The organism is Nonomuraea sp. NPDC026600, assembly GCF_040638335.1.
GTDB lineage: Bacteria > Actinomycetota > Actinomycetes > Streptosporangiales > Streptosporangiaceae > Nonomuraea.
On record NZ_JBEZYD010000054.1, the window covers coordinates 1 to 56,952 of the forward strand.

The 56,952-nt window shown below is 67.3% G+C and carries 53 protein-coding genes and 3 pseudogenes (1 of these 56 only partly in view); 26 read left to right on the plus strand and 30 right to left on the minus strand.

Annotation, left to right across the window (positions count from 1 at the left end):
• Window positions 1–59: 59 nt before the first annotated feature.
• Together AB0F17_RS59905 and AB0F17_RS59910 are read left to right on the plus strand one after the other, a co-directional pair.
• Window positions 60–644, plus strand: a complete 585-nt coding sequence (locus AB0F17_RS59905) for a tetratricopeptide repeat protein (RefSeq protein WP_358044399.1) — start codon at window positions 60–62, stop codon at window positions 642–644.
• A 187-nt stretch (window positions 645–831) separates the two neighbouring features.
• Entirely contained in the window at window positions 832–1,293 is a 462-nt protein-coding gene (locus AB0F17_RS59910) for a hypothetical protein (RefSeq protein WP_358044402.1), read from the plus strand.
• 80 nt (window positions 1,294–1,373) lie between these two features.
• On the opposite strand, the pseudogene AB0F17_RS59915 reads toward AB0F17_RS59910, so the two are convergent.
• Window positions 1,374–1,520: pseudogene (locus AB0F17_RS59915) on the minus strand (IS30 family transposase); the annotation flags it as partial.
• A 134-nt stretch (window positions 1,521–1,654) separates the two neighbouring features.
• On the opposite strand from AB0F17_RS59915, the gene AB0F17_RS59920 reads away from it, so the two are divergent.
• The gene (locus tag AB0F17_RS59920; protein ID WP_358044405.1) at window positions 1,655–2,500 is read left to right on the plus strand and encodes a recombinase family protein; all 846 of its coding nucleotides are present in this window, start codon (window positions 1,655–1,657) and stop codon (window positions 2,498–2,500) included.
• 118 nt (window positions 2,501–2,618) lie between these two features.
• Complete coding sequence (locus AB0F17_RS59925) at window positions 2,619–2,891, plus strand: hypothetical protein (RefSeq protein ID WP_358044408.1); 273 nt, start codon at window positions 2,619–2,621, stop codon at window positions 2,889–2,891.
• Window positions 2,892–3,054: 163 nt separating this feature from the next.
• Here the strand turns inward: AB0F17_RS59925 and AB0F17_RS59930 are convergent, their stop codons facing one another.
• A complete protein-coding gene (locus AB0F17_RS59930; protein ID WP_358044410.1) occupies window positions 3,055–4,725 on the minus strand; it encodes a hypothetical protein in 1,671 nt (556 codons plus the stop codon).
• Between the two features lie 271 nt (window positions 4,726–4,996).
• Between AB0F17_RS59930 and AB0F17_RS59935 the strand changes: the two genes are divergently transcribed.
• Together AB0F17_RS59935 and AB0F17_RS59940 are read left to right on the plus strand one after the other, a co-directional pair.
• Window positions 4,997–5,740 carry a hypothetical protein gene (locus AB0F17_RS59935; protein WP_358044413.1) on the plus strand — a complete coding sequence of 248 codons (744 nt, stop codon included), beginning with the start codon at window positions 4,997–4,999 and terminating at the stop codon, window positions 5,738–5,740.
• Between the two features lie 29 nt (window positions 5,741–5,769).
• On the plus strand, window positions 5,770–5,964 hold the full coding sequence (locus tag AB0F17_RS59940; RefSeq protein WP_358044415.1) for a hypothetical protein: 195 nt from the start codon (window positions 5,770–5,772) through the stop codon (window positions 5,962–5,964).
• Here the strand turns inward: AB0F17_RS59940 and AB0F17_RS59945 are convergent.
• Together AB0F17_RS59945 and AB0F17_RS59950 are read right to left on the minus strand one after the other, a co-directional pair.
• Window positions 5,954–6,379 carry a tyrosine-type recombinase/integrase gene (locus AB0F17_RS59945; protein ID WP_358044418.1) on the minus strand — a complete coding sequence of 142 codons (426 nt, stop codon included), beginning with the start codon at window positions 6,377–6,379 and terminating at the stop codon, window positions 5,954–5,956. The two genes, AB0F17_RS59940 and AB0F17_RS59945, sit on opposite strands and share 11 nt — an antisense overlap.
• Window positions 6,380–6,609: 230 nt before the next feature.
• Complete coding sequence (locus tag AB0F17_RS59950; RefSeq protein WP_358044421.1) at window positions 6,610–6,948, minus strand: recombinase family protein; 339 nt, start codon at window positions 6,946–6,948, stop codon at window positions 6,610–6,612.
• Between the two features lie 201 nt (window positions 6,949–7,149).
• On the opposite strand from AB0F17_RS59950, the pseudogene AB0F17_RS59955 reads away from it, so the two are divergent.
• The 3 genes and pseudogenes from AB0F17_RS59955 to AB0F17_RS59965 form a co-directional block, all read left to right on the plus strand.
• A pseudogene (locus AB0F17_RS59955) lies at window positions 7,150–7,341 on the plus strand (ISAzo13 family transposase); the annotation flags it as partial.
• A gap of 191 nt (window positions 7,342–7,532) precedes the next feature.
• Window positions 7,533–7,709 (plus strand): annotated as a pseudogene (locus AB0F17_RS59960) (DUF4158 domain-containing protein); the annotation flags it as partial.
• Between the two features lie 59 nt (window positions 7,710–7,768).
• A complete protein-coding gene (locus AB0F17_RS59965; RefSeq protein WP_358044424.1) occupies window positions 7,769–10,453 on the plus strand; it encodes a Tn3 family transposase in 2,685 nt (894 codons plus the stop codon).
• Between the two features lie 13 nt (window positions 10,454–10,466).
• On the opposite strand, the gene AB0F17_RS59970 is transcribed toward AB0F17_RS59965, so the two are convergent.
• Both AB0F17_RS59970 and AB0F17_RS59975 read right to left on the minus strand, forming a co-directional pair.
• Window positions 10,467–11,126, minus strand: coding sequence for a recombinase family protein (locus AB0F17_RS59970; RefSeq protein ID WP_358044427.1), 660 nt, complete (start codon window positions 11,124–11,126; stop codon window positions 10,467–10,469).
• A gap of 293 nt (window positions 11,127–11,419) precedes the next feature.
• A complete protein-coding gene (locus tag AB0F17_RS59975) occupies window positions 11,420–11,917 on the minus strand; it encodes a hypothetical protein (RefSeq protein WP_358044429.1) in 498 nt (165 codons plus the stop codon).
• 88 nt (window positions 11,918–12,005) lie between these two features.
• On the opposite strand from AB0F17_RS59975, the gene AB0F17_RS59980 reads away from it, so the two are divergent.
• Entirely contained in the window at window positions 12,006–12,674 is a 669-nt protein-coding gene (locus AB0F17_RS59980; RefSeq protein ID WP_358044431.1) for a TetR/AcrR family transcriptional regulator C-terminal domain-containing protein, read from the plus strand.
• Between the two features lie 608 nt (window positions 12,675–13,282).
• On the opposite strand, the gene AB0F17_RS59985 is transcribed toward AB0F17_RS59980, so the two are convergent.
• The 3 genes from AB0F17_RS59985 to AB0F17_RS59995 form a co-directional block, all read right to left on the minus strand.
• Window positions 13,283–13,654 carry a hypothetical protein gene (locus AB0F17_RS59985; protein ID WP_358044433.1) on the minus strand — a complete coding sequence of 124 codons (372 nt, stop codon included), beginning with the start codon at window positions 13,652–13,654 and terminating at the stop codon, window positions 13,283–13,285.
• Window positions 13,655–13,726: 72 nt separating this feature from the next.
• Complete coding sequence (locus AB0F17_RS59990) at window positions 13,727–16,906, minus strand: DEAD/DEAH box helicase family protein (RefSeq protein ID WP_358044436.1); 3,180 nt, start codon at window positions 16,904–16,906, stop codon at window positions 13,727–13,729.
• A gap of 535 nt (window positions 16,907–17,441) precedes the next feature.
• Window positions 17,442–18,671: an exonuclease domain-containing protein gene (locus AB0F17_RS59995; protein WP_358044439.1), complete on the minus strand. Its 1,230-nt coding sequence runs from the start codon at window positions 18,669–18,671 to the stop codon at window positions 17,442–17,444.
• Window positions 18,672–18,917: 246 nt separating this feature from the next.
• Here AB0F17_RS59995 and AB0F17_RS60000 point away from each other — a divergent pair, with 246 nt between their 5' ends.
• Together AB0F17_RS60000 and AB0F17_RS60005 are read left to right on the plus strand one after the other, a co-directional pair.
• The gene (locus AB0F17_RS60000) at window positions 18,918–19,286 is read left to right on the plus strand and encodes a hypothetical protein (protein WP_358044442.1); all 369 of its coding nucleotides are present in this window, start codon (window positions 18,918–18,920) and stop codon (window positions 19,284–19,286) included.
• Window positions 19,283–19,909 (plus strand): hypothetical protein, encoded by a 627-nt coding sequence (locus AB0F17_RS60005; protein WP_358044445.1) that lies wholly within the window; start codon window positions 19,283–19,285, stop codon window positions 19,907–19,909. Before AB0F17_RS60000 ends, AB0F17_RS60005 begins: the two co-directional genes overlap by 4 nt.
• Here the strand turns inward: AB0F17_RS60005 and AB0F17_RS60010 are convergent.
• Genes AB0F17_RS60010 through AB0F17_RS60020 form a run of 3 tightly spaced genes read right to left on the minus strand, consistent with a single transcriptional unit; the run spans window position 19,884 to window position 22,588 of the window.
• Window positions 19,884–21,071: a hypothetical protein gene (locus AB0F17_RS60010; RefSeq protein ID WP_358044448.1), complete on the minus strand. Its 1,188-nt coding sequence runs from the start codon at window positions 21,069–21,071 to the stop codon at window positions 19,884–19,886. The two genes, AB0F17_RS60005 and AB0F17_RS60010, sit on opposite strands and share 26 nt — an antisense overlap.
• A 28-nt stretch (window positions 21,072–21,099) precedes the next feature.
• Window positions 21,100–22,182 (minus strand): XRE family transcriptional regulator, encoded by a 1,083-nt coding sequence (locus AB0F17_RS60015; protein ID WP_358044451.1) that lies wholly within the window; start codon window positions 22,180–22,182, stop codon window positions 21,100–21,102.
• A 40-nt stretch (window positions 22,183–22,222) separates the two neighbouring features.
• Window positions 22,223–22,588, minus strand: coding sequence for a helix-turn-helix domain-containing protein (locus tag AB0F17_RS60020; RefSeq protein WP_358044573.1), 366 nt, complete (start codon window positions 22,586–22,588; stop codon window positions 22,223–22,225).
• Between the two features lie 322 nt (window positions 22,589–22,910).
• Here AB0F17_RS60020 and AB0F17_RS60025 point away from each other — a divergent pair, with 322 nt between their 5' ends.
• The 3 genes from AB0F17_RS60025 (at window position 22,911) to AB0F17_RS60035 (ending at window position 25,230) form a co-directional block, all read left to right on the plus strand.
• The gene (locus tag AB0F17_RS60025) at window positions 22,911–23,162 is read left to right on the plus strand and encodes a hypothetical protein (protein WP_358044454.1); all 252 of its coding nucleotides are present in this window, start codon (window positions 22,911–22,913) and stop codon (window positions 23,160–23,162) included.
• Entirely contained in the window at window positions 23,162–23,503 is a 342-nt protein-coding gene (locus AB0F17_RS60030; protein ID WP_357657552.1) for a metalloregulator ArsR/SmtB family transcription factor, read from the plus strand. The genes AB0F17_RS60025 and AB0F17_RS60030 overlap by 1 nt, the downstream gene beginning before the upstream one ends.
• Before the next feature lie 68 nt (window positions 23,504–23,571).
• Window positions 23,572–25,230 carry a SulP family inorganic anion transporter gene (locus AB0F17_RS60035; RefSeq protein ID WP_358044576.1) on the plus strand — a complete coding sequence of 553 codons (1,659 nt, stop codon included), beginning with the start codon at window positions 23,572–23,574 and terminating at the stop codon, window positions 25,228–25,230.
• A 76-nt stretch (window positions 25,231–25,306) separates the two neighbouring features.
• On the opposite strand, the gene AB0F17_RS60040 is transcribed toward AB0F17_RS60035, so the two are convergent.
• Together AB0F17_RS60040 and AB0F17_RS60045 are read right to left on the minus strand one after the other, a co-directional pair.
• Window positions 25,307–25,603 (minus strand): hypothetical protein, encoded by a 297-nt coding sequence (locus AB0F17_RS60040; protein WP_358044457.1) that lies wholly within the window; start codon window positions 25,601–25,603, stop codon window positions 25,307–25,309.
• Window positions 25,563–25,793 (minus strand): cation-transporting P-type ATPase, encoded by a 231-nt coding sequence (locus AB0F17_RS60045; RefSeq protein WP_358044460.1) that lies wholly within the window; start codon window positions 25,791–25,793, stop codon window positions 25,563–25,565. Before AB0F17_RS60045 ends, AB0F17_RS60040 begins: the two co-directional genes overlap by 41 nt.
• Here AB0F17_RS60045 and AB0F17_RS60050 point away from each other — a divergent pair.
• Window positions 25,792–26,016, plus strand: a complete 225-nt coding sequence (locus AB0F17_RS60050; RefSeq protein ID WP_358044463.1) for a hypothetical protein — start codon at window positions 25,792–25,794, stop codon at window positions 26,014–26,016. The two genes, AB0F17_RS60045 and AB0F17_RS60050, sit on opposite strands and share 2 nt — an antisense overlap.
• A 476-nt stretch (window positions 26,017–26,492) precedes the next feature.
• Here AB0F17_RS60050 and ctaD read toward each other — a convergent pair whose 3' ends face one another.
• From ctaD to AB0F17_RS60065, 3 genes are all read right to left on the minus strand, one after another.
• A complete protein-coding gene (gene ctaD, locus AB0F17_RS60055) occupies window positions 26,493–28,133 on the minus strand; it encodes a cytochrome c oxidase subunit I (protein ID WP_358044465.1) in 1,641 nt (546 codons plus the stop codon).
• Window positions 28,134–28,138: 5 nt separating this feature from the next.
• Window positions 28,139–28,816 carry a hemerythrin domain-containing protein gene (locus tag AB0F17_RS60060; protein WP_358044468.1) on the minus strand — a complete coding sequence of 226 codons (678 nt, stop codon included), beginning with the start codon at window positions 28,814–28,816 and terminating at the stop codon, window positions 28,139–28,141.
• Window positions 28,817–29,111: 295 nt separating this feature from the next.
• Complete coding sequence (locus AB0F17_RS60065) at window positions 29,112–29,627, minus strand: MarR family winged helix-turn-helix transcriptional regulator (protein WP_358044471.1); 516 nt, start codon at window positions 29,625–29,627, stop codon at window positions 29,112–29,114.
• A gap of 191 nt (window positions 29,628–29,818) precedes the next feature.
• Here AB0F17_RS60065 and AB0F17_RS60070 point away from each other — a divergent pair, with 191 nt between their 5' ends.
• From AB0F17_RS60070 to AB0F17_RS60105, 8 genes are all read left to right on the plus strand, one after another.
• A complete protein-coding gene (locus AB0F17_RS60070; protein WP_358044474.1) occupies window positions 29,819–30,109 on the plus strand; it encodes a DUF3040 domain-containing protein in 291 nt (96 codons plus the stop codon).
• Window positions 30,110–30,191: 82 nt separating this feature from the next.
• Window positions 30,192–31,109, plus strand: a complete 918-nt coding sequence (locus tag AB0F17_RS60075) for a slipin family protein (protein WP_358044477.1) — start codon at window positions 30,192–30,194, stop codon at window positions 31,107–31,109.
• 188 nt (window positions 31,110–31,297) lie between these two features.
• Complete coding sequence (gene tal / locus AB0F17_RS60080) at window positions 31,298–32,425, plus strand: transaldolase (protein ID WP_358044480.1); 1,128 nt, start codon at window positions 31,298–31,300, stop codon at window positions 32,423–32,425.
• Window positions 32,415–33,656, plus strand: coding sequence for an FAD-dependent oxidoreductase (locus tag AB0F17_RS60085; RefSeq protein ID WP_358044483.1), 1,242 nt, complete (start codon window positions 32,415–32,417; stop codon window positions 33,654–33,656). The genes tal and AB0F17_RS60085 overlap by 11 nt, the downstream gene beginning before the upstream one ends.
• A gap of 79 nt (window positions 33,657–33,735) precedes the next feature.
• Window positions 33,736–34,110, plus strand: a complete 375-nt coding sequence (locus AB0F17_RS60090) for a DUF488 family protein (protein ID WP_358044486.1) — start codon at window positions 33,736–33,738, stop codon at window positions 34,108–34,110.
• Window positions 34,111–34,286: 176 nt separating this feature from the next.
• The gene (locus AB0F17_RS60095; protein ID WP_358044489.1) at window positions 34,287–36,281 is read left to right on the plus strand and encodes an aconitate hydratase; all 1,995 of its coding nucleotides are present in this window, start codon (window positions 34,287–34,289) and stop codon (window positions 36,279–36,281) included.
• Window positions 36,282–36,575: 294 nt separating this feature from the next.
• Window positions 36,576–38,144 carry an FAD-dependent oxidoreductase gene (locus AB0F17_RS60100; protein ID WP_358044492.1) on the plus strand — a complete coding sequence of 523 codons (1,569 nt, stop codon included), beginning with the start codon at window positions 36,576–36,578 and terminating at the stop codon, window positions 38,142–38,144.
• 9 nt (window positions 38,145–38,153) lie between these two features.
• Window positions 38,154–39,278: a polysaccharide pyruvyl transferase family protein gene (locus tag AB0F17_RS60105; protein WP_358044495.1), complete on the plus strand. Its 1,125-nt coding sequence runs from the start codon at window positions 38,154–38,156 to the stop codon at window positions 39,276–39,278.
• Between the two features lie 197 nt (window positions 39,279–39,475).
• Here AB0F17_RS60105 and AB0F17_RS60110 read toward each other — a convergent pair whose 3' ends face one another.
• From AB0F17_RS60110 to AB0F17_RS60155, 10 genes are all read right to left on the minus strand, one after another.
• Entirely contained in the window at window positions 39,476–40,264 is a 789-nt protein-coding gene (locus AB0F17_RS60110; RefSeq protein ID WP_358044498.1) for an HAD family phosphatase, read from the minus strand.
• 7 nt (window positions 40,265–40,271) lie between these two features.
• Entirely contained in the window at window positions 40,272–42,728 is a 2,457-nt protein-coding gene (locus AB0F17_RS60115; RefSeq protein ID WP_358044501.1) for a glycosyl hydrolase family 65 protein, read from the minus strand.
• Between the two features lie 38 nt (window positions 42,729–42,766).
• Window positions 42,767–43,585, minus strand: coding sequence for a trehalose-phosphatase (gene otsB / locus AB0F17_RS60120; protein WP_358044504.1), 819 nt, complete (start codon window positions 43,583–43,585; stop codon window positions 42,767–42,769).
• Window positions 43,586–43,790: 205 nt separating this feature from the next.
• Window positions 43,791–44,774, minus strand: coding sequence for a magnesium transporter (locus tag AB0F17_RS60125; RefSeq protein WP_358044507.1), 984 nt, complete (start codon window positions 44,772–44,774; stop codon window positions 43,791–43,793).
• The gene (locus AB0F17_RS60130; protein ID WP_358044510.1) at window positions 44,771–45,643 is read right to left on the minus strand and encodes a dihydrofolate reductase family protein; all 873 of its coding nucleotides are present in this window, start codon (window positions 45,641–45,643) and stop codon (window positions 44,771–44,773) included. The genes AB0F17_RS60125 and AB0F17_RS60130 overlap by 4 nt, the downstream gene beginning before the upstream one ends.
• A 6-nt stretch (window positions 45,644–45,649) precedes the next feature.
• On the minus strand, window positions 45,650–46,342 hold the full coding sequence (locus AB0F17_RS60135; RefSeq protein WP_358044513.1) for a GTP cyclohydrolase I: 693 nt from the start codon (window positions 46,340–46,342) through the stop codon (window positions 45,650–45,652).
• 864 nt (window positions 46,343–47,206) lie between these two features.
• Window positions 47,207–47,596, minus strand: a complete 390-nt coding sequence (locus AB0F17_RS60140) for a VOC family protein (RefSeq protein WP_358044516.1) — start codon at window positions 47,594–47,596, stop codon at window positions 47,207–47,209.
• Between the two features lie 561 nt (window positions 47,597–48,157).
• A complete protein-coding gene (locus AB0F17_RS60145) occupies window positions 48,158–50,896 on the minus strand; it encodes a universal stress protein (protein WP_358044519.1) in 2,739 nt (912 codons plus the stop codon).
• A gap of 299 nt (window positions 50,897–51,195) precedes the next feature.
• Window positions 51,196–51,801, minus strand: a complete 606-nt coding sequence (locus AB0F17_RS60150; protein WP_358044522.1) for an STAS domain-containing protein — start codon at window positions 51,799–51,801, stop codon at window positions 51,196–51,198.
• A 20-nt stretch (window positions 51,802–51,821) separates the two neighbouring features.
• Window positions 51,822–52,157: a TraR/DksA C4-type zinc finger protein gene (locus AB0F17_RS60155; protein ID WP_358044525.1), complete on the minus strand. Its 336-nt coding sequence runs from the start codon at window positions 52,155–52,157 to the stop codon at window positions 51,822–51,824.
• Between the two features lie 1,085 nt (window positions 52,158–53,242).
• Between AB0F17_RS60155 and AB0F17_RS60160 the strand changes: the two genes are divergently transcribed.
• Window positions 53,243–54,373 carry a helix-turn-helix domain-containing protein gene (locus AB0F17_RS60160; RefSeq protein WP_358044528.1) on the plus strand — a complete coding sequence of 377 codons (1,131 nt, stop codon included), beginning with the start codon at window positions 53,243–53,245 and terminating at the stop codon, window positions 54,371–54,373.
• A 286-nt stretch (window positions 54,374–54,659) separates the two neighbouring features.
• Here AB0F17_RS60160 and AB0F17_RS60165 read toward each other — a convergent pair whose 3' ends face one another.
• The 3 genes from AB0F17_RS60165 to fdxA form a co-directional block, all read right to left on the minus strand.
• Entirely contained in the window at window positions 54,660–55,025 is a 366-nt protein-coding gene (locus AB0F17_RS60165; RefSeq protein ID WP_358044531.1) for a cupin domain-containing protein, read from the minus strand.
• A 179-nt stretch (window positions 55,026–55,204) separates the two neighbouring features.
• Complete coding sequence (gene gap, locus AB0F17_RS60170; RefSeq protein ID WP_358044534.1) at window positions 55,205–56,209, minus strand: type I glyceraldehyde-3-phosphate dehydrogenase; 1,005 nt, start codon at window positions 56,207–56,209, stop codon at window positions 55,205–55,207.
• A 105-nt stretch (window positions 56,210–56,314) separates the two neighbouring features.
• Complete coding sequence (fdxA, locus tag AB0F17_RS60175; protein ID WP_358044537.1) at window positions 56,315–56,656, minus strand: ferredoxin; 342 nt, start codon at window positions 56,654–56,656, stop codon at window positions 56,315–56,317.
• A gap of 77 nt (window positions 56,657–56,733) precedes the next feature.
• On the opposite strand from fdxA, the gene AB0F17_RS60180 reads away from it, so the two are divergent.
• Window positions 56,734–56,952 carry the beginning of a helix-turn-helix domain-containing protein gene (locus tag AB0F17_RS60180; protein ID WP_358044540.1) on the plus strand. 528 nt of this gene lie beyond the right edge of the window, so 219 of the gene's 747 nt are visible here — the first part of the coding sequence; its start codon is at window positions 56,734–56,736; its stop codon lies beyond the right edge, outside the window.

Here is a 56,952-nt window from a genome sequence, read left to right on the forward strand (position 1 = left end):
GGAAACCTGCCCCCGACCGTCTATGAAGATCGGCTTGCTAGACTGACCGCACTGGCTGCATGAAACCGGGTGTCCACACCCCGGGGGGAACGCCACGGCTCGGCGACCGCACCGGTCAGGCTCACGCCCACGGCCACCTGTCGAGCATGTTCGAACTGCGGAATCGGCCCCTGGACGCTATCCATCACGTCCGGCAGGCTCTCGATCTCTACCGGGCCACCGGCAACCGGTCTGGACAGGCCCGTGCTCTCAACTCGTTCGGCTGGTTTCACGCCCTGCTCGGCGAGTACGAGAAGACCCTCCTCCACTGTCGGCAGGCCCTCACCCTGTACGACGAAACGGAAGACCGCCACGGGTTGGCCGCCACCTGGGACAGCCTGGGCTACGCCCACCACCATCTCGGCCAGTACGAGCAGGCCGTCACCTGTTACGAGCGGTCGCTGGCATTGACCGTCGAGGTCGGCGACCGCTTCCTGTGTGCCACGGCCAGCCTCCACCTCGGCGACACTCACCAGGCCGTCGGCGAGATCGGCGCGGCCCGCCGCGAGTGGCGGCTGGCCCTGACCGTGCTCGACGAACTGGACCACCCCGACTCCGCCCTGGCCCGCGCCAGGCTGTCCTCGGTCTCGGCGCACGACGATTGACGCTCTCGTTCGCCATCTGCGGATCCGCAGGTGACGAACTCCCCACGTGGAAGGCCGGAGAGATGAGGATCGGGCGAGGACGGAACGAGGACAGCGGCTTCTAACGTTGGTGCCCATCTCCGGACAGCGATCCCGCTGTGCGGAGACTGCGCGATGTATGAGCCACGAAATCGGGGAGAAGCTTCAGATGGGACTACGCAGAACGATGGCCACGATCGCCGTCACGGCCAGTGTGGCCATGTCGGGCATGGCCGCACTGGCAGGTCCCGCGTCCGCGGCGACCGCCGGCTGCTCCGGAACGCGGCTCGCCAAGGTGCCCGTCAAGGGAGGCCAGACCCAGGCGGTGGTCGGCTACCTGGAGGTCTACGCAAGCGGCAGGATGATGTGCGCCCGGACGGTGGCCTCCAACTCCAATGGCACCCAGTGGGTCTCCGTTCGCTTGAAGGACGGCCTGAGCAATTCGAGGGACAACAGAGCCGTCGGCAGTCCCAGCCCGAGTAGCGCAGAGTGGCAGGCGGGCTGGGACGCCGTCGATGCCGGTAAGTACTCCTCCTACGCCGGGCCGGTGCGGGACTACGACAACGGCAAGGTCGAAGTCCACGCCACGATCAAGAAGTACGGCATCTGGTACGCCGCACGATGGAGCTGACCTGAGCCAGCCGCGGCTCTGCCGCAGCGAAAAGGCCCTTCCACAGGAGGCACTTTCTAGGGGTCGTCGCAACACAGTGATCAGTTACTGGTGGCGAGAAGCATAGCGAGGCGCTCGGCTGGGGTGTCCCAGTCGAGCGCCTTTCGTGGTCTGGCGTTGAGTTCGACGGCGACGGCGTCGAGTTGCTGGCGGGTGTGGATCGACAGGTCGGTGCTCTTGGGGAAGTACGGCGTTGGGGACCAGCGGTACAGCCGTTGGCGCTAAGCACTTGATCTTGGTCGTCTAGCACAGGCGTTCGGGCTATTGCGGGGGTTTCCGGAAGCTCTTCGATCGCTGGCGGGGGCTGGCTACCGTCCGCCGCATGCCCGTCCCCGCCGACCGGCGCCCCGGCCGCGCATGGAAGCAGGGCCCCGCGCTCGCCGTCGTGCCCGCGCCCCGCACCGAGCGGCCCGTCCGGATCGGGTACGCGAGGACGTCGACCGCCCGGCAGGAGCTGGCGAGCCAGCTCGAAGCCCTGCGCCGGGCGGAGTGCCACAAGGTCTTCTCCGAGCAGATCAGCACCCGGATCAAGGTGAGGCCGGAGCTGGAGAAGGCGCTCGCGCTGGCCCGCCAGTTCAAGGAGGCCGCCCCCGAGACGCCGGTCATCTTCACCGTGCACGAGCTCAAGCGCCTCGCGCGCAACGCCGCCGAGCTGATGACGCTGTCCGCCGAGCTCCAGGCCGGCGGCATCCAGCTCGAACTCCTCACTGACCTGCTCAGCGGCATCTACGACCCCAACGGTATGGGAGCGATGTTCTTCGCCGTGCTCGCCGTGGCCGGGCAGATCGAGCGCAACTACATTCGGGAGAAGACCCTAGAAGGGCAGGTCATCGCCGCGTCCAAGGGCAACCACGGCGGACGGCCGAAGGTCATCGACGACGACATGCTGACCTTCGCCGTCGCGCTGAAGGACAAGGGCGTCCCCGTCCCCGACATCGCGAAGAAGCTCACCATCAAGGTTGGGGAAAACGCGGGCAAGTCCCCTTCGGTCGCCTCGCTCTACCGGGCACTCGCGGAAGCCGGGGCCGCCGCGGTGGACGACGGCCTGCCGCTGCGGCCCAAGCCCACCCGCATCCGCCAGCCCGAAGACCCGCTCACCGCCGAGGAGGTCGAGCTGCGCGAACGGCTCCAGGCCCAGCCCCACCCGAACGCCGAGACCCGCAGCTGACTGCCATGATCAAGCGCTTAGCGCCAACGGCTGTACCGCGGGTCCCCACGGCCGTCTTCGTAGGCGAGGTAGTCGTACCAGGAGGATACCGCCGACAGCCGCCCTGCTCATCAACCAGATGAGTGCCCACGACACCGCCCCGGTCTCCAAGATTTACTTCGCCAAGAAGCTCCGAGGCCACGCAGCGACTCTGGAACGCCTGCGCGTCGACCGGCAACTTGAAGAAGCACTCGCCCACGGCCCCGACCCGCTCCACCTCGCTGCGGTCTTCGGCCTGGATCCTAAGACCGCCATCCGCTATGCCGAGAACGCCCGCGTCCTCCTCGCCGCCATGGCCGAGGAACAAAACCCCGCCAGTCGCGATGAACCCAAGGGCCCATCCAGCCCATAGAGCCTGAAGTTCCTTTAGTACATCCTGGTGAACCTTCAGTTCGCATGAACTCTGGGATTTCTGCGGGGTTCAGGAATCTGCGGACAGCCGTTGGCGCTGAGAATGATCTTTCAGAGAAACAGGGCCATAGTGCCGCCTGGCACGCCGACGATGGTGACAAATGTCAGTCTGTTCCGTCATAGATCCCGGGCCCGACCGCGTTGGACGCGGCCTTGGAGGCATCCTTGACCCACGGTTTCGCGCTGGGGGAACGGGTCCGATTCGTGTAGACGGCGATGGTGTGGATCACGTAGCGGGCTTTGTACCCCGTCCATCCGTATAGCTGGGCATTGAGCCAGTTTTCCGGGTGGAAGCAGATGCCGGTTGATCCCGGACCCTCGGGGGGACACCGGATGCCCCAGTCCTCCACGGAGTAGTTCTTGAGCCTGGAGTACGCGCTCTCGGCCCTGGCCACGTTCTTCAGCGGAACGACCCAGACGGACACCAGGATCCGCTTACCCGCTGGAGCGCCCATGTTGACATAGGCGCCCACAGCCATTTTGTTGCAGCCCGCCGTGCGGAGGGCGGATTTGACGTGGGCGTCTGGCCACGGACTCGGGCACTTCTCCACCCCATAGGCCCTGCGGGTGAAGTGCACCCCCTTGTCGCTCGTGAAGGACGAGGGGAGCAGTCCGTCCGCGGTGATCGGGGTCGGGTCGGTGGCCTGGCTGTTGAGGTCGTCGATGTCGAACGGCTCCTCGGTCGGCTCCACGGTAGGTGTCTGAGTAGGGGTATCGGTAGGCGTTGGGTCTGGGGAGTAGGTTTCCGCGGGCTCAGTACACGCAGTTGGCCAGCAGGGAGTTGAAGTGGCCTTCGAAGGGCTGGCCAATGACCCGCGTACCGTGTTCTTGACCACGGCTTTCACGCCCACCACGAGCAGCACCAGCGCGACCGCTCCCGCCGCGGCACCGATGCCGATCTTCTTCGACCGCCCCGAATTGGGGGAAGGATGTGCGTGGCGAACAGGAGGAAGCATCGGGCACGGCTGCGCTGTCTCGCGCAACCGCACGGCCCACTGCGGGGGCAGGGGCCTGTTTAACGGAGGTTGGTGAAGCGCGGCCATCGCGAAGTCCGTCAGGCCGGGGCTGATGGCGGCCAGCCGCGAGATGTCGGTGGAGGACGGGTCGCGGGCGAAGACCCGGATGACCAGCAGCGCGAACGTGTAGGCGTCGCTCTGCGGTGTGCCCTGCTGCTCTCCTGCGGGTACCTGCCAGCCGGGTGGTGTCTCCACCGGCGGCAGTGCTTGCGCGCCGCCCAGCCGCATCGTGTCACAGCCGATGAGGAAACACTCCGGCTGGGGTCCTGTCGTGAACAGCACGTTCTTGGGGGACAGTTCGCCGACGACGATACCCATCGCGTGCAGACGGGCGAGGGTGTCGGCGAGATCGGCCAGCATCAGCAGGCGGTCCCGGTCGGTGACGCTGTCCTGGTTGAACAGAAGGTCCATCGTCGCCAGCTGTCGTACGGTACCCGACGGGGTCGGCACGTCGAAGAAGAACCGCTGCGGCACGGTCCGCATCAGGAAACCGGTGACGGCACCATTCGTCTCCACGAGCTCGGCCGGCCAGGCTGTCTTCTCGCCCAACCATGCCACGTCAGGCGGGGAAAGGCGGCCGATCAGCTGGGTCATCGCGGTGAGGACGGCGAGGTCGAGGTGGCGTAGGACCTCGGGATCGAATTCCTTGTAGGCGACGTCCCACTGCCCGTTGATCTTGCCGTTGAGCTCCTCGTGGACCATTCCCTGGCCGTCGTGCCCGAGGGGCCGTCCGAGAGCGAGCCTCGCGCGGTCCGTCATGGCGTCTCACCCCGGGTCTCGACCATGGAGAGACCCTAACGTCCCATATGTGGGAGATCAAAGAGATGAAGATCGCCTTCTAGTGGCGAGAATCCGGTCGCGATAGGCCAAAGTCGTACGTCAGAGCTCGGCGCGGGAGTACTGCGGCCCGCCGGACCGCGTCTGGGAGAACGGCAAGACCTGCAAGCAGAAGGCTCAGGACGAGCGCCGGGCCGCGCACGCCGCCAGCGTCGACGGCGCGCTGGACCTGTTCGACGCTGCCGCCGCCCCGGTGCTGGCCGCGGCCGACACGTTGAGCGCTGGCCTGGACGGCGTGCTGCAGGCGCTGCAGCGCCACACCGAGGCGCTCACCACTGTCCGCGACGGAGCGGTGGCCCGAATCCGGGACAGTCAGACGGCCGCCGCCGACGCCCTGGCTGAAGGTGAGCGCGACCGCGCGGTCCGCCGCGCCGCCACCGCGCCCCATGAGCGCGAGCAGGCCGTAGAGGCCAAACGGGTCGCCGAGCGGATGGCGCGTGACGCCGACGCCGAGCGCGAGCGGCAGGTCACCGCCGCCTGGACCCGGGTCGTCGAGCACGAGGCCGCGCGCGCGGCCGCCGAGCAGGCCGCCGACGCCACGCGTGCCGCCGTCCACGCCCAGGCCCAGCAAGAGCAGGAATGGCAGCGCGCCGAGCAGTTGCAGCGCAGCGACCAGGAACTGACCAAGGTCAACCGGGAGTTGGGCAAGGACCTGGCCGTCGCCCGCGCCCAGGCCGAAGCCGCCGAGCAGGCCAAGGCCACCGCCGAAGCCGCCGCCGGCCAGGCCCGCACCGAGCTGGACCGCGCCCACCAGCAGCACGCAGGCGAGACCGACCGGCTGCGCCAGGACCTCGCCGCCGCCGGGCAGCAGCTCGGCGATGTACGTGCTCAGCTCACGGTTGCCCAGGCTGCGGCGCAGACCGCCACGGACCAGGCGCAGACCGCCGATGCCCGGGCCGCCGATCTGCTGCAGACGCTCCGAAACCAGCGCACCTGACCAGGCAGCCCTCGCGGTTGGTCGACCACATGAACTACGTCCGCCCGACGCTGCTGGCTTGGTCGGAGCGCTACGACCACCTGCGGGAGATCACCCGCGACGATGTGAAGGCCGCCCTGGACGACCTGCATGGGGCCCGCCGGTCGCACCAGCCGCTGTCGCACGATCCGTCTCCCTTGGGGTGCCGTAAACGCGGCGGTCACTGGCCGCCATTTAGGGGGTGAGCTGCGCGTTCAGTGTGTACGGCGGCGGCCCGCGGGTGCGGGACGTGCCGTCGGGCAGGCGCAGGAGGCGGGGTAGCAGGTGGGCGGTGCCGCTGTCCCAGTACACCCGCTCGATCGCGCCGCCCTTCGATCTCACCGGCGCGCGCCGGTCTTCCAGGTCGAGGTCTTCGACGTTGAGCGCGAGGATCTCCGCCGCCCTGGCGGCGGTTTCGTAGAGCATGCGCCACAGCGTCTTCTCCCGCAGCGGGATATCCCGGCGTGAAAGCAGCCGGTGCAGCGTGGTCTTGGGCACGGCCCGGGTCTCGTCCGGGTGCTCCCTACTGCGCTCGGCCTCGCCCGGCACTGACGGCGCCGCCCATCGCTTCACGCTGCGGCACCAGGACAGCCAGGAGGCGACGGCGGCGCGATTGTGCACGGAGTCTCCAGCAAAACCGTGCTCCGCCTTCGGGGCGCGACTCGGCCGTGTACTCGGCCCACTCGGTCTCGTCGGTGCAGACCTCCACATGAGCGAAGAAGTGCTCGCGGGCGAAGCTGGTCGCCGCCCATTCCGGGGTTGAGGAACCGGCGGACAGCCGTTATCGATGAGAACGATCTTGCTAGGGGCGCGGACGGGCAGAAACAGGATGCGGGCGGGGTAACTACTGGTCAGCGTCGCGCGAGCACTGCGTAGGCAGTGGAGCGCCCGATTTTGAGGGTGCGGGCGGCTTCGGTGACCGAGGCGCCGTCGTCGACCAGGCGGCGCAGCGTGGCCAGTTCGGCGGGGCCGATGGTGCGCGGCCGGCCGGTCTTCTTCTTGCCGGGCAGCATGGCGCCAGTGGCTTCGCGACGTTTGGCTGCGGCGATCCCCTCGGCGCGCAGCTCCAGTTCGTACTCGGCGGCCGCGGCCAGGACCGCGAACATGAAGCGGCCTTCCTTGGTGTCCAGGTCGAAGTTCTCGGTCAGCGACACGACCTTGACGCCCTGCTCGGTCACCACGGTTAGCACGTGTGCGAGTATCCGCTCTTGCCGTCGACCTGTGGTCGCAAGACCTTTGGCCGCTGGCTGTCATAGATGAACGTCATGAGATCCCCGTCCAAAAACGTAGACCTTTCCGGACACCCTAGCGACCAGGAGCCGCCGGAAAATTACTAGGTGCTTTGATCTCGGCAGGCTGGTGTGTCGGGGTGGGCCTGTCATGGTGAGGGTATGGGCGATGGGCGAGATGGCTCGGCGACCTTGGCGGTGAAGTTTCGGCTGCTCTTTCCTCATCTGGACGAGCGTCAGCGGCGGTTGCTGATGGGGGCCGAAGCCCAGACGCGCGGGCATGGGGGAATCGAGGCGGTCGCCCGGGCTGCCGGGGTGAGCGCGGGCACGGTCTCGCGAGGGTTACATGAACTTGCCGATGGCACGCCGGTGCTGGGTCGGGTTCGGCCCTCCGCTCCCGAACATGTCCTCAGCCGCCAGGTAGCGGAGTGAGACATCACGATTGCGATTCGTAGTCGTTTCGGAGCGGTGAATGCGGGCGGGTGGGTGGGCCTTCTGCTTGATCGTGTTCGTGTTAGAGACGGTCGGGTGGGAGGGCGGATCGGGTGCGGCGGGAGTGGGAACCGGAAGAACTGATCGCGGCGTGGACGCTGCTGGACGGCGACTGGGAACTGGTAGGGAACAAGACGGGGGCGACTCGTCTGGGTTTCGGCCTGATGCTGAAGTTTTTCGAGCAGGAGGGGCGGTTCCCGCGGCACATGGGTGAGCTGCCCAAGGTCGCGGTGGACTACGTGGCCAGCCAGGTGAAGGTCGAGCCGGCATTGCTGGCGGAGTACGACTGGTGGGCCGATCGATCGAGCGGCACCGAGCCCAAGTGCGGGACGCGCTGGGGTTTCGGGAGTCGACCCGAGCGGATGAGGACGTGCTCGCCGAGTGGCTGGCGGACAAGATCTGCCCGATGGTGTTCACGGACGAGGGACTGCGGGCTGCGCTGCTGAGGCGTTGCCGGACGTTGAAGATCGAGCCGCCGGGGCGGGTGGACCGGATCGTGGGCGCGGGCCGGGCTCGGTTCGAGCGGGAGTTCTGCCTGCATGTGCTGAACGGGTTGTCGGCGGATTCGGCGCGGTCGCTGTGGGAGCTGGCCACGGGTGCGGATGGGTTCCTGCTCGAGCTGAAGTCCGACCCTGGACGGCTGGGGCTGGAGACGCTGCTGGAGGAGATCGTCAAGCTGCGGCGGGCCAAAGCGTTGGGACTGTCGGCGGATCTGTTCGGCGGGTACTCCGACCGGCTGGTGGCCTCCTGGCGGGCGCGGGCGATGGCCTCGCATCCGTCGGACTTCGCGGCGAACCAGCCGCCGGTCCGGTTGACGTTGGTGGCCGCGTTGGCGTGGTCGCGGACGACGGAGATCACCGACGCCCTGGTCGATCTGTTCATCGGCCTCGTGTCGAAGATCAACACGCGGGCGGAGCGGAAGGTCGAGAAGGCGATCGAGGCCGAAGCCAAGAAGGTGCACCGCAAGAGCGAGAAGCTGTTCTCGATCGCCGAGGCGTCGCTGCGGGCTCCGGAGGGCACGGTCCGGCAGGTGGTGTTCCCGGCGGTGCCGGGCGGGGAGGCGACGCTGCAGGCGCTGGTGGCCGAGGCGAAGGCGGACGCCGGGGCCTTCAAGGCGCGGGTGCGGACGGTTCTGACCAGTTCCTACACCTCCTACTACCGGCGGATGCTGCCCAAGCTGCTGGCCGCGATCGCGTTCAAGTGCAACAACACCGCCTACCGGCCGGTGATGGACGCCGTGGACCTGCTGCAGCGCTACGCCGACATCCCGAACACCACCCGCCACTACGACGCCTCGGAGAACGTCCCCATCCAAGGGGTGGTGCCTGACGGCTGGCTGGAAGCGGTCGTCGACGACAACGGGGTCATTGAACGGGCCTCCTACGAGCTGTGCGTGATCGTGTCGCTGAAGGATGCACTGCGCCGCCGCGAGATTTACGTCGCCGGCGCCCGCCGCTGGCGCAACCCGGAGGAGGACCTGCCGGCCGACTTCGAGGACAACCGGGACGTCCACTACGAGAACCTGCGCCAGCCGCTGGATGCCAGCGTGTTCATCGCCACGCTGAAGGAGGCGATGCGCGCATCGATGGCGGCCTGCGGCCAGGCGGTCACCAGGAACAAGTCCGGCGGCGCGAAGGCGAAGACGCACCGCGGCGAGCCGCGCTGGCACATCCCTGATCTGGGCAAGCTGAAGGTCCCGGAGAACCTGCGCGCGCTGCACACCGAGGTCGCCGCCCGCTGGGGGATCATCGACCTGCTGGACTTCCTGAAGGAGTCGGACTTCGTCACCGACTTCACCGACGCGTTCACCACGGTCGCGACCAGGGAGGCGACCCCGCGGGAGGTGATCCGCAAACGCCTGCTGCTGGTGCTGTACGCGCTTGGCACGAACGTGGGGATCAAACGGGTCGCCGACGGCGGCCGCCACGGCGAGACCGAGGCGGCCCTGCGCGCGACCCGGCACCTGTTCGTCAACCGCGACAACCTCCGCGCGGCGATCGCGACCCTGGTCAACGCCACCCTGAGGATGCGGGACCCATTGTGGTGGGGCAACGGCACCGCGTGCGCGTCGGACTCGAAGAAGTTCGGGTCCTGGTCGTCGAACCTGATGACCGAGTACCACGCCCGGTACGGTGGCCCCGGCGTCATGATCTACTGGCACGTGGACCGCAAGTCGGTGTGCGTCTACTCCCAGCTTCGGACCTGCAACGCCTCTGAGGTCGCCGCGATGATGGAGGGCGTGCTGCGGCACTGCACCGACGCCACCATCGATCGCCAGTACACAGATAGTCATGGCCAGTCGCTGGTCGGGTTCGCGTTCTCCTACTTGCTGGGGTTCAAGCTGCTGCCGCGGATGAAGAACATCGCCCGGCAGAAGCTGGTGAAGGCCGACGCCGATGACCAGGTCCCGTCCTGCCTGACCGGGATGGTGGCCGACAAGCCGATCGACTGGGAGATCATCGCTCAGCAGTATGACCAGATGGTGAAATACGACACCGCCCTGCGGCTGGGCACGGCCGAGGCCGAGCAGGTGCTGCGCCGCTTCACCCGCGGCGGCCCCAAACACGCCACCTACAAGGCCATCGAGGAACTCGGCAAGGCGGTCAAGAGCGTGTTCGTCGCCGAGTACGTCGCCTCGCAGGAACTGCGCCGCGAGATTCACGAGGGCCTGCAGGTCGTGGAGAACTGGAACTCCGCCAACACCGACCTGTTCTACGGCAGCGCCGGCACCATCCCCGGCAGCGACAAGGAGCATCAGGAGGTCTCCATGCTCAGCCTTCACCTGCTCCAGTCGGCGCTGGTCTTCATCAACACCTTGCTGGTTCAATCCGTCCTCAAGGACACCGCCTGGCAGAAGAAGATGACCGACGCCGACAAGCGAGGACTCTCGCCACTGTTCTGGTCCAACGCCAACCTGTACGGCACGATCGACATCGACATGGGCCGCCGTCTTGACCTCGGCCTGGTCGCCTGACCCTTCCCGTCGATCACGCCGATGGCCGAGGCAGGACGCCCTGGCCGGGTAGCAGGTCGGCCAGGGCGGTTCGCACGGCCGCCCGGCTTACCCCATGAGCCCGTGCCAGGGCCGCGATCGAGGTGCCCTCGTGGAAGGCCGCCCGCACGGCCTCGCGCCGGTCACCGTCCAGCGCGGGCGGGCGGCCGCGGTAGCGGCCTTCGGCCTCGGCGGCGGCGATCCCCTCGACGGTGAGCTCGTTCTGGATGTCACGTTGGAACTGGCCGATGGCGGTGATCACGTTGATGATGACGGCGGTGGTGGCGTCGTTGGCGGCCAGATCGTGGAAGTTCGACAGCGGTCCGGACAGGACGCGCAGGGCGACGCCGCGGGCTTGGCACCAGTTGCGGACCGCGTGGATGTCGAGCAGGTCGCGGCAGAGCCGGAACAGCTCCGAGACCGTCAGGATGTCGCCGGGGTGCGCCTTGGCGGCGATCTTGCCGAACGCGGGCCGGTCGAGGGCGGGGATCTTGGAGGTGGTGGCGGGGTCCTCGAAGAGGCGGACGCCGACGGCCGGCCGGAATCCCTCGGCGACGCCTTCGGTGCGGACGAGAAGGCCGGCATCGGTGAGGATGTGGCGCTGCCGCAGCAGGGACTGGGTCGCGGTGGAGACGCGGGAGTAGACGATCTGCACCGGACTCTCCTCGGGAAGGGTTGGAGCCCGATTTTCCTGTCGGAAAATACTGTCGTCAATCCGTGTGCGGAACCGGCCCCCTGACGTCACGGTTCGTCACTCGATGCCCGGTTTTCCAGAGGATTTGCGGCCCCAATCCGAGGGTGTCGTTAAATCTTCTAATCCCGACAGCCCCTGCCTCGAGGGTGGGTCATGGGGCGAGGCGAGCGATGAGGCTGGCATGGGGCCCAACGTCCGACCTGTCTTTCAGTCCGTAGAGTTGCTACTCGCCAGCCGGGCCCTCAGCCCCCCGGTCAGGAAACAGCAAGCAAGAGCAGGATGACCAGCGAGCCCGCGGTCGTGAGGAGGAAGCGCGCCAGGACGAGCGGATGGAACCAGCCGGGGAACGCCGCCTTCGCCGCCCCAATCAGCGACTTGGCGTCGATGTCGGCGGTGCCGGACTTGCGCAAGGCGGCGTCCACATAGCGGACGACGAAAACCTGGGAGGCGGTGACGAAGCCGCCGGCGATCAGCAGGATGGGCTGAAGGATCCAGGTGAGCATTGGCTGATCGAACAGATTCAGCACGGCAAGCGTCGCCAGACCCGCGGCGATCGCCACGGACACCGTCACACTGGCGGTGCTGGCGGTGAAGTCGAGGCCGTGCTTGGTCAATACGGCGGGGCTGTGGCCCTGTCGGTGAATCTCTGCATCGGCTTCTTTCTGAGCGGCGGCGCCGTACCTGTGACCGGCCAACGGAACGACCAGGTACGTCAGGGCCAGCAAGAACTGCAGGGCGACAACGAGGAACACGGGGATCTCCTCAAGAAGGCTTTTGAACTTTGTTCGACACCGTAGCGCACGTTTTGATCTAAGTTCAACACTCGCTAGGCTGGGCGACATGCTGACCAAGGAGCAGATCGTCCGGGCAGCCGTCGAGGTACTCGACGCCGAAGGCGTGAACGGGCTGAACATCCGCCGTCTGGGCGCACACCTCGGGTCGGCCGCATCGGCGATGTACTACCACGTCAAGAGCAAGGACAAGCTGGTAGTTCTCGCCGCCGACCACGTGTTCGGCGAGATCCCGCTGCCCGACACCGCCGGAGTCGGGTGGCGGGAAGCTGCCGCGTCGCTGGCGCGTGGAGCGTATGCCATGGTCGTGCGGCACTACTGGTTGATCCCGGCGATGAGTACGCACCTCATCTACGGCCCCAACAAGGCCCGCTTCGACGAACAATCCCTGACGATCTATGAGTCGGCGGGCTTCACCCAAGCCGAGGCCGACCAGGCAGCCGCTACCGTGCTCATGTTCGTGATCGGCGCCGCGCAGGGCCAGGCGGCACAGGCAGCCTGGCAGGCGCATCTACGACGAAACGGCGCCGACGCCGACAAAGAGCTCCAAGGGATCACCGCTGAGATGCTCGCGGTCGCCCAGACCCTCCCCCGGCTGCGGGCCCGCGTCGACTCCGCCGCCATAACCCCGCCCGGGGACCCGTTCGAGTTCGGACTCCAGACACTTCTGGCCGGGCTGGAATCGCGCATCCATTCCCCGACATCGTCGGCTCCGTGACGACAGTCATGGCATCTATATGCCGCCACTGTTGTTAGGCACCGGAGCGTCGCCGGCCTTACACGACCCGCAGGCACCCACCTGAAACGATCACGAACCGCAATCGTGATGTCTCACCCCGCTACCTGGCTGGGGACACGTTCGGGAGCGGAGGGCCGATAGCGGCTGCATCGAGGAGTACGCCGCCGATCCAGATCACTGGGCCCGGGTGCGTAATCGCGGAATCCACATGGGTGTCGCTCAATGCTGGGAAGCACATGGGACATGGAAGCGCTGGCCGATTCTGATCGACCGAGGACTGCTCGATCTGCCTGGAAGTGGCCTCCAAATCGTGGAGGGCAGGACACGTATTGGTGTATTGAGAGGTCGCCATCGCCAAGAAGCTTTTGTTGCAGAGCGGCACCTGGCGTGGGTCGGGCGTTCGCTAGCGTGAACAGCACGATGTTCCCCGTTCGGGCGAGCCGAGCGGCGGGCCGTACACATCACGGCGGTACCGACGCGGCTCTTGACTCGGTGTCACCCGGCTCACGCACTTGCGGTATCGCAGATATGCCGTCGCAGCCGCCTTGGGTGAGGTCTTGGTGCCGGACGCGCAGGTTGCGTACAGCTCAACTCATGTCGGCGCAGTCTGAACGAGAGGTCAGACGCGCGGCGCGCGCTTGTGCGATCTGTTCGGTCTGCGCCGTGATCCGTTCCCGGGTCCGGCGGACGCGTGCCTCGGCTCGGGCGGCGCCTGTTGGATCGTCTCGATAGCGCTCATCCCAGAGCCGTTGGACCATCCGATGCGCTTCCTCTGCTTGACGGCGGCGTTCGGTCAGCACGGCATCCGCTGTTCCTGGACCACACAGACGGTCGACAACCTCCCGAAGTTCCTGCCGGGTCATCGGGCGCAACGCTTCTGTGAGGTGGTCCTGGAGGGCCTTTCTCTCCGCTTCCAGGGACAGCTCTCGTGCCTGGTCGTGAGACCGCTCAATCGTCATTCGGTCAGCCTATGCTCGCTCCGCGTGATCAACACAGGTTCCCATCCTTCGGCGCACGGGCTCTCGGGGTGCCTATGCGTGCACGATCACGTGCAGAACACTGTTGGCCGTGTCCATCGCGTAGACCTCGGCGCAGGCCAAGAGGTGAAGCTGGTCGTTGGACACGCGAGCCTTCGAAACCCCCGGCTGCACGATGGTGATGGTGAACTTCGGCTGGAGGAGCGACGCTTGCTGAGCCAGGTCGTGCAGGGTGCGATCAGTCCCCTTCTCCAACCCGGACCGTCCCTGCTTGCGGCGGTGGCCTTCTCTGCGGATGAGGTTGTGGAACAGGCGCGCGGGCCGGTGCCGCCATTTCGTGGACTTGTGCACCTGGCCGCAGACCTCGTAGAGGTCGGCCACGCGGGCGCCCGGTGCACCGTGGGCGTACTTGCAGTGGACAAGGTTCACGTGCAGGTATCCATCCTCGACGCGGGCGGCGACGATGTCGGCCACCTCGCCGGCGCCGTCGTCGTCGATGACGAGATCCCAATCGGCCTGGCTGTGCAGGTGCTGAATGGTCCTGGCCTGGATCGAGGTCGGGTCGCGGTCGGCACCTTGGGATTCCTTGCTGAGGTTGATGCCGGACCAGTCGATGATCTGCAGACGTTCCGGGCTGAAGGGCGGAACCGTATCCCCGGCCGGACGGATGAGCAGCATGTCCGGCTCCAGGATCGCTTCGTCCTCGAATATGATCCGCAGGCCCTGCTGATGCAGGAAGTCGCTGAAAGGCATGACTTTGCGTCCGGTGAAGATCATCGGCTCAGTGCTGTCACAGGTGAAGGCGATCTGACCGTCAGCGATCACGAGCTGGTAGCCGACGCTCCAGCACGGGGTGCTCACCGTAAAGCCGATGGCGCCATCGCTGGTAAAGGTGGTGACGGTGAGGTCGGCGTCGATCAGCGGCCAACTGAAGGCGTTTAGCTTGATGGTGATGCTCTCGCCGGCCTCCAGGAAGAACTGCGTCGGCCACTCCAGCGTCAGCGGCACAAGTTTGGGCCGGTCGTGCACTTCTTCGGGAATGATGAACCCCTTGAGGATCTCCACCGGATCAAGGGTTGCGTCGGTGAGCTTGGCACCGACGTCGTCACACCAGTCGACCCAGTGCTTGAGTGTTGGAGCGGCACCATAGTTCCAGACCCGCCCCTTCAGCGACGCACCGACGTTGACGCGTTCGCCACCCTCAAAGCCGCTGACAAAGATGTTGGTCTGGCTCTTGTTGCGCTTTTCCGCCTCGGGGTAATCGAGGAGCACGTCGGCCCCGACCGCGAGCTGGAACCGGCGGCTGCGGTTACGGGCATCCAGCGTCCCGACATTGGTCGGCACGCACCGTCTGATCTTCGCCATGATGCGGTAGACGACCGGTCCCTTGATCAGAGCAGCGTCCTCGCCGGCCACCGCCTGCGCCAGTTCTGGGTGCACGCTCTCGGTGTTGGAGCTGTTGATGTAGAGCAAGCCGTGTGCGCGATCCCAGTACAGCACGTACAGGTCATGGGAGATGTCCTCCAGGCTCCGCACCGTTCCCCACGCCACGGGCCTGCGCTCCTCGGCCACCAGCCAGGCGATCAGGTCACGTTCGTTCACGGCGACCGGATCGGTCAGCAGCCGATCACCGAAGAACGGAGCCAACGCCTCGGGCGCCCACCGCAGGGCGCTGGTCCGGTACACCACGGTGCTCATCCGAGGCGCGAGGTTGCGTAGCGAGATCTCTTCGGGCAAGAAGTCGAACGCCTCCTCGAACTCGGTCAGATCCTCCTGCTCGCCGACGGCGCGCGCGGAGAGGACCTCGATGATGTCGTTCCAGTCGGCGTCCTCGGCGTACAGCTTCTTAAGATTCTCGTCGAACTGGGGCTCGGTCCGGTTGACGACAACGGTCGCCTGCCCGATGGATGCTCCGGACACACGGGCGAACCTGCCGATGAACTGCAGCGTGATCCCGATGCTCTTGTGCTGATCGTGAATCGCGGCCACCTTGAGGGCCGGCAAGTCGAAACCCTCGCCGAGCATGTCGACGCACACAACGATCTTGCTGGTGCGCGCATGTAGCCCTTCCAGGGCCAGACGGTTGTCCTTTTTCCGGCCCTTGCTGTGCAGGATGACCGGGTTCAGATCGGGCGCGAGTTCTTGATAGAGCGGCAGGACGTCGTCGATGGCGCGGCCGATCCGTTTGACGCGGGCCATCAGGATATGGTCATGGCCGGCCGCCAGGTCCGCGCGGAGCAACTCGACGGCCCGCTCGGCCACGGCCCGGTCCGGATCGAACAGATCGACCACCGGCGCATATGTGATCTTCGAGAAATAGCCTTGGCGGCGTGCTTCCTTGAGGGAGAACCCGAACACGACCCGGCCGCCCAGATCTGCGCCGTCACTACGGAACGGGGTGGCGGTGAACTGGACAATATGCTTACCGGCGAATTGATCGCGGATGTGGCGCCATGTCGGCGCCGCCACATGATGTGCTTCATCGATGAACATATGGCTGCACGCGTCCATGAGCGCGTCCCGCGCCTGCGGCGAGAAGTGCTGAAGCACCGACGTGGTGGCCACGATCACGTTGCAGTGCTCGGCGAATCCGCGAGCCAGTTCCGGATCCTGCATGCCACGCTTGACCCGCCCGACGATGGGCCGCAGCACTGCGGCGGTGACGACACCGAGGGCTCGCAGCAATCCCAGTCGCTCGAACTTGTCGGCGATTTGGTCGCGTAGCGCATCGGAGGGGACGATCACCAGCAGCCGGTGCACTCGTCCGGCCACCAGCAGCGCGACCATCGTCTCGGTCTTGCCCGTCCCCGTTGGCATGACGACGGTGGCTGGCTGCATACGCCGCGATGCCCAGTGGCCCAAAACCGCGTGCACAGCCCCGAGTTGCGGCTCGCGCAACCCCTGCAGGCTACTCGCCGGATCTTCCTGCCGGAATCGGAAGGCGTCCTCGAATGACGCCACGACCTTGCTGGGATTGACGTCGCCCGCCATCTCCCACGTAGGGGGCTTCAGCGCCTGGGCTGCGGTACGGCTTTGGCCTGAAATCCTCAGTGCAGGATCCGAGCCGTCGTGAGTCTCTCCCTGAAAGAGGATGCGCCAGATGCCCGTGGAGGTCTCCGCCCACGGGTATCCCTCCCGGTCGACCAGGTCCGCAGAGCCTCCGAGAGTCACCAGGCGTCGGGCCGTGTTGCCGCCGATATCACCATGCACGAACCACAGGTCGGAAAGTTTCATTCTTGGGAGGCTCCACGTAAACTTTTTCCGCTATAGGCGTCGATCTTTGCGAATGTCGGGAGGACTCTATCAAGGGCCATGCCATTTCTGGCGGCATAAACTGCAGATCAGCGCCTGACTATTCGCCCCTCGCGTGGTAAGAGTCGAAATATTGTGGTTCGTAGCGTTTCAAGTGATTGTTGCTCGTGGCCATCGAGCAGGGCGGTATTGCTCTCTTCTCACGTGTACGCACGATCCTGCGAGACATGGAGATGGGCGAACGTGTGGACGTGCTGCCCGATGGACCCGATCTCCTCCGTAGGACGGCGCTCAACGTTGGCTGGTTCTACGGGAGGTCGTCTCTTGCTGACGTTGTGCTCCGAGCAGCTTCTGTCGGCCTTGAGATAATCCAGAGGCGGAGCCTCCTTCCCATGCTTCAGCGATGTCGCTCGGGCGAGGGATGCTGCCGGTTTCCCGGCGTGCCTGCCGGCGTTGCCGTGGCAGATCTTGTGCGCCAGCCGGTGCCCGGACGCCTGGATCAACATGGCGCGGCCTGCTAGCGATCGGCTGCAGCGCTCATCCGGGTGAAGGCGTCCGGTGTCACGATGGGGATGTCGTAGGCGCGGGCCTTGCGCGCCTTCCCCGACATGGTGTCGGGATCTGCGGCGACCAGCAGTCGAACCTGCTTGGTGACGTTGGAGTGTGCGGCGTAGCCGGCCTGGCGGGCTCGTTCTTCCCACAGTTCGCGGCCGCCTGCCATGTCCCCGGTGAACACGACGAGATCACCCGGCCGCAGGCGGAAGCCGTTGACGGCAAGGTGCTGGGGCGGGGCGGCAGCGGCCAGGGCTTGCTCAACTGCAACGGGCGGCAGGCCGATCAGGGCGGCGACGAGGTCGAGTTCGTGGCGTTCCGCAGGTGTGACGACGCCGTCCGCCTTGGCCGCGTGAGCCAAGGCGTTCAGGTAGTCGTGGTGCAGACGGAGCGCGTCGGCGCGGCCGAGGTCCAACCGTGCGGCCAGGGCGATCAGCATGTCGGCCTCGGTCGCCGAGATGTGATGGTCCAGGAGTACCTGGTCGAGCAGAGCGAAGTACGGGTCGGCCCGGACGGTGTCGGACGCCCGCGGCAGGCGGTCCAGCAGCCGGGCCAGGAAGTGGTTGTCGCGCTCGCCCGACGCGCCCCGCCGTACCGGAGTGGCGGCGCTGCGGGGAATGACTGGCCAGACCAGTCCGGCGGCGGTCGTGAGACAGGCAGTCCACGGCGAGGTTGGGTGGGAGAGCTTGAGGTAGTGGTGCAGGAGCGCGGCGGCGGCGCGGGCGTCGATGAGCGCGTCGTGGTGGTTGTCGAGCGAGATGTCGGCGACCGCGCAGCAGCCGGCGAGTGTGCGTGGGGCGGCGGGCAGGAAGCGGATGGCCTCGGTCATCGTGCAGATGCCGATGGGACTCAGATCGGGGATCGGCGTGCCGGCCCGCGCGTACTCGTCGTGCAGGAAGCCCAGGTCGAAGCGGAGGTTGTGGGCCACAGGCACCCGGCCGCGCAGCAGCTCGGTGAGCGCCCCGGCGATGTCCTTGAAGCCGGGGGCGTGCCGGACGTCGGCGGCGCTGATCCCATGGATGTGTTGCGGCCCCAGGTCACGTTGGGGGTTGACCAGGGTGCTCCACTCGCCGGTGATCCGCCCGAGCGGGTCGAGCAGGACGACGGCGACCTCGATGACCCGGTCGTGCCACGACGGCCGCAGTCCCGTGGTCTCCAGGTCGATGACGGCGTAACCGTGCTGGCTGCTGTCCATCTGATGCCCCCTTTTCGTGCCCTGTAGGGACCATCGCGGGTGGGATCTCCACGGTTTCGGCCGCGTACGCATTGTGATGGGTTCGTGACAGAGGAGTCGCAGGCGACGGGTGGAGGCGTATGCTCGTGCGTCGTCACGCCGACTGGGCCCCGGTTGTGCCGGGGCGAGGTAGCTGGTGGAGGGTCGCAAGCAGGCAACACATCATCTGCCATGGATTACGGATTCGTTAATCACTAAGGTGAAGGGGTGCGTGGAGCGGATCTGGATGACATCCGTGCGGTCTCTGCCTGCATGTTCGGCAACCGGTATCGGCTGGAGGTGCTGGAGGCGTTCGCCAGCGCACCGGATGGTCAGGTGAATCTCGGGAGGCTGGCCGTCCGGCAAGGCGTGCAATCGGCGGTGTACTACCCCGTGGTGCGCGATCTGCTGGCCCTGCGGATGGTGACCAGGGTGACGGAGGTTGGGCGGGACCGGCGGCGCTGGTATCGCCGCGCAGGCGGCGATGCCCTTTGGGAGCCTCTGGGGCGGTTGGTCGCGGGCCTGCGGGGGCATTACGACCGGATCACGGGGACGGATATGAACGATATGGGCGAGCAGAAGAGGGTGAAGACGTGACCGGCGCCGCAGAGGCTTTTCCTCAGGCCGTCGCCGACGCGCCGGAGTTCACCCTGAACCGGGGTTCATGGTCACGCGTGGTGCTGCAGGGCACCTCGGTCTTGCTGCACTATGAGCCGAACCAGATTGAGATCGAACGGCGGCGGCGCACCGGCCCAGCGGCCATCACCTCGCCGGACGCGCTGCGAGTGCTGCTGGATCTGCCGGTGAATGCGCCACTGCCGCTGTCGGCCGTCGAACGGGCGGCTTCCGATGCCCTGCGCCGACTCCCGAACGGCGCGATACGCATGGACCAGGGCTGCGTGACCCGCTTGGCGGTTCCCCCGATCGAGGCATGCTTGGCGGTCGTGCCGGCCCGATCGTGGCGTGTGGGCCTGGAGCGGGCGGGCCGGTTCGCGCCGTTCTGTTCACGCGCGATGCTGCTTCCCGCGCCGCCGCGTGATCTCCATGTGCTGCGGATGGAAGCCGACTTCTATGGCATCGGCGTGATCGTCGACGCCGACGGCGAATCGCATGTGATCGTCCCGCCGGTGCCCTTCGAACTCCGCAGATTCACCGCCGCGAGCTGGCTGTTCTTGGAGGAGGCGTACCAGCAGATCAATCTGCTGGCGGCGAGGGTGTAATGGCCTGATTGTCGGTGCTGAGTGGCAGGCTGGCCCACTTCTCCAGCGGCCTGGGCGGCTTGAAGTGGTTGGGCTGCTTGATGCGGGTGTTCTCCATGGCGTGCGTGTTCACGGCCTGCTTACAGCGGGCTCGCCACCAGATCTGCCGGTCGGCCAGCGTGGGCTGCTCCAGTAGATCGGGTAGCCAGGCGTTCCAGGTGGCGCTGTTGTGCGCGTGCGCGGCCGCCTTCACCGGGTTCGTGAGGCCGAGAAAATCGTCCAGCGGCCTGCCCTGGCAGCGGCTGCAGGTGCAGCGGGGCGGGGTGGCGTTGGCGTAGGAGTCGGCGATGAACTTGGCGCTGCTGAAGCGCAGCATGGCGGGGATCAGCACCGCGGGGTAGTTCGCTCCGCCGCCGGAGGTCTCGGTGCGTTCCCCGGCGGGGACGAGGTGCCGCAGCGAGCCGCCCGCGCCGATGCCGGCGAAGCCGGCGCCATGGGCGAGGGCGTCGAACCCGGCCAGGTCCGTACGCCACAGCCCGGTGCCCGGTACGTCGGCCAGCAGCTGCCGAAGCTGCTGAGGGGCGGCCGCGAACTGCTGGAGCGGGTCACGCTGCCCGCCGAGGATCAGCGCGACCGGGTGCTCTATCGCGCGGATCGCGGCCACCAGGGTCGTACGCGCCTCCGGCCGCAGCCACCCGATCGAGACGGGGAGCGTCACCACGACGTCGTCGCGCTGCAGCGCCCCAGCCGCCTTCACCACGGCCTTCAAGGCCGCGGGATCGCCGGCCTTGATATAGCGGGTCGGGGTGATGGCGAAGGACGCCCCGTTGTCGAGCTGCTCCTGAAGCGCGCTGTCCAGGTCGCCGCCGAATAGGGCATCCTGCGGCAGACAGAACGGCGCGTCGGTGGTGGCGACCTCCTTCTCGTACGCGGCGCAGTCTTCGGCCAGCACTCCGGAAAAGGACCGCCGCAGCGCGTGCAGCCGCGCCGAGCAGCCGGTACCGCACACCACCAGGCCGCCGTGATCGGGATGAAGGTAGCCGGGCGCTTCGAGCAGCAGGTTGGCGCGCTCCAAGGTCAGGGCGCGCTGCGTGATGGCGCGCCCGGCCGTACCGCGGTCGGGCGGCGAGGTGAGCAGGGAACGCGCCACGGTACGGGCAGGTGCGCTGGTGCGGTCGTCCATGTGCTCACCTCGTGAGACGTAACGGGTGTCAGGCGGGGTTGGAGTCCGGCGAGCCGGGGTGGGGCAGCAACAAGCGGGTGAACTCCTCAGCAAGCAGTCCCGCGATCTCAGCGGCGCGGTCCAGTCCGTGCTGAGCGATGAGGCGTTGCGCCGCGGCGGGCACGGCCTGCGGGAGCTCACGTGGGATTTCGCCGGGCTCGTGGGTGCGGTAGCCGAGCGTGGACATCTCGATCATCAGGTTGCGGTACTGCCATTCGCTGATGGCGGCCAGGGTGAGCGCCTTGCGGGTCACGGCGGCCATCGACACGCCCCATCGTCGCTTCAGCATCTGCAGACGCGGCAGGTCCAAGCCTGCGCTCAACTCGCCGCCGATGTCCGCGGCGGGCATCAGGAACTCGCTGGCGAACTCATCGGCCTGTCGCTCCTGCTGGGGGGTGGCGCCCGGCTCGGGATGCATGATCACGTGTCCGAGCTCGTGGGCGAGGCTGAACCGGAATCGGTCGGTCGGAGCGTGCGCGCCCAGCAGGAACAGCGGGCGCTCCGCGCCGTTCCACTGGCTGACCGCGTCCAGGTCACGGCTTTCGAGATCGCGTACGAGAATCAATCCGCCGGCCCCTTCGATCATTCCGACCAGGTGGGTGATCGGCCCGGCGGGAACCTCCCACAGCTTGCGCAGGGTTTGTGCCGCCTCGGTGGGGGTGTCGAGGTCGTTCACGGCGATGTGCTCGAAGCGGTGAAGGGTCGGATCGGCGGGCAGGGCCTGCAGGAGACGATGGGTCTGCAGGCGGCCCAGGGCGAGTTGCGCGTGGATGCGGCGCAGCGCGTGGGCTCCCAGCGCGGCCTTCTTGCGGTGATGCACCAGCCCGATGCCGATCCCGGTCAGGTCGGCGTCCAGGCGAAGCAACGCCGGCGGGTAGCCCAGCGCGCGGGCGTACACGGTTAGGCGATCTCCCTCGACGACCAGGCGGCCCGCTTCGGCCTTGCTCACATAGCCTTGGCTGATCGGCTCTCCCGCCAGGGCCGACATGGCGCGGGCGAGCGCGGTCTGGGTCATCCCGCGGGAGTCACGAGCCAGCGTCAGCATGCTCGCATGCGCCGTCTCCTGGGCCACACCACGCTCCGGATCTCGCCATCGACCGCTCTTCTATCCCTCAGATTACATCACCAAAATATTCCTTGCGTTGGAATGGCCTACCACGCTGTCGGATGGAGGCTCCCTCGCGGACTCGGTCGGCGATGTGGATGCGCTCGTTCTCGTTCAGGTACCGCGAGGAACGGAAAGGCGGCCCTTGCGGGCCGGCCGGGTGCTCGACCTGCTTCTGGTGGATCGGGGCTTTCGGCTTGAGGCCCTTGCCGGGCGAGTGATGACCTTTCCTCCATTTCTTGCCGGTCCGCAGGTTGATCCCCACCATCTGAGCCGCTTCGCGCGTACTGAAGCCCTGATCCATGAGCCGGAAGTATTCCTCCCGCTCACGGACCAGGGCTCGTGGTCCCTGCGGCTTCCGATCCTTCCGGATCTCTGTGGACGGACACGAGTTTCTCCCAGCACACGGTCACCAGATAGCTGGTCTGGCGGACACGTCGGGGTCTCGGTTTCGATCAGGATGATCAGCCAGAGCGCCCTACGATCGCCATGCGGTGGCCAGCATCGGCACGTCGCTGGGGGCGATTGGCGCCGCCAGGCCTCCTTCGTCGGCCCCACGGCATCGAGCATGGTCTCTGGACCCCGACACGTGAAGCCGGGCCGCGCTGACGAGTGCACGGAACCCAACCCCGGCACGGGAATCGGGCTCCACGAATTGCGCATTTACGCAATTCAATACATTATGGAGCTGGATTTTGTCGGTGATCGAGAACCAGGGGCGTGATGTGAGCGGGTCTTTCGCCGCCGCGGTCAGGCAACGACTACGTCTGGCGGACGCGGCGCTGCGGGCAGCCCGCGCCGAGGATGACGTCGACGCGCTGATGTTGGCCGAAGCGGAGTGGGAGGATGTGACGCACCTGGCCCGCTCACACGGGGTGCGTCTGGATGTCGACGCGGGCACTGCCGATTCGGGCGGCTCCACAACAGGCCAGGCGGCGGCCCAGTGATGTCGATGCCGCTGTATGAGGCTAAGGCGGAGCTGTTCAAACTGCTGGGCCATCCGGTCCGGATCCGGGTGCTGGAGCTGTTGCAGGACGGGCCGATGCCGGTGCGGGACCTGTTGGCCGCCATCGAGGTGGAGGCGACGGGGCTGTCGCAGCATTTGGCCGTGCTGCGCCGCTCGGCCATGGTCACCGCGCACCGTGATGGCTCGACCGTGACCTATGCCCTGTCCGGCGGGGATGTGGCCGAACTGCTGCGCGCGGCGCGCACGCTGTTGACGCACAAGCTCACCGGTCAGCATGAGCTGCTGAGCGAGTTGCTCAAGGCGGAGACCGGCGCCTCGTGACCCTCTTGTTCTCCTCGGGCTGGGCCCGTATCCGCGGCGTGCTGCCCGAACGCGGGGAGCTGGCTGCGATGGGCCGCCGCCCGCGCCGTGACCTGCTGGCCGGGCTCACCGTGGCGATCGTGGCGCTGCCGCTGGCGCTGGGGTTCGGCATCTCCTCCGGTATGGGCGCCGAAGCCGGGCTGGCCACCGCGGTGGTCGCCGGGACGCTGGCGGCGTTGTTCGGCGGCTCGGGCCTGCAGGTGTCCGGCCCGACCGGGGCGATGACGGTGGTACTCGTGCCGATCATGCACGCTCATGGCGCCTCCGGCGTGCTGATGGTCGGGGTGCTGGCCGGGCTGCTGCTGATCGCGCTGGCGCTGGGCCGCGCCGGCAAGTACATGGCCCTGGTTCCGGCCCCGGTGGTGGAGGGCTTCACCATCGGCATCGCCTGCGTGATCGGCCTGCAGCAGATCCCTGCCGCCCTGGGGGTGGCGACTCCCGCGGGGGACAAGGTCACCGCCGTAGCCTGGCACGCTGTCCAGGACTTCCTCGCCCAGCCGCGCTGGTGGGCCCTGGGCATCGCTCTGACGGTGGCCGCGCTGATGCTGGTGGGCGCACGCTGGCGGCCCGCGCTGCCGTTCTCCCTGCTGGCCGTCGCCGCCGCCACCCTCGCCACCGAGCTGGCTGATCTGCCGGTGGCCCGGATCGGGCAGTTGCCCGCCGGGCTGCCCGCCCCCTCCCTGGCCTTCCTGGATCCGGCCGCGCTGAGCTCACTGCTGGCCCCGGCGGTCGCGGTCGCCGCCTTGGCCGCGCTGGAGTCGCTGCTTTCAGCCGCGGTCGCCGACGGCATGAGCGTCAACCACAAGCACGATCCCGACCGGGAGCTGTTCGGGCAGGGTCTGGCCAACCTCCTGACCCCGCTGTTCGGCGGTGTCCCGGCCACCGGGGCGATCGCCCGGACCGCGGTCAACGTCCGCTCGGGCGCCCAATCGCGGCTGGCCGCCCTGGCGCACGCGGGCATCCTGGCGGTGATCGTGTTCAGCGCGGCCGGCCTGGTCGCCCGGATCCCGCTGGCCGCGCTGGCCGGCGTGCTGCTGGCCACCTCGGTGCGGATGGTGGAAGTCGGCTCGGTCAAGGCCATGATCCGCTCCACCCGCGGCGACGCCGTCGTGCTGGCCCTGACCGCGCTCGCCACCCTCGCCCTCGACTTGGTCCAGGCCGTCATCCTCGGCTTGATCGTGGCCGGCGCGCTGGCATTGCGCGCCATCGCCCGCGACGTCCGCCTGGACGCGATGCCGATTCACCCCGACCTGCCCGGCGACCACACCGAACAGGAGCACGCCCTGCTCGCCGAGCACATCGTCGCCTACCGCCTGGACGGGCCGCTGTTCTTCGCCGCGGCCCATCGCTTCCTGCTGGAGCTGTCCGAAGTCGCCGCCGTCTCCGTGGTGATCTTGCGTATGTCCCGCGTCACCACCCTCGACGCCAGCGGCGCTCTGGTCCTCGGCGACGCCATCCAACGGCTACAGCGGCGTGGCGTCACCGTCTACATCTCCGGCATCCGCGACGGCCACCACCAGCCGCTGCACGCCCTCGGCGTCATCGCCCGCCTCGACCAAGCCGGCCACGTCTTCGCCACCACCCCCCAGGCCATCGCCGCAGCCCGCGACCGGCTCCAGCAAACCGGCGTCCTGCCCGCCTCCAGCCACACCAACACGGCCGCAGACCCCGCCATCACCCCCCGCTGAAGACCCGACCACTCTCGGCCTGCCCAGCCATCGCATCCACACATCCAGTTCCCATCTCACCAGCGAGATGACGGGCTCAGGACGCGATTGCACCACGTCCACTCCGGTACGGAGTCCGATCCGTGGTGAACCGGCTGAGCAGATCGCACAGCACCGGGGTGAGCAGGGCGGCCCCGAACGCCATCATCCAGCCTGGCGGCGGACTGGGAACCAGGGTGAGCAGGGTCCCAAGCGGTGGCACCAGTGTGACCAAACTCTGCAGGGCGGCCGTGGCCATCGGAGCTGTGAGCGTGCGCAGGGAGCGGACCGCCTGCTCCGCCTTCATCTCCTGGCTAACCCCGATGACCACGTTCACCGGCAGGATGGCGGGCACTCTCGGGCACCTCGCCGAGCACCAGCAGCGTGACCAGCCCGGCGGCCAGTAACATGATCGATAGCGGATCAGCGAGCTGACGCATGACCCTCACGGGCACGGACGGTTGTTTGGGCGCGGGAAGTTCGTTGAGCCCGTGCTCGGCCAGCAGGGTGCTGTACGCGAACGCCGTCAGCACATACCGGGCCATGGCGCTACGGATCTTCAGCTCCGAGCCTGAGGCGGGCCCGAAATGGTGGGGCCAGTCCAGCAGGCCGATGCCGCTGGTCGGGCCGTGCCGACTTGACCAGGTTGTTCTTCGTCATCTCGGGGTGTTCGGTGCCGTGCTGGCCCTAGGCCTGGGAGCCGACGCCCTCGCAGCCTCGGTCGGCGCCTTCACCGCTGGCCTGCTGCAGCACCTGATCAACCGGTGAGCCGGCGGAGTCGCCGACCGGGATGGCGCCAATCTGCTCTGAGGAGCCCGATGACGCAGAGGCAGCGTGCGCCGACCGAAACAGTTCGAGATCTGACGCAGGCTCCGGACGATCTGCGCTGCGGTCCGCTCCTGCCCGAGCTCGTGCATCTTGGTCGGGATACGCGGGTCGGCTTGCGGGCGGGATGAGCGCGTCGAACCCGTCGGTCCCGCCAGGTCCCGGATCCACGAGTTCCATCGGGTGGCGGCCCGGGCGGACGGCCGTTCACGGCCAAGTGGGCGATGTGCCTCTGCACCTGGCGCAGCCGTTCGGCCACCCTTATGGCGCTCGGCTTGCGCCGGTTGTCCTGCCACTGTGTCGCCGAGTTGTTGAGCCAGGCCGGGCTTGTCGTGGACGCCCGACTGGTGCGCACACCTGTTGACCAGCACATCCATCAGGTCATACGCGGGGGGCACGTCCGCGGGACCGTTCAGAGATCAGCTTGCGGACTCGTGTGGGTAGTGGAGGTCGAAGGCGGGGCGTTCGGATCGGATGCGTGGGAGGGCGGTGAAGTTGTGCCGCGGCGGCGGGCACGAGGTGGCCCACTCCAGCGAGTTGCCGAATCCCCAGGGGTCGTCCGGCAGTGCGCGGCGCGCGCCGCGTGCTGTGCGCCAGACGTTGTAGAGGAAGGGCAGCGTGGACGCCCCGAGCAGGAACGCGCCCGCGGATGATACGGCGTTGAGCGTGGTGAAGCCGTCGGCGGGGCTGTAGTCGGCGTAACGCCGGGGCATGCCGAGCGCGCCGAGCCAGTGCTGGATCAGGAAGGTGGTGTGGAAGCCGACGAACAGCGTCCAGAAGTGAATCTTTCCCCAGGTCTCGTTGAGTAGCCTGCCCGTCATCTTCGGCCACCAGAAGTAGAAGCCGGCGAACATCGCGAACACCACGGTTCCGAACACGACGTAATGGAAGTGTGCGACAACGAAGTAGCTGTCGGTGACGTGGAAGTCCAGCGGTGGCGAGGCCAGGATCACGCCGGTCAGTCCGCCGAACAGGAAGGTGATCAGGAAGCCGAGCGCGAACAGCATCGGGGTCTCGAAGCTGAGATGTCCCCGCCACATGGTGCCGGTCCAGTTGAAGAATTTCACCCCGGTGGGCACCGCGATGAGGAAGCTCATGAACGAGAAGAACGGCAGCAGCACCTGGCCCGTGCCGAACATGTGGTGCGCCCACACGGTCATCGATAGCCCGGCGATCGCGATCGTGGCCGACACCAGTCCGATGTAGCCGAACACGGGCTTGCGGCTGAAGACCGGGAGGACCTCGGTGATGATGCCGAAGAACGGCAGCGCGATGATGTAGACCTCGGGGTGGCCGAAGAACCAGAACAGGTGCTGCCAGAGCATCGCGCCGCCGTTGCTCGCGTCGTAGATGTGCGTGCCCAGTTTCCGGTCGGCTTCCAGGGCCAGCAGTGCGGCGGCGAGCACGGGGAAGGCCATCAGCACCATCATCGAGGTCAGCAGCACGTTCCAGGTGAAGATCGGCATCCGGAACATGGTCATGCCCGGCGCCCGCATGCCCACGATCGTGGTGATGAAGTTGACGGATCCCAGGATCGTGCCGAGACCGGCCAGGCTCAAGCCCATGATCCACAGGTCGCCGCCGATTCCCGGCGAGCTGATCGCGCTGGACAGGGGGGCGTAGGCGAACCAGCCGAAGGCTGCCGCGCCGCCCGGAGTAACGAACCCGCTGATCGCGATCAGTCCGCCGAACAGGAACAGCCAGTAGCTGACCGCGTTGAGGCGGGGGAAGGCCACATCGGGTGCGCCGATCTGCAGCGGCATGATGACGTTGGTGAATCCGGCGAACAGCGGGGTGGCGAACAGCAGCAGCATGATGGTGCCGTGCATGGTGAAGAGCTGGTTGTACTGCTGGGCGCCGACGAACTGCAGTCCCGGCTGGGTCAGCTCGGCCCGGATCACCATGGCCATGACCCCGCCGATCAGGAAGAAGCCGAACGAGGTGATCAGGTACAGATAGCCGATGACCTTGTGGTCCGTCGACGATAGCCATGACACCAGGAGCCGCCCCTTCGGGGTGCGAGTCCGGGCGGCAGAGGTGACGTGCTCGGTGACGGCCATGCGGATCACCCTTCGAGTCGGCGGGTGACGCGTACCCGCCACTGGTCCAGCCCACAGGCCAGATAGGTGAAACCGTAGTCGTCTTCGCCGCTCGCCAGGGCGTCGCAGAACTTGCCGGGGTCGGTGCGGGAACACAGGTCGAGGTGTTCACCGCGGGGCAGCCTGTGCAGCCGGTCGCCGATAGCATCGAGCAGCCGCTCGGCGGGCAGCGCGTCCAGGTCGATCGTGGGGCCTTCGGTGAGCGGATACCAGCGGTGCGGGCAGGCGCCGAGGGCGGCGGTGGAGATCGTCGGCCTGCCAGGCGCGGTCAGGGTCGCCTGCTCGGTGGCGAGGTGGTTGTGAAGCTGGGTGAGCAGGTCGCGGACGGTGGTGGCGATCTGGGCGGGTGAGCGGGTGCCGCGCTCGCGGGCCGAGGCGGCGATGGTGTCCACGCAGGCGCGCGGCCGTGCGTGGTCGCGGGCCAGCCGGGACAGTTCGAGGGTGGCTTCGTGGGCGGGGAAGAGCAGCCGCTCTTCGTCGGTGAGCTGCCTGATGAGCTCCGCGCGCAGATAGCGGGCCAGCGCCGTCAGCTCCCGGCTGGGCCAGCGGTCTTGCGAGGCGATCTGCAGGACGATACGGGCTCGGTCGGTGATCTGGGCCAGGAGGTAAGCGTGTTCCGCGGTCAACGTGGTCTGAGTATCCATGGTCCCTTCCTCTGACCGGATCTGGGCGAGGCCGATGCCGTAACTCCCTGGACCGGTTCGCGTGCGCTGGCCACAGATGCGTTCGTCTGGATGAATGACCTGCTCTTTGCGGCCCGGCGGAGCCAGTCCACCTGGGTCCTTCCCCACGCGGGCGTGGTCCACCACTCCTTGCGTGGCGATCGCGGCTCTTACCGCTCGTCTTCCCCTGAGACCTGGTGCGTCCTTCCTGTCCATGCCGTTCCTTTCCGTACCGTCGAAGGCGTGGCTCGTGCCGGCGACGATGCTTGGGTGCGCGCTAGATCAGCTCTCCGCCAAGATCACCGCGGTGGTGTGGTGGAACGGCACCGTTCCGGGTGGCGTCATGCGGGGACGGCGCGTCCGGTTGCGGGGCGCTGTCCCATACCGGGGGGAGGATCGCGGTGTCCATGCGCCGCAGTTCGTCGCGGTGTAGAGCGACCAAGCGCGCCAGGACGCGCTCGCCTTGGGGGGTCAGCATCACCCGCACCGCCCGGCCGTCGCTGGGATGCGCGCCCCGGTGCACAAGGTCCTGTTTCTGCGCTCGGCTGATGAGTTCGACCACGCTGTGGTGGCGCAACAGCAGCCGGTCGGCGAGTTCCCGTACGCTCGCCCAGTCCCGGCCGGGGAACCCTTTCAGAGCCAGCAGTAGCTGGTATTGCTGCGGGGTCAGGCCGGCAGAGCGCACCGCCTCCTCGCTGAAACGCAGATAGGTGCGGAGCCCGAAACGGAACCGGGCCAGCGCCTCGAAGTCCTGCTTGGTCAGGGGCTCCGTTTGTACTGCTTCGTCCTCCACGACCGTGCCGCCCCTCTCTCGGATCTCTCAAAATAATATCGCGATGCGATATAAGCGCACCTTGCCCACACGTGCGAGCCGCCCTCGGTGACGGGGTCGATGGACTTTAATTTATATCGTGCTACGATATAAAATGTCCAGGTGGATGGAGGATGAGATCGCACCTGGCGACAGCGCCCTGGAGGTGTGTCGTGCTCGACGACTACGAACGTGAAGCACTGCGTGAGATCCAGCGCAGGTTGCTGGTCGAGGATCCGGAGTTCGCCCAGGCCTTCGACACCGACGCGCGATGCCTGCACCGGGCGTCGGCGCCTGACCTGTCCAGGCGGGCGTACACGGTCATGCTCGTCTTCAGTTCGGGGTTCGGGGTGATTCTGCTGCTGGCCGGGTCGCCGTTCATCGCCTTGCTGTTCGCCGCGTTGACCATGTGGGTCTGGTACGCACGCGCTCACCGCCAGGAGAACGGTCGTGGACGGCCGTGACGCCGACGGCGCCCGGCAGGAGATAGAGAAGGCCCCGAGTCGTCGTTGAAGGCCGGCTTAGGGCAGAGCATCGGAGGATGCAATGATCGACATCATCGTCATCTCTGCGCTGATCGCGCTCCTTACGCTGGGCGCGATCGTGCTCGGCGCGAGTGTCCGGGTCATCAAACAGTTCGAACGAGGCGTCGTCTTGCGGTTCGGGCAGGTCCGCGCCGACATCCGCGGTCCCGGGCTGACGCTGATCGCGCCGATCGCCGACCGGCTGCACAAGGTCAACATGCAGATCATCACCATGCCGGTGCCCGCCCAGGACGGCATCACCCGCGACAACGTGACCGTCCGGGTAGACGCCGTCATCTACTTCCGGGTTGTCGATCCGGTGCGGGTGATCGTCGACGTCCAGGACTACGAGTCCGCCATCCAGCAGGTCGCACTGGCCTCGCTGCGGTCGATCATCGGAAAGAGTGAGCTGGACGATCTCCTGTCCAACCGGGAGCATCTCAATCAGGGTCTCGAGCTGATGATCGACAGCCCGGCCGTGGGCTGGGGCGTGCACATCGACCGTGTCGAGATCAAGGACGTGGCCCTTCCCGAGACGATGAAGCGGTCGATGTCACGCCAGGCCGAAGCCGAACGGGAACGGCGCTCACGCGTCATCACCGCCGAGGGCGAACTCCAAGCCTCGGAGAAGCTGGCCCAGGCCGCCGAGACGATGACCGAGCACCCCGCGGCGCTGCAGTTGCGGCTGCTTCAGACCGTCATCGAAGTCGCCGCCGAGAAGAACTCCACCCTTGTCCTGCCCTTCCCCGTGGAGTTGCTCCGCTTCCTGGAACGCGCGACGCCGCCCGAGGCCGCCCCGGCGACAGCCACCACTGGCACGTCCGCCCCGCCCTCCATCGCCGCGCGAGCGGAGGAGTCATCCATACCGGTCGACCGACCTCTGCAGGACAGCCAACACCTTGACCCTGTCACGTCCAGCGGGGTGCTGGCTGACCGGTAGGCCTCAGTGCTTCCCGGGAGGTGGACGAAGGCCTCCACCGTCATGGAAGCCACCTGAACTCGACTTGACGTCCACCGGCGTAGCGTCGGTTTCAAGAGAGGGATGGCGGCCCTGGTGAAGTCCTCAACGAAAGCGGATGTACGTCCTCGGATGTACATCACCGCACGAATAGGAAAGGGAGCCATGCCATGGCCGATCCACTTGCCGAACTTACTGCCCGGGGGGTGTCGATCTGGCTGGACGACCTGAGCCGGGAACGGCTGGTTTCAGGCAGTCTGGCTGACCTGGTCGCGCGGGACCACGTGGTGGGGGTCACCACCAATCCCACCATCTTCGCCAAGGCCATATCCGGCGGTGATGCCTACCACGCGCAGATGAGCGACCTGGCGGCGCGTGGCGTCGAGGCCGCCGAGGCGCTGCGGGCGCTGACCACGGTCGACGTCCGCGCGGCCTGCGACGTTCTGCGGCCGGTCTACGACGCCACCGACGGGGTGGACGGCCGGGTGTCGATCGAGGTGGACCCGCGGCTCGCCTATGACAGCGAGGCGACGATCGCCGAGGCACGGGCACTGTGGTGGCTGGTGGACCGGCCCAACCTGTTCATCAAGATCCCGGCCGCCCGTCAAGGGCTGTCGGCGATCGCCGCGTGCCTGGCCGACGGAATCAGCGTCAACGTCACGCTGATCTTCTCCTTGTCCCGTTACGAAGCGGTGATGAACGCCTTCCTCGACGGGATGGAGCGCGCCCTGCAGGCCGGACGGGATGTGTCAGCGCTCGCCTCGGTGGCCTCATTCTTCGTCTCCCGGCTCGACACCGAGGTCGACGCGCGATTGGACAAGATCGGGACCTCCGAGGCCGCCGGACTGCGCGGCCAGGCCGCCCTGGCCAACGCCCGGCTCGCCTATCAACGCTACGAGCAGGTTCTCGCCTCGCCACGCTGGACGGCGTTGGAGGCTGCGGGCGCCCGCCCGCAGCGTCCGCTGTGGGCGTCGACCTCGACCAAGGACCCCGCCTACCCCGACACGCGCTACGTGGTCGATCTGGTCGCGCCCGGTGTGGTCAACACCATGCCCGAGGCCACCTTGCGCGCGGTCGCCGACCACGGCCAGGTGCCGCCCGACTCGGTACACGAGCACTACCAGCACGCCCAGCAGGTACTCGAGCGGCTGCAACGGCTGGGCATCGACTACGACGACGTCGTGCAGAGGCTCGAAGACGATGGCGTGGCCGCGTTCGAGGCGAGCTGGGACCGGCTGCGCGAGCAACTGGCGACCACCCTACGAGCAACCGACAGAGGTGCTGGACATGGCCGTTGACATGACGTACCTGATCGCCGGAGCAGGTCTGGCGGGGGCCAAGGCCGCCCAGGCCCTGCGCGAGGAGGGCTTCCAGGGACGGATCGTGCTCGTCGGTGAGGAGAGCGAACGCCCCTACGAGCGGCCGCCGTTGTCGAAGGGCTACCTGCTGGGCAGAACCGAGCGGGAGGAGATCTACGTCCACCCGCAACCGTGGTACGGCGAGCACGACGTCGATCTGCTCCTCGGTACGGCGGTCACCGGCATCGACCCCGCCGGGCACGAGGTGAGCCTGTCCGACGGCAGCCGGATCGGCTACGCCAAGCTGCTGCTGGCCACCGGCTCCTCCCCGCGGCGGCTACCGATTCCGGGCGCCGACCTGGATGGTGTGCTCTACCTGCGCCGGGTCGAAGACAGCGACCGGCTCAAGGCGGTCTTCCCAACCGCGTCCCGGGTCGCGATCATTGGCGCCGGCTGGATCGGGCTGGAGACCGCGGCCGCCGCCCGCGCCGCCGGAGCCGAGGTGACCGTCCTGGAGAGCGCGGAGTTGCCGCTGTTGCGGGTGCTCGGCCGAGAGGTCGCCGAGGTCTTCGCCGGGCTGCACCGCGAGCACGGGGTCGATCTGCGCTGCGGCGTGCGGGTCGCCGAGATCGTCGGGCGTGGCGGCCAGGCCGTCGGCGTACGGCTGGCCGACGGCAGCCAGATCGACGCCGACGCGGTCATCGTCGGAATCGGCATCATCCCCAACAGCGGGCTCGCGCTCTCCGCGGGGCTGGAGGTGGACAACGGCGTCCGGGTCACCGCGCGACTACGCACCTCCGACCTGGACATCTACGCCGCCGGCGACGTGGCCAACGCCTTCCACCCTCTGCTGGGCAAGCACATCCGCGTCGAGCACTGGGCCAACGCGCTGCACCAACCGCAGGTCGCGGCCAAGGCGATGCTCGGCCAGGACGTCCGCTACGAGCGGCTGCCGTACTTCTTCACCGACCAATACGACCTCGGAATGGAGTATTCCGGCTACGTCGAACCTGACGGATATGACGAGGTGATCTTCCGCGGTGACGTCAAGACGCGCCAGTTCGTCGCGTTCTGGCTGCGCGACGGGCGGGTGCTGGCCGGTATGAACGTCAACATCTGGGACGTCAACGACGCCATCCAGGATCTCGTGCGCGCGGGCAGGCGGGTGGACACCAGCGCGCTGGGCGATCCCGGGACACCGCTGGGCTCGCTGGTCGGCGCTTCGCCCTGAACCAACGGCGGGTCAAGGCGTCGAACCGTAGACACTCGCGAGCAGATCGTGGACTCGTGCGATCGTGAGGAGGCCAGCCATGGAAGGCAAGGACAAGGGCAAGGGCAGGATTCGGGTGCGTCGGGTCTATGAAGAACCGGCGGCAGGTGACGGCACCAGGGTGCTGGTCGACCGGATCTGGCCGCGAGGGCTGACCAAGGCCAAGGCCGGCCTCGACGAATGGTGCAAACAGGTCGCACCGTCGACAGAGCTGCGCACCTGGTATCACCACGACCCCGAACTCTTCGCCGAGTTCGGCCGCCGCTACCGCGGCGAACTCCAAGCCCCCGAACGGGCGGACGCGGTGACGCACCTGCGCAAGCTCGCCCAAGACGGCATGCTGACGCTCCTCACCGCGACCAAACAGCCCGAGATCAGCGAGGCAGCCGTGCTCGCCGAACTGCTCCAGCGCTGACCACGGCAATTGGCAAGGCAACTCGTGATCGAAGAGGCCGCTACGCGCAGGCGCAGGCTCTGGACCTCCGCGATCGGGCTTGTCCGGCCGACGGCCGACGGCAGGCTGAAAGCCATCGTGGTGGGTGTGACGCCCCGGGTGGCGACAAACTCTTGAGGTAAGCCGGGAGGCGCAGTATGGGGCACAACGTCGCGCAGAAACTGATCGTCACCCACCTCCTGTCCGGCGACATGACCGCCGGGCAGGAGATCGCGCTGCGGATCGACCAGACCCTCACCCAGGATGCGACCGGCACCCTGGTGATGCTCGAACTGGAAGCGCTCGACCTGAACCGGGCCCACACCGAGGTGTCGGTGCAGTACGTCGACCACAACCTGTTGCAGGCCGACAGCAAGAACGCCGAAGACCACACCTTTCTGCGCTCGGCGTGCCACCGATTCGGGCTGTGGTACTCCAAGCCGGGCAACGGTGTCTCCCACCCGACCCACATGCAGCGCTTCGGCATCCCCGGCAAGACGCTGGTCGGCTCCGACAGCCACACGCCGGCGGCGGGTTCGCTGGGGATGCTGGCGATCGGTCTGGGCGGCATCGAGGTGGCGATGGCGATCGCCGGTGAACCGGTGTACCTGCGGATGCCCGAGATCTGGGGAGTACGGCTGACCGGCGACCTGCCGGCCTGGGTGAGCGCCAAGGACGTCATCCTCGAAATGCTGCGGCGGCACGGCGTCAAAGGCGGCGTGAACCGGATCATCGAATACCACGGCCCTGGGCTGGCGCATCTGACGGCCATGGACCGGCATGTGATCGCGAACATGGGGGCCGAACTCGGCGCGACCACCACGGTGTTCCCGGCAGACGATCAGGTCCGGGAATTCCTGCGGGCAGAGCGGCGCGAGCACGACTTCGTCGAACTGCTCGCCGACGCGGACGCCACCTACGACGTCACCGACGAGATCAACCTGTCGAGTCTGGAGCCGCTGATCGCGCTGCCCAGCTCACCGGGAAACGTGGTCACGGTGCGCGAGGTAGCCGGTCGGCAGGTGGACCAGGTGGTGGTCGGCTCCTCAGCCAACCCAGGACTACGCGATTTCGCCGTCGTCGCCGCCATCGTTTCCGGGCGGCAGGCGCATCCGAGGGTGTCGTTGGACATCAACCCAAGCTCGCGGCAGATTTTGCAGGACCTCACGAAGATGGGTGCCACATTCACGCTGATCTCGGCCGGTGCGCGCCTGCACCAGTCCGGCTGCATGGGCTGCATCGGCATGGGCCAGGCGCCGGCCAACGGGCGCAACAGCCTGCGCACCGTCCCGCGCAACTTTCCTGGCCGGTCCGGAACCCGTGAGGACTCGGTCTTTCTCTGCTCCCCCGAGACCGCCGCCGCGGCCGCTCTCACCGGCCAGATCACCGACCCTCGCGACTTGCCGCACCTGCTCGGCATCGACTATCCGCACCTGGAGTTGCCCGCCGAGTCCAGCGTGAACACCGCCATGCTCGAACCGCCGCCCTTGGCGCACGCCGATCAGGCCGAACTGGTCAAGGGCGCGAACATCTCCTCGCTGCCCGGCTTCCCGCCGCTGCCCGACCGCATCGAGGCGCCGGTCGCGCTCAAGGTCGGCGATGATGTGTCCACCGATGAGATCCTGCCCGCCGGGGCCCGGGTGTTGCCCTACCGCAGCAACATCCCCAAGCTGGCCGAGTTCACCTTCGCGCAGATCGATGAGGACTACGTCGGCCGGGCACACGCCTGTCGCGGCAGCGGGCACATCGTGGTCGGCGGCGCCAACTACGGACAGGGCTCCTCGCGCGAACACGCCGTCATCGCCCCCCGCTATCTCGGCCTGCGCATGGTGCTGGCGGTGTCCTTCGCGCGCATCCACTGGCAGAACCTGGCCAACTTCGGCGTGCTCGCGCTGGAGTTCGCCGACCCCGACGACTACCGGCGCGTCGAGCAGGGCGACGTTCTCGCGCTGGACGGGCTGAGGCATGCGATCGGCTCCGGCGGCACCGAGATCACGGTGCGCAACACCAGCCGAGACCAGCTGTTCTCCACCCGGCACCGGCTGTCCGACCGGCAGATCGCGATGCTGCTGGCCGGTGGGCTGATTCCCTGGCTCCGCGAGCGAAAGAGCAGCCAATCACCCCAGCCGCCCGCCTCGCACGACGCCAAGTAAACATGAAGCTATCGCCACCACCACATCCGCCCCATGCTCCAGTGCCTTACCGCCAGTCCCAGCGCAATCGGCATCGGTGACGCTCCCTTTTCCCCGCGTTCGCGGCGCACGTAAAACCAAACTCAGTGATTTCCTAAGAAGGGTCAATTTACAGGCTGAACGAAAGGCAGCCCACTGGAGGGACCTGTTCACGGAGCTATAGATTACGCACATCTGGGAAATTTTACCCGGTCATCACCGATACAGCTTACGCTTCTTGACATGGCCGACAGATGACGAAGTACCGTTGAGGTGGTGGAGGTTCTACGCACAGAGGTGGCCATCATCGGAGGTGGCCTTGGTGCCTGTGCTGCGGCATTGGCAGTTACACGCCTTGGACACCGCGCAATACTCACTGAGGAGACCAGCTGGATCGGGGGGCAGTTGACGAATCAGGCTGTTCCACCTGATGAACATCCGTGGATCGAGGATTTCGGCGCCACTGCCAGCTATCGAGCATTGCGAACCGGCATTCGTGACTACTATCGAGCTTTTCTGCCGCTCAAGCCCGAAGTCCGCGCCGATAGGGCGTTCAACCCGGGTAATGGTTGGGTGAGCAAGCTCTGCCATGATCCACGCATCGCTGTCGCGGTACTTCACCAGATGGTCATACCGCACCAGTTGGCTGGGCGGCTATTCGTGCTACACCCTCACCGGCCGGTCGCGGCGTGGAGCCACGGAGACCGAATAGTCGGTGTGGTGGTGCGGAGTATCGAGTCGGGACGGGACGTCCTGATCGAGGCGCCGTTCTTCATCGACGCAACGCCCTACGGCGACCTGCTCGAGCTGGCCGGGGCCGAGCACATAATCGGAGCGGAGTCGCGTGCCGAGACCGGTGAGCCACACGCGGCAGAGCAGGCGGATCCGCGAGACCAGCAGGCGATTACCGTCTGCTTCGCCATGGAGCACCTCCCTGGTGAGGACCATACGATCGACAAGCCACTGCAGTACGAACTCTGGCGTGCCTTCCACCCGCCCGGGTGGCCTGGCCGGTTGCTCAGCTGGACGACCATGCAGCCGGAGACCAATGAGCCGTTGACGCGATCATTGTTCGAAGCCGATGACGATCATCCATGGTGGCGATTCCGCCGCATCATGGATCGGAACAATTTCGTGGGTGATTTCGCGCGCAGCGATATCACCGTGGTGAACTGGCCGCAAAACGATTATTGGTTCGGCCCCGTCGTCGGCGTTGACGAGGCGGAGCAAGCGCGCAACATTGAAGCTGCGCGGCAACTCAGCCTCAGTCTTCTCTACTGGCTGCAAACAGAGGCTCCCCGCCCGGACGGTGATGTGGGCTATCCCGGGCTGAAACTTCGCGGGGACGTCGTCGGAGGAACCGCCGACGGACTGGCACCAGCGCCATACATACGGGAGAGCAGGCGGCTGAAGGCCGAGTTCACCGTGCTGGAGCAGCACATGGCTCATCCGCTGCGACCCGATGGGCCTGAACTCTTCACCGACTCCGTCGGCATCGGCTCCTACCGGATCGACCTCCACCCGAGCGCGAGCGGGACTCTCTATCGCGATATGGGTTGCTGGCCGTTCCAGATCCCACTCGGGGCGATGATCCCCGTGCGGGTGGAAAACCTGTTGCCCGGCGGGAAGAATCTGGGCACCACCCACATCACCAACGGAGCGTTTCGCGTACACCCCGTTGAATGGAATGTGGGAGAGTCTGCGGGAGTTTTGCTGGCTTTCTGCCTCGAGCGGAAGACCACTCCACGACAGGTTCGCGAGAGGGAGGGCCTGCCCGACGAATATCAAACCCTGCTACGCCAACAAGGCATTCCGCTGACCTGGCCCTCGATTATCCCTTTGTGAGCAGCCACGATGAACATCGACAATCAGCCCTTGCGAATCGGGATCTCTGGATCCTATGGCGGAATGAACCTGGGGGACGAGGCGATCCTGCAGGCCATTCTCGCTCAACTGCGCGCGAGCCTCGTCGCCGAAATTACCGTCTTCTCTCACAATCCGTCGGACACTCTTGCCCGGCATCGCGTCGAGCATGCGATTTCCGCCCGTCTGCTGCCGAGGAAGGAGGCCAGACAAGTGGTCAAGGAGTTGGATCTCCTGATCCTCGGCGGTGGCGGCATTCTTTACGACGGGGGCGCCGAGGCATATCTCCGTGAAGTCTTTCTCGCCCATGAACTCGGCGTCCCGGTCTTCATCTATGCGGTCAGCGCTGGGCCGCTCAGGACTCCATCCGCCATGCAGGCCGTCCGGGATGCGCTTAACCATTGCGCCGTCATCACCGTGCGCGATCGATTGGGCTACCGGCTGCTGGAGGACGTCGGCGTCCAGAACGAGATCCACCTTACCGCCGACCCCGCCTTCCTGCTGGAGTCGGAAGAGATGCCGATCGACGCCCTCGTAGCCGAAGGCGTCCAACAGGAGCGCAACCTGGTCGGCTTCTCCGTGCGGGAGCCAGGTCCGGCCGCACCGGACATCGATCCCGAAGATTACTATGCGCTGCTCGCCAACGCGGCCGACTATGTCGTCGAACGCTACGACGCCGAAGTCGTGTTCGTCCCGATGGAGAAGACCGACGTCCAGCACAGCCATGCTGTGGTCGCCCACATGCAGAACGCGGAGAGCGCCGAGATTCTGAGGCGCAGGTACTCGCCGGGCCAGGTTCTCGATCTGATGAGACGGTTTGAATTCGCGGTCGGCATGCGGCTTCACTTCCTGATCTTTGCGGCGTTGCAGGGCACCGCCTTCTCGGCACTTCCGTACGCATCGAAGGTGGTCGGCCTCCTCGAGGACTTGAAGATAGATTCACCGCCACTGGCGAACATGGGAATCGGACAGCTCATCGCGCACGTCGACCGCTCGTGGGACACTCGCAAGCAGATTAAGGCAAAAATCGAAAACCGCCTTCCGTCGCTGATAAACCGAGCCAATCAAACGAACGCACTTCTTTCTGATTTCGCGCGCAAAGAGCCGCCAAGCTGAGGTAGAAGTGTGGGAGCAGCCGACCGATCGGAGTCGGATACTTGGTCGGACCAGGACGTAGCCACGCCGGTGTGCGCAGTAGCGGCTGCGAGTTCGCTCAGCACGGCTCTGCGGTCGATGCGGTCCAGTCGTTCCGCATCGACGTGCCTGCGGTGGCCGGCACCTGTGGCGGGTTGCCGGTCGTACATGACCTGTTTCTACCGTGTCGTCCTCAGCTGGTGGGAGGCGAGGCCGCGCACGTCGACCTCGTCCAGGGTGGTGACCACGAGGTCGGCGTGCGCGGCGGTCAGCAACTGCTGGTCATCGGCACGGGCGACGCCCAGCGCGGCCATGTTGCCGGCTTTGGCGGCCCGGATCCCGCTGACCGCGTCCTCGACGACGAAGCAGTGCTCGGGTGCGGCTTTGAGCTCGGCCGCCGCGGTCAGGAAGATCTCCGGGTCCGGTTTGCCCCGCGCCAGGTCGCGCCCGGACAGGTCGGCGTCGAAGAAGTCGAGCAGGGTCAGCCCGGGGTGGACGAAGTCGTAGATCAGGCCTTCCTGGTGGGCGAAGGTGTCGAGGTGGATGTGCTTGAGGAAGCGGTCGGCGTTCTTCGACGACGAGGCCGCTGCCGCCGGGATGCCAAGGTCGCGGACGGCCATGACGAACCGCAGCGCGTCGGGATAGGCCGAGAACTGCCTGGCCTCGATGAGCCGGACGATGAACGCCTGCTTGCGGGCGGCGTAGGTCTGCGTCCGGGCTTGGGGGTCGGGGATGTGAAAGTGTTCGAGGGCTGCGAGCGCCCCGGCCGTGCGCGGTTTGCCGGAGATGACGCGCTGGTAGACCTGCGGGGTGAAGGCATCCTCCGACCAGGTGGTGCGCTTGCGAATGTCGGCCCAGTCCCCCTCCATGAGCTCGCGCAGCGCGTCCTTCCAGGCGCGCTCGTGCGGTGAGTCGACGAGGACGCCGTCCACGTCGAAGATCGCTCCGTCGAATCCGCCGGTCGCCATGGCGGGCTCACCTCCTGTCGCCCGCGTCACGTGGAGGCGGGGAGGACGCCTCGGCGGGCAGCTTGAACACGCACGTGCCGCCTGGGCTCAGTTCGTGGATGTCAGGGCCGACACCGACGCGCAAGGGCCAGCGGAACCCTTCGGCCTGGGCGAACACGATGAGCTCCCCGCCCTTGACACTCACCCGCAGCGAGGTGCCACGAAAGCGCATGCACAGCGCCACGCCGTCGAGCCGGTCGAGCAGGCGCGGCTGCAGGCGCAGCACACCGTCGTCGCCGATGCTGCTGCCCATGAAACTGCGCTGCAGCAGGTCCAACGTGCCGGACATGACGCCCATGTGGATGCCTTCCTTGGTGGTGCCGCCCTGCACGTCGCTGACGTCGCTTTCCAGCGCCACCAGGAACCGGTCCCAGGAGCTCGCCGGGTCAAGGCCGGCCAGCACGCCGGCGAAGGTGACGAAGCTGAGCGTCGAGCCGTGGGAGGTGCGGCGGTCGTAGTACTCGATGGTGCGCCGCGCCAGATCCCGGTCGTAGCCGTATCCGAGCCGCTCGAAGACCGCCCGCAGCTCGTCGTGATCGAACAGGAAGAACAGCATCACCGCGTCGGCCTGCTTGGCCACCTTGAAGCAATTGGGGTCCTTGCCCTCGGCCTTGAGGATGCGGTCCATGCGCTGGATGTTGGGATAGGCGGCCCGGTAATGGTCCCAGTCAAGCTCCTCCAAATCGGCATAGCCCTCGAACTGGCTGATGACGCCATCGTGGAAGGGGAGGTACATCCGGCGGCTCATGTCCTCCCAGACGCGTAGCTCCTCATCGGTCACGTGCAGGTATCTGCGCAGCATGGCGGACCGGCTGGCAGGGAGCAGGTCGAGCACCTGCGGCATGGTCGCGGAGATCCAGGCCGCCATCGCGTTGGTGTAGGCGTTGTTGCGCAGCCCCGCCTGCTCGGCGCCGGGGTAGCGCTCGTGGAACTCGTCGGGGCCCATCACCCCGTGGATCTCATACCGCTGCCTGCCGGGGTTGTAGTGAGCGATCGACGCCCAAAAACGCGTGATCTCCAGCATCAGCTCGGCGCCGTAGTCGCGCAGAAACTCCAGATCGTCGGTTGCCTGGTAGTACCGCCATACGTTGTAGAAGATCGCCGCGCTGACGTGGCGCTGGTTGTGGCTGAGGTCGGGGTCCCATTGGCCGGACAGCGGGTTGAGATGAACCTGCTGGGTCTCCTCGGTACCGTCGCTGCCGCTCTGCCAGGGGAACATGGCTCCCCGGTAGCCCGCCTCGCAAGCGGCGGCCCGCGCCTCGGCCAGCCGCCGGTAGCGATACAGCAGCAGCGCCCGCGTGATCTCCGGCAGACGCAGGTTGAGGTACGGGTAGACGTACAACTCGTCCCAGAAAACATGCCCGCGGTAGGCCTCCCCGTTGAGGCCGCGGGCCGGCACGCCGGCGTCGTGCCGGGCGGTGTGGCGGGAGCACACCTGCAGCACGTGGGCGATGTGCAGGCGCAGCAGCAGCTGGGCGCGGGGCTCGCGGGGCAACTGGATGTCGCAGCTGTCCCACAGTTCGGTCCACGCCGACTGATGTTCGTCCAATGCGTCGTCGAAGCGCGGGTATCGCAGCACGTGCCGGCCGGCGGCGGTCAGCGGCTCGGTGATCGCGTTGTCGCGGGAGGTGAACAGCGCGACCATCTTCTCCACGCGGGCCGGCTTGCCCTGCTCCACGTCGAAGGCGAGGACCTGCTGGATGTAGTCCTGCATCTGGTGCAGGCTCCGCTCCACGCCAACGGGGCCGTTAAGGTGAAGCCGCTCGCCCAGGAACACCTGCGTTCGCGCGGCTTCGGCGACGTAGATGTTCGACTGACGCGTCTGTACCTTGAGCGCGATGATCTCGGGCCCGAACGTGCGCGGCGACACGGGGTCGAGGTGGCGCCCCTCCAGCTCGCGGTAGCGGGCGACCATATGGTTGGTCATCCGGCCGTCGAGCGCGGTCACGACCTCGACGCGCCCTGACCAGTTCTCCGGGACCAGCGTCCACTCGATCCCTGCCTGGTGACTGTAGGCCATGCTCACGAACCGGCGGCTGGTCAGAGTCGTCACGCGGCCCGCGTGGTCACGGAAACGCAGATCGCGCCGGACCAGCGCGAACCGGATGTCGTAGGTGTGCTGGTAGTCGAGCAACTCCACGCTGCCGAATCTGATGGCGGCCTCGCCCTCGATCCTGAGCTTCAGCACCAGCCAGTTGGGCAGGTTGACCAGGTCCTCGTTCAGCACCGGGTAGCCGTCGAAGATCGTGGTCTCCCGGTTATAGCCGCCGTGAGCGTAGGTGCCCGGATAGTGGACCGAGCCCATGTCCTCCCACTCGGCGGTGCCGCGCGTGCAGAAGTAGCCGTTGCCCGTCGACGTCAGCGCCTCCCGCAGCGTCTCGGACGCCGGCTCGAAGCCGTCGTAGGTGAGATCGAAACCTTGCATGGCGCCCCCCGAGCGCGTCCAGCACGGTCATAGCGCGGTCAATACCCCAAAGTGGTCAGGAAGCGCTCCACCTCCTCCGGCGAGGCCAGCGCGAACTCCGCCTCCGTCGGCCGGCCCGCAACCTCAGTGTCATCAGGATGGCCGACGATGATGCCGATTCCGCGACCACGCAGCACGCGGAAGGCGTCCTCGTCGGTGACGTCATCGCCCAGGTACAGCGGAACGAACATCTCCGCGCCGAGATTGAACACCTCCATCAGGTAGAGCACGGCCCTGCCCTTGTCCCAGTCGACCTTCGGCTGGATCTCATACACCATTTTGCCCGGCATGATCTTGATTTCGTCGGGCTGTCGGGCCTGCAGTGACCGCACCACGGCGGCGACCCGGTCACGGTCCTCCGCGGCCGCGAGCCGGTAGTGCACAGCGACCGACGCTCGCTTCGGCTCCACGATCACACCATCGAGCGACCCTGTCTCGGCCCACAGCCGTTCGGCAACCGCGGCGATCAGCCCCGCCGATCCAGGCGCCGGATCGTGTGCGATCACACCCTCGCCTGGGCTCCAGATGTCGAACCCATGGCTGCCCGCCACGATCAGGTCGTCGATGCCCATCAACCGCTGCACGACCGTCCGGTCCCGGCCGCTGACGACGCACACCGGGCACCTGGCGGCGAGATGCCGCACGGTCTCGCGCATGCCGTCCGAGATCATGGCGTCTTCAGGCCGGTCGACGATGGGCGTCAGCACCCCGTCGTAGTCGAGGAACACCGCAGGGCGACGACCTGCCAGCCGCGTCGCCAGCCGCCCGCGGTCATGAAGTGCGCTGGGCAGGTCTCGAACGGTCCCTGCTGGACCCATCCGACGTCACCCCCCGTGGCTCACCGAGCCTGGAACGTCCCCGTACCCTCCAGGTTGCTCCTGAGGCGCAGCCCGATGCAAGCCGTCACATCACGGGGTAAATCCAAGGCGAATCACCATCGGCTACCTCTCGGGGCTCCACCACAGTCTGTTCCGCCGGATGGGCAAGGCCAGGATGATTCTTTTCCCGCCCAGGTGGGAGACGTCAGCTGACGATGATCAGCGAGGTGAGCAGATACACCGCGATGGACACCAGGTCCTGTACGACCGTGGCCAGCGGTCCCGAGCCGAACGCCGGATCCTGGCCGAGCCGGTTGAGCAGCCACGGCAGAGCCATGGCGAGCACCGAAGCTACTGAGCAGGCGGCGAAGAGGGAGATGGAGGCGGTGAGGGCCACCTGGGTGTCGCCGTACAGGAGGGCGAACGGAAGGAAGGCGACGGCCATGGCGGCGCCGATGATGAGGCCGGTGATGGCCTCTCCGCGAACAAGGCGGCGGATGGAGACTCCGACGGAGAGTCCCCGTACTACCACCGCTTCGGTTTGCGTGCCCACCGCGTCGGCCATGTAGACGACGCCGGGCAGGAAGAAGGCGAGGGTGACGTTGGCGGCCAGCTGTTCCTCGAACGAGGCTACGATGCCGGCTGACAGCATCGCGCCGAGGAGTCCGAGCAGCAGCCAGGGGATCCGGTGGGCGAATCGCCGACGCACTGGCTCTTCTGCGGCGGTGCGGGCGGTGGCGGAGCCCTTGAGGTAGCCGCCGAGCCTGGCCATGTCCTCATCGTGTTCCTCGAGCAGGACACGGAGCAGCCGGCGCGGGGGGATCAGCCCGTGGAAGCGTCCGTCGGGGCCGACCATCGCGAGGCTGCTTTCTGCGTGCTGGACGGCCCGCCATGCGGCGATCTCCTGATCCACGCCCGGGGTCACGGTAGGCGGGTCATGATCGGCGAGCTCGCCTACGGTGACGGCATCGCCGGCGGCAAGAAGCCGCTCGATGCTGACCAGCCCCTGGAGCCTGCCCTGCTCGTCGACCACCACGATGTCGCAGGCGCAGTCGAAGCGGCGACCCAGCATCCGCGCGCGGGCATCTCCCACACTCACCTCGGGCCCGAAGGTCGGCACCTCCGTCACGACATGCTCGGCGGCCGTGCCCGTGAAGTCCGCACCGCCCGTGAGCGGGCCGACCGTCACGGTCTGCTCCCCAGTTGCTCACTGTGGTGAAGCCGGTAGCGGAGGAACAGGTACGACGCGTCCCGGCGGACGCTGACCAGTTCGGCGCTCTCCCGTCTGCTGGGGAGCAGCTCCGACCCGGTGACCAGGCCGGGACGCGAGGTGTCAGCGCGGCCGGCGATCACCGGGGAAAGGGTGAGGAAGAGTTCATCGGCCAGGCGGTCGCGGACCAGGTGCCCGAAAAGGCGCGGGCCGCCCTCACTCAACACCATGGTGTGCCCGCGATCACGGATGGTCCGCAGCACATCCGCCATCCGCAGGACCGGGCCTTCGCCCAGAACGACGACGGTGCAGGTTGCCGAAAGACGCTCGTCAAGCAGCCGGGCCCCGGCCTTCGTGGTGAGGATGAGCGCACCGGCTTCGAGCCCAGGATGGCCGGTCGGCACGTCCCCGCTGGCCGTGACCACAGCCAGCTCAGGACCGGCGGTACGCCCTCGGCTGCCTCGCACATTCGCGAAGTCGGCGGCGGCCGCCGGGTAGACGTGCTCAGGCGTCCACCGATGGCCCGGGCTGGCCCGCAGGGTTCCGGCACCGATGACCACAACATCGGCGAAGGCGCGCAGCAGCCCCATGACGAACCGGTCCGTCGGTTCGCCGCCGCTGATCGCCGAACCGGAAGAAGGGTACTGCGGGCCGAGAGCGACCACTCCATCCAGTGAGGCGACGAAATTGGCGTACACGCACGGCTCGGTGAATCCCAGATCCCCGCCGTAAGCCGTGGCGAGCGCCGAGGGCAGGCCTCCAGGCGGCAGCCCGGCCTGCTCATACAGCAGGTTCAGCAACTCCACCGATGCCTGGCCGGCGGGATGTCCGGCGCTGTGCGTTGCCATACCCGGTCAACCTCGGGGACCGCACAGCCCGATGAACTCGGCGCGCAACTGCGCATCGGCGTCGTAGTTACCGCGCCAGTAGGTGGTGCGAGTGCTGGATTCGATCTCCCGCACGCCGCGCATCTGCGTGCACAGGTGCACCGCCTCCAGGTGCACCGCCACACCATGCGGGGCCAAGATGCGCTCCAGCGCGTTCGCGAGTTGCTGGCCGATCCGCTCCTGCACGGAGAACCGGCGCGCGAACAGTCGCACCAGCCTGGTCAACTTGGAAAGACCCAGGATGTGCTCATGCGCGATGTAGCCGATGTAGGCCCTGCCGAAGAACGGCAGGCTGTGATGCTCACACAGGGAGAAAAACGGAATCGGTCCCTCCACCACCTGACTGATACGACAGTCCGAGCCGCCGTGGCATTCGGTCGGAAACGCGGTGACCAGCTTTTCATCGCCCTCGAACCCGCTGGTCGCATCGAAGATCGCGCGCAGGAAACGGCGTGGTGTGTCCACCGTGGACGATGACCCGACCGGCATGCCCATCGCGGTGAAGATCTCCTTCATATAGCCTTCGAACCGCCGCCATTGCTCCGGAGCGATCTGCCTGGGGCAGACGGCCTCCCACGCCTCGGCAATCGCCCCAGAGACCGTCACCGGCAACTCGGTGACATCAGACGGCACCCCCACGTGCTCGGTATGGTCGCTCACCTGGACCACCTCCTCACAACATTGATCCGCGCGCGTCGCGCGCCCGCAGGGCTTGCGGCGCTCATCAGTCCTGATCTGACGCTGCTTCGCCCATCGCGTGCAGGGCAAGGGTGGCGTGCATGCATCTCCGCAGCCACGCATATCGCCTCCATGATCTCCTCCGGACTGGCCCTCTGCGGCGGGCAAGACGGGTGTGCCGATCGTTGCAGTAGGGGCACTGCATGACGTTGAGCGACCGCCACTGCGATCAGTTGCTCGCCCAGCGCTCCGTCGGTGATCACGGCCCGGCTGAAGTTCTCGAACGCCTCATGAATACCCGGCGCGGGTTGCTCAGGTGTGATCGGTTGGTAGAGGGTCTCGGTCACGAGATCACCCCTCCCATAGGCGCCGTAAGGGTGCTGTTGTTAAGTCGAGGTCGAGTGGGCCGCCGCCCTCTACGTTGTTTGTTCAAGGCCGCACTACCGTTCGCAGACGTACATGGTGGTCTGGCGAACGACGAGGGTCCTTGAGGTCAACAGCCACATGTACGACATGTCCCAGCTCAGCGGCCATACGACCCTGTCCGGTCTATGATTCGTCCAGCAATTCACATCCTCGGCCGCATGGCCCGGATCCTTCATCCGGGCGCCGCCAGCGACTCCGGCCTCCGTGACAGAAACCGCCGAAAAGGCCAGCGTCTGGTTCGGTGAGATGCTCCGGCCGCCACGATCGCCTAAGCGGCCATCTGGCCGGAAACTAGTTGCACGGCCGGTCCCGTGGCGGCTGATGCGATCGTGGCCGACGCCAGTCCGAACACGGCCGGCGGTCGACCGAATCGGTCGACGGCTCGGCGCTCAGCGCGAATACGCTAGGACAGGCATGTCCTCACCACGCATAGATCCGCGTCATGATCTTACGCCGCACCGCCAGGTCCGGGCCAGGATAGGCCACCATCACCGGCACGCCGCTCGGATCACTGCCCTCAACCAGCGTGAAGCCGTCACCCGTCCGCGTGTGGACATGGGCTTTTGCGTCTTTGAGGAACTGCTCACAGCGCCGCAGATCCTGCTCGTCAGCCGCAGTCCAGATCACGTACTGAATGCCGACGGTGCCCAGCGCGCGGGAGGCATCGCTACCCATTGCGCGAAGGTAAACCTGGAGGTTGTCCGCGCTGACCAGCAGGGCCGCAGTGGTACTGCGGACCGTGACCTCCATCCCCAGGAGCTCACGGTAGAAATCCACGCTGACGTCCAGATCGCGGACGAACATCACCACCGATGCCAACTGCACTCGGGGGGCGGCCTCTGGAAGGGAGGCCCGCTGGGCATCTCCCGGCTGGACAGGGCTGCTGTCCGCGGCGGATTCCCAACGGTCAGAGCCGGACGCAGAACCCGGTCGCATGCCGCCCCCGATCTTCCCTCGCAATCGCGAAAGGCTTGCTCTGGACTACGGGTCCCTTCCACGCTACAACGCCCAGCATTCGGGTCACCACGGCGCCGGCGCCGCATCGAGTCCCTCGGCTACGGCATCGCGCACGGCGTTGCGGCCATGCAGCAGCGCCGGTACGTCGACACCGCGGGCTGGGATCGGGTCGGTGCACCTGGGAACCGCGGTGAGTGGGCAGTCGCCGCGCTGCGCCTGCTCGAATGCCAGCTCCAGCGTCCGTTGCGCCGATGGTCAGCGGTCGACGCCGACCATGATCGGAGCGCCCAGGGCGTCGGCGAAGGCCGCGGACGACGGTTCCCATCGCATGGGTGGCGACCTGCTGGCTTACCGAACTGCGCAGGAGGCACACCGGCCAGGGCGGTGGGTCTGACGTCGCCTTCGGGTGGGCCTTCACGGCAGTCGGAGCGTATAGCCGCCGCGATTGTGGGCCAGTCGAGCGATGGCGTGGGTCTGTTCGTCGTCGTTGTCATCGACGCGGTCGAACTGCTCGGCGACCCGGCCGCCCGCGCGGTCGCAGAAGGTGGTGGCGATGTAGCGTTCCTGTCCGGACGCTTGGACGCCCTGGTCGTCGAATAGGGCGCTGGTACGGGAGATGGTGGCGATCTGCGCGTAGATGTCGATCGCGGCGTGGGCAAGGCGTTTCTGCTGGCGCTGCCGGAATTGGATGTCGGGGCCATGGATGCGCAGCAGTTTCTCGGCGGTGGCACGAAGCTGCCCGACCTGGCCGGCGACCCGATCGGCGTGGCGGCCGAGCGTGGGGTGGGCGGTGTCGAGCCGGTCGGGTCGTACCCGGCGCCGCAGACGCTGACCGGCGTAGTCGGCGAGGATGCCGATGCTGCCGATCGGGTCGGTGAGGTTCAGGTGGCGCAGGTCGGCGACCTCGTCGGCGACGGTTTTGAGGCCGGCGAGCGCGACGAAGGCGCGCAGCACATCGTTGGCGCCTTCGAAGATCGAAAAGACGCGGCTGTCGCGCAGCGCCTTGGCCGCCGGCGAGTCGGCCATGTACGCCTGACCGCCGAGGAGTTGAAAAACCCGGTTGACGGCGTACCAGTGAAACTCGCTACCGGCGATCTTGGCCATGGCCGACTCGACAGAGTAGTCCGGCACGCCGGCATCGACGAGACCGGTGGTCAGATAGGCCATCGACTCGAAACCGTACAGGTAGGACACCATCCAGCTGATCTTGTCTTCGACCAGTTCGAACTCGGCCAAGGGCCGGCCGAACTGCTCGCGTCGGGTGGTGTGGTCGATGGCCAGGTCGATGAGGCGTTTGGTGGCGCCGACGACGCCGGTACCCAGCGACATGCGCCCGTTGTTGAGGGTGTGCATGGCGACCCGCAGGCCGTCTCCGGGTTCGCCTAGGACGTTCTCCTTGGGCACCCGTACATCGCGGAACGTGAGCCGGCGCAGGTCGTTGCCGAGCAGCCCCAGGGTGTCGTAGCGGTCCGGGGCGTCGAAGCCCGGCATGCCTTTCTCGACGATGAGAGCCACGTGACCGGTCTCAGCGCGGGCGAAGACACACACGACGTCTTTGCCGCCGTTGCCGATCCACCGTTTCTCACCGTTGAGGACATAGGAGCCGTCTGCCCGCCGCTCGGCGTAGGCGGTGATGCCGCGAATGTCGGAGCCGGCGCCGGGCTCGGTCAACGCGAACCCGGCAAGCTTGCGGCCGGCGGCCAGATCGGGCAGGAATCGGGCCTTTTGCTCGTCGGATCCGAACAGGTGGATCGGTTTCATCCCGATCGACTGGTGCACCCCCATGACCACCGACAGGCTGCCGTCGTAGCCGCCGAATTCCTCCATCACCCGGCAGTAGCCGGTCTGCGACAGGCCCTGCCCGCCGTACTCGGGCGCCACATACAGGCCGAGCAGGCCGCGTTCGCCGAGCCCGCGCACAACGTCGTCGCCCACCCACCGTTCCCGCTCGACCTTGATAGGGTCGTAGTGCGTGTCCAGGAAGTCCCGGGCGTCGCCGATCAGGTTGTCGACGCGGCGCTGCTCGTCACGGGCCAGCCGCGGATACGGCATCACCATCGCGGCCGGCAGCCGGCCCGTGAACAGCGACTTGGCGAATGACGACACCGGCGGTGCGCTCGTGTCCGCTGCCTCGGCGCCGGTCCGCTCTCGCGCTGCGGGTTGCGTGGCGACGGTTGGTCGGGACGCTGCCCGTGCGGTGGGACTGGTGGCTATGTGCGCAGGTTCCGGAGCGTCCGACACGCCCTGCCGAGGTCGGGTCGTGTCGCCGCCATGGGTGGCTTGGGCACGGACGATGGCCACTGTGCCGGTCGCGTGGTGCAACACGCGCTGGCTGGTGGAGCCGAGCAGCAGGCCGGTGAAGCCGCCGCGGCCACGGGATCCTACGACGCTCAGGGCGGCACCCGCGGATTCGGCGACCAGGACATCGGCGGACTCACCCTGCACGGCCTTCTGCTGTACCGGAACATCGGGGTACTTCTCGCGGCATTCGGCCACGGCTTCGGCAAGCAGCCGGGTCGGCCATTGGTACAAGTAATCCGTGTAGTAGCTCCCGATCCGCCACTGGTAGGCATGCACGGCGACAACACCCAGGCGGTGCAGCGCCGCGTACGCGAAGGCGAAGTCGACGGCCAGATCCGACAGGTCCGAGCCATCCACGCCGACCACCACCTGACCGGTAGCCGGACCGGCTTCATCGGGGGCGCCGGATGGGCTGTCACGCACGACGACGACGGGGCAGGCGGCGTGCGCGGCGGTCTGGACGCCGACGGACCCGACGAGCAGTCCGGTGAACCCACCCAGGCCGCGGTGACCGACCACCACCAGGGCAGCCTCGCGGGAGGCGTCGATCAACGCCGCGGCGGGGGCGCACACCGGAAGATCGGTGCTGATGTCCAGGGCGGGGGCGATCTGGCGGGCTCGGTCGGTGGCGGTGCGCAGGAGTTGTTCGGCTTCCTGCTGGAGCCCGGCGTCGGGCGGGCCCATCACCGGCGGTTCCAGTGATACGCCCATCAATGGCCACAGGAACGCGTGCACGATCCGCAGCCGACACTGCCGGGCGGCCGCTTCTCGGGCTGCCCAGTCCACCGCGGACAGGCTCTGTGGAGAGCCATCGACTCCCACGACGATCACAGCAGCCGGGTTGATGGTCATGCTCTCGGTCCCCTTCGGAGTGTGAGCGACGGCGGCTGCCGCAGCTGGGTGATCTGGCGGTCGGCCAGATCAGTCGATGCCGGGTTCAGGAACGAGCGTTGCGGGTCCGGCTGTGGATGGTGATCTCGGCGCCTGCACCTGCGTGAGGAGTTACGTGCCCGGATCGCTGAGCGGCGATGGCTTGGCGATGGTCAAGAGCGGGGCCGCGTTATTCCCGGCCTGCGGCGTGTGCCACGCGCCAAGCACGATCAGCAGCTTTCCGGCTGAGCCGGATGAGGTGGCGCCGTCGCCGGCCAGCCTTATCTGACCGCGCAACAGGTGCAGAGTTCGACAGGCGGTGCCCGCGTCCACCGTGGATGGTTTGCTTGCTGCGGCCGTGCGGCGATCGTCGCACGTGTGGCAGCCGGCCATCGGCGAGCGCCGGCCACTCGAACACGACTCAGCTCCGCGGCTGCAGGTGATGCCAGCTCTGCCCACTGGTCGAGTCGGCGCCGCCCGAGCTGCGGTGATCGTGCCGGCCGACTGGTCGACGGTGCCGGCTGCGGGAGGTGCGTGAGCTCCTCCAAAACACCGGCAAGCTCCAGGACCCGGCGCACGCGCCGCTGCGGATTGACCACCGTGTAGCCGCGTCCACGCCGGATGGCGATGTTATGGCCGGCCACCAGGGCGCCGATTCCCGCACAATCGAGGAACGTCACCGTGGCCAGGTCGACGACGACGTCGACCGGGCCTGGTGCCTGCAGTGTGTCCTCGATGGCGACTCGCAGCGCACCGGCGGTGAGCAGATCGATCTCGCCGACAGGGGTCAGCGTGACGACCCGGTCGCCGACCGAGTATCGGGTCGATGAGAAACGCATCGGTGGCCTCCGTTCAGTGCAGTTGTTGCCGAGTTCGCGCCGGTGCATCCCGGCCAGCTGCCGGCCGGTCAGCCGGTCAGCTTGCGCTGGCACGGCACGCAGAACCGGGCGTGCGGCAGGATTTCCAACCGTTGCGGCGGGATGTCGGTGGCGCAACGTTCGCAGATCCCGTAGCTGCCCTCAGCCATGCGCCGCAACGCCTGCGCGGTGTCGGCCACCACCTGGCGGGAGGAGGCGATCAGCGCTTCGAGGATGTCGTCGTCGAAGCCGCCGCGGTCGGGCTGCCGGCCGCACACGGTAAGGTGTGCGAGCTGGTCGCTGTGCCGCTGGAACTGCTCCTCCAACGTGGTACGCAGCTCCTCGATCGGATCGTGCACAGTCGGATCGTGCACAGTGCTGGTCACGTAACTGGCTCCTTTCTCAAGGTTGGCGATGGCAGGCGCGGTAGATGTCCACGCCGCGGGTCGCAATGGGTGCGCTGGCGCCGGGTGCGGGCCAATGAGATTGGGCAGCCGCGGCGGCGGGATCCCGGCAGGCCGCCATGGCCTGCCTCCTCGCTCGATCCGGCATCACCTTCTACTACCAACCTACGTCGTCATGAGGCGGAAGGCAGGGGGTGCCACCGGCCAACATGCCAGAGGCCTGGTTGCCGACCGTCGGCAATCACAACGTCACCGCGCTCATCTGGCCAACGAGGACCGCACGCCGTCGCCGGACACCTCGTGCCTGCGCCCGTCAATATGATGAAGACACCGGTGATCAGCGATCGTTCCAGCAGGTCGGCCCGGCAGCTGCGTGCCCCGGTAGGCGCTATGGTCAACGCCGTCCGCCGACCGCGACCTGCCCCTCTCTGGTCACGTCGACAGCGGCGACGCTGGTCGCCTCCGTCTATCGTGGTGGGCTGTCGCAGGCGTTTCGTCAGGTCGGTGGCGGCGTGGGCTCGCCGGCCGGCCACTCGCCATGGGATTGATGCCGTGTGCCGCGATCAAGGTTGGAAGACGGCGGCTGCGGGACGGTGCCGGGCATGGACATCGACGACGCCGCGGATGACGAACAGAGGCGACGGCTCCGGCAGCCGGCACGAGTGAGGCTTTCAAAGATGGGCCGTTGTGGGTTTCTCGGACACGTCATTCGTGATGGTTGCGTCCCGCGGTAGCGGGCAGGTGCCAGGCGGATAGGCACGGCCAGGTCTAAACTGCCGACGTCCGGCAAGGACCGGCTGGCGAAGGAGGCGCCCGTCACCATCATCGGACCCGTCGACCACCAGGGCCGGCCTAGCCAGCCGGTGAGGTTTCCCGCCGCTGCGGCCGGGCGCCGTACACGGTGCATCGAAGGCGTCCGTGGTTCGGGAGGCGAGGCGGGTACGGAGGTGGGCATGGCCGACAGCACCCGGGGGCGCGGCGAGCGCTCACCGTCGGAATCTGAGCCGGATGACGCGTGGCTTGTCGGTGTTGCCGAGGGGGCCAGTCGGGATGCTGGGGGTGTGCCGGTGGAGTTGCTCGGTGAGTACCTGCCGCTGCTGGCCGACGCCGCCGTCCACGGACGCCGGCCCAAGGGCGGCGAGCTGGAGGCGGTGGGTCTGCTCGGCCGGCGGGCCGCGGAACAGGGCATCTCCGCCGGGCGGGTGGTTCAGCTGTACCTGTCGGCGGCGCGGCGGCTGTGGCAGGACCTGCCGATGGCGGTGCGCTCCCGCGACCGTGAGGAGGTGCGCGCCGCCACCACCGCGGTGCTGCACGTCGTCGACGTCGCGGTCGCCAGGCTCGCCGAAGGCTACGCGGAGGCGCGCCGCGACCTGGTCCGCCGGGAAGAGACGCTGCGCCGCGAGCTGATCGACGACCTCCTGCGCGGCGACTCCGACCTGGGCGCCTTGGTGGGACGCGCCGAGCCGTTCGGGCTCGACCTCGCCCGCGTCCACCAGGTCGCCCTCGCCGCGCCGAGCCGGCGGCTGCCCGATGCCGACGCGGCGATCAGCGCCCTGGAGGCGGTCGTGTTCGACCGGCTCGGTGACCGGGACGTGCTCGTCGCGACCAAGGACGGTCTCCTCGTCGTGCTGGCACCCGCCGACCCCGCCCTGGCCGGCCGGGTAGCGCCCACCGCCGATCCCGCAGACGATCTCGGGCGGCTCATGCACCGCGAACTCAGCCGCCTACCGCGCGGGCGCCCTTGGCGGGTCGCTGTCGGCCGTGCCTATCCGGGCCTGTACGGCATCGCCCGCTCCTACGAAGAAGCCCGCGAAGCGCTCACCATGGCCGGCCGGTTGCATGTCGACAGCCCGGTCGTCAACGCCCACGACCTGCTCATCTACCGGGTTCTGCTACGCGACCAACCCGCCATCGTCGACCTGGTACACGCCGTGCTCAGCCCACTGCTGCAGGCCCGCGGTGGCGCCCAGCCGCTCCTGACCACCCTGGAGGCCTACTTCGACACCGGAGAAGTGGCCACCGAATCGGCCAAGCGGCTGCACGTGTCGGTGCGCACCGTCACCTACCGGCTGAACCGGGTCAAGACACTGACCGGCTACAACCCGGCCGACCCTGCTCACCGCTTCACCCTGCAAGCGGCGGTGCTCGGCGCCAAGGTCCTCAACTGGCCGGAACAACCCTTGCCCACGTCGGCCTAGCCTGGACAGCGAGCAACCCATACGGCTGGAGTCAGTTGAACGCGACCCGTGCCGCTCAACGAGTCGATCAAGGTCCGCCCCGGACGGGCATCGGCCACCCGGCCGCAGCCGTTTGTCGGCGCGACGACCATGATCATGCATACGCCGTGGTGCCTCCTAGGATGACCGGGACATGACCTGGGCGTGGTGGCCGCGGTTGAGCCGGCCCGCCTCAGCCCGCACGACGCCGCGGCACCGGTGCGAGGGCGTTTCGCCCGGCCTGCCGGGTCGCCGCGACACCATCGGATCAGAGCAGCTTGGCAACGGTCAACAGGACCGCGGAGTCCTCCAACGCCTCGAGACTGTGGCGGGTGTCGGGCACGATGAGCAGGTCTCCGGTGCGCGCCTCCCACGACTGCCTACCGGCGATCATGCGGACACGGCCGTGGAGCACCTGCACCGTGGCCTCGCCGGGGTTCTCGTGCTCGGCGAGGCTCGCGCCTTGGCTCATGCCGATGACCGTCTGACGGAGCACCTTCTCGTGGCCGCCGTAGACGGTGTCGGCGGCATGACCGCCACCGGCCGTGGCTGCCCGGTCGGCTTGTTGGCGGGCCAGAGCTGTGAGCGAGACTTTCTGCATGCCGTCCTTGCCTCCGGGTTCGATTACTGACATGAGGCGTGGGACCGCCTCTGGCGTTTCTTGGGCGTCGCCGCACTGCAACGTGAATCGTCTCTCACCCTGGTGCGGCGCCACTGGGCTGCGGCGTCTCCGGTTACCGGCCGGCTTATCGCCGAGGACCGCGGTTTGCGGGTCCGGAACGAAAGCGCCGCAACCGTCCTTGAAGCAAGGCATCAGGTTGCGGCCACGCCAAGCGTGGTGCGAGCCTCGCGGATCATCTGGTGGGTGAATCCCCATTCGTTGTCGTACCAGGCCATCACCTTGACCAGGGTGGCGTCCACGACCCGGGTCAGGTCGAGGTCGATGACGGCCGCACGGGGGTCGCCGACGATGTCGGCGGAAACCAGCGGATCCTCCGAGACACCGAGAATGCCCTGGTAGCGGCCGGAGGTGGCCTCCTGCCGGTAGGCGTCGTTGACCTCCTCGACGGTGGTGGGCCGGTTGGCGACGAACACGATGTCGGCGATCGACCCCACCGGGATGGGGGCGCGCACCGCGATCCCGTCGAACCTGCCGGCCAGTTCGGGGACGGCACGGGTGGTGGCTCGTGCCGCTCCGGTCGAGGTGGGTACCAGGTTGGCCGCTGCGGCCCGGCCGCGCCGCAAACTCTTGCTCGGGCCGTCGACGAGTTGCTGGCTGGCGGTGTAGGCGTGGATGGTCGTCATCACCGCCCGTTGGACCCCGATGTGCCGGTGGGCGACCTCGATGACCGGGGTGATGCAGTTGGTGGTGCAGCTGGCGCAGGAAATGATCTGCGGTTCACCGTCGGGGTGGTTCACACCGTGGACCACCGTGGGCACGCTCTCCGCGGTTGTCGGCGCGGAAAGGATCACGTACGAGGCGCCGGCCCGAAGGTGCTTTTTCAGGTCGTCCTCGGTCTTGAAGACACCGGTGCATTCCAGCACCAGGTCCACGCCGAAGTCAGCCCACGGCAGGTACGCCGGGTGATGTTCGGCGAACGCCGGGATCCGCCGGTCGTCGATGAGCAGCGCTCCGTCCACGGCGTCGACCTTGCGGTGGTAGCGGCCGTAGACAGTGTCGTATCTGAGCAGGTAGGCCAGGTTGTCGACGTCGGCGATGTCGTTGACCACGACGAGGTCGAGCCCGTCGCCGTCCAGGAGGATCTTCAACGCTGCCCGGCCGATGCGGCCCAGTCCGTTGATGGCCACGCGTGGCATCTCATCCCACCTTCATCTTGAAGTCTCGTCAGCATGCAGGAGCTGCGGCGAAGCGGCGACACTCGCAGCCGATGCCCTACCCGGGTGCGCGCGGTGAAGCCGCCCTCAGGTGTGGCTCGGGTGACCGGTGACCAGCGGGGTATCCACTCCCGCTCGGCCGAGCTTGGCCGCCCCGCCCGGCGAACCCAGCGCCGCGACCGCGCCAGGCAGCGCTTCGGTGAAGAATCTGGCGTTGTCGGCGATGAATTCCGACCAGGCCGTCGGCACGTCGTCCTCGTAAAAGATCGCCTCTACCGGGCAGACCGGCTCGCACGCGCCGCAGTCCACGCACTCATCGGGGTGGATGTACAGCGCCCGAGCCCCCTCATAGATGCAATCGACCGGACACTCCTCGACGCAAGCCCGGTCGACGACATCGATACACGGCTCCGCGATCACATAGGTCATATCGGCCTCCTCCTCGCCGGGCATCGCACCAGCGACCGTTTTTAGACTATCAGCATCATTTTTAATAGAGTGGTGGGGTGGACAACAAGCGAGCGGGCGAGCGAACCCAGACGCACGGCGCACTCGCCGTCGCCAGCCGGCTGCGGCTGCTGGATGTGTTGCGGGCCAGCGATGGCCCGTTGGATGTGCGTGAGCTGGCCGCGGCGTGCGACCTGCACGTCACCACCATCCGCTTCCATCTCGACGTCCTCATCGATGCGGGCCTGGTGCGAAGCCAGGCCGGCCAGTCCGGGACA

Bases quoted from the DNA above. Each gene is read 5' to 3' on its own strand.
- AB0F17_RS59905 (WP_358044399.1), top strand. From the start codon at position 60: ATGAAACCGGGTGTCCACACCCCGGGGGGAACGCCACGGCTCGGCGAC.
- AB0F17_RS59910 (WP_358044402.1), top strand. From the start codon at position 832: ATGGGACTACGCAGAACGATGGCCACGATCGCCGTCACGGCCAGTGTG.
- AB0F17_RS59920 (WP_358044405.1), top strand. From the start codon at position 1,655: ATGCCCGTCCCCGCCGACCGGCGCCCCGGCCGCGCATGGAAGCAGGGC.
- AB0F17_RS59925 (WP_358044408.1), top strand. From the start codon at position 2,619: ATGAGTGCCCACGACACCGCCCCGGTCTCCAAGATTTACTTCGCCAAG.
- AB0F17_RS59930 (WP_358044410.1), bottom strand. From the start codon at position 4,725: ATGACGGACCGCGCGAGGCTCGCTCTCGGACGGCCCCTCGGGCACGAC.
- AB0F17_RS59940 (WP_358044415.1), top strand. From the start codon at position 5,770: ATGAACTACGTCCGCCCGACGCTGCTGGCTTGGTCGGAGCGCTACGAC.
- AB0F17_RS59980 (WP_358044431.1), top strand. From the start codon at position 12,006: ATGCTGACCAAGGAGCAGATCGTCCGGGCAGCCGTCGAGGTACTCGAC.
- AB0F17_RS59985 (WP_358044433.1), bottom strand. From the start codon at position 13,654: ATGACGATTGAGCGGTCTCACGACCAGGCACGAGAGCTGTCCCTGGAA.
- AB0F17_RS59990 (WP_358044436.1), bottom strand. From the start codon at position 16,906: ATGAAACTTTCCGACCTGTGGTTCGTGCATGGTGATATCGGCGGCAAC.
- AB0F17_RS59995 (WP_358044439.1), bottom strand. From the start codon at position 18,671: ATGGACAGCAGCCAGCACGGTTACGCCGTCATCGACCTGGAGACCACG.
- AB0F17_RS60010 (WP_358044448.1), bottom strand. From the start codon at position 21,071: ATGGACGACCGCACCAGCGCACCTGCCCGTACCGTGGCGCGTTCCCTG.
- AB0F17_RS60030 (WP_357657552.1), top strand. From the start codon at position 23,162: ATGTCGATGCCGCTGTATGAGGCTAAGGCGGAGCTGTTCAAACTGCTG.
- AB0F17_RS60035 (WP_358044576.1), top strand. From the start codon at position 23,572: ATGGGCCGCCGCCCGCGCCGTGACCTGCTGGCCGGGCTCACCGTGGCG.
- AB0F17_RS60050 (WP_358044463.1), top strand. From the start codon at position 25,792: ATGGCGCTACGGATCTTCAGCTCCGAGCCTGAGGCGGGCCCGAAATGG.
- AB0F17_RS60045 (WP_358044460.1), bottom strand. From the start codon at position 25,793: ATGGCCCGGTATGTGCTGACGGCGTTCGCGTACAGCACCCTGCTGGCC.
- ctaD (WP_358044465.1), bottom strand. From the start codon at position 28,133: ATGGCCGTCACCGAGCACGTCACCTCTGCCGCCCGGACTCGCACCCCG.
- AB0F17_RS60060 (WP_358044468.1), bottom strand. From the start codon at position 28,816: ATGGATACTCAGACCACGTTGACCGCGGAACACGCTTACCTCCTGGCC.
- AB0F17_RS60075 (WP_358044477.1), top strand. From the start codon at position 30,192: ATGATCGACATCATCGTCATCTCTGCGCTGATCGCGCTCCTTACGCTG.
- tal (WP_358044480.1), top strand. From the start codon at position 31,298: ATGGCCGATCCACTTGCCGAACTTACTGCCCGGGGGGTGTCGATCTGG.
- AB0F17_RS60085 (WP_358044483.1), top strand. From the start codon at position 32,415: ATGGCCGTTGACATGACGTACCTGATCGCCGGAGCAGGTCTGGCGGGG.
- AB0F17_RS60090 (WP_358044486.1), top strand. From the start codon at position 33,736: ATGGAAGGCAAGGACAAGGGCAAGGGCAGGATTCGGGTGCGTCGGGTC.
- AB0F17_RS60095 (WP_358044489.1), top strand. From the start codon at position 34,287: ATGGGGCACAACGTCGCGCAGAAACTGATCGTCACCCACCTCCTGTCC.
- AB0F17_RS60105 (WP_358044495.1), top strand. From the start codon at position 38,154: ATGAACATCGACAATCAGCCCTTGCGAATCGGGATCTCTGGATCCTAT.
- AB0F17_RS60110 (WP_358044498.1), bottom strand. From the start codon at position 40,264: ATGGCGACCGGCGGATTCGACGGAGCGATCTTCGACGTGGACGGCGTC.
- AB0F17_RS60115 (WP_358044501.1), bottom strand. From the start codon at position 42,728: ATGCAAGGTTTCGATCTCACCTACGACGGCTTCGAGCCGGCGTCCGAG.
- otsB (WP_358044504.1), bottom strand. From the start codon at position 43,585: ATGGGTCCAGCAGGGACCGTTCGAGACCTGCCCAGCGCACTTCATGAC.
- AB0F17_RS60130 (WP_358044510.1), bottom strand. From the start codon at position 45,643: ATGGCAACGCACAGCGCCGGACATCCCGCCGGCCAGGCATCGGTGGAG.
- AB0F17_RS60145 (WP_358044519.1), bottom strand. From the start codon at position 50,896: ATGACCATCAACCCGGCTGCTGTGATCGTCGTGGGAGTCGATGGCTCT.
- AB0F17_RS60150 (WP_358044522.1), bottom strand. From the start codon at position 51,801: ATGCACCGGCGCGAACTCGGCAACAACTGCACTGAACGGAGGCCACCG.
- AB0F17_RS60165 (WP_358044531.1), bottom strand. From the start codon at position 55,025: ATGTCAGTAATCGAACCCGGAGGCAAGGACGGCATGCAGAAAGTCTCG.
- gap (WP_358044534.1), bottom strand. From the start codon at position 56,209: ATGCCACGCGTGGCCATCAACGGACTGGGCCGCATCGGCCGGGCAGCG.
- fdxA (WP_358044537.1), bottom strand. From the start codon at position 56,656: ATGACCTATGTGATCGCGGAGCCGTGTATCGATGTCGTCGACCGGGCT.